The organism is Sorangium sp. So ce119, from assembly GCF_051524405.1.
In the GTDB taxonomy this organism is placed as follows: Bacteria; Myxococcota_A; Polyangia; order Polyangiales; family Polyangiaceae; genus Sorangium; species Sorangium cellulosum_G.
Genome location: NZ_CP150310.1, coordinates 5,989,519 through 6,047,189, shown reverse-complemented (window position 1 = coordinate 6,047,189; position 57,671 = coordinate 5,989,519). Strand labels below are relative to the sequence as shown.

Below are 57,671 nucleotides of genomic sequence, written 5' to 3'. Positions count from 1 at the left end.
TCGCGGCGAGCGGCGCCGCCGCGCTGGAGACGACCGGCGCGGGCATGGGCGCAGGCGTGACCGCGGCTGGCTCGCTCGAGCCACAGGCGGCGAGGAGAGACGCGGCGAAGAGGCTGGTGAGAGCTCGCATGGCGAGCACCGTACCATCGCCATTTCACGGCGAGGTGCGGGTTGCGTGGACCCTGGCCTCGAGCCGCGCGGACATCCGTCCTGGATGAGCTCGAATCCTGCGATCGCCATGACGGTGCGCGGCCCCTCCTGGGAGCGTCCGACATCCATGCCGTGTCGCCGCTCCCCGCGAGCATCAGCGGGAGCCGCGACGCCCCACACGTGGTCCTCGTCGGCGTCGCGTTCGTCTAGACTCGGAGCATGCTGGAGCCGCTGTCGGAGGTCCGTCGACTCGGAAGCCTGAGCTTCGCGAAGCGGGGGCGGGCGCTTGCCCTGCTCGCCCGCGGCTGGGATCAGGCTACGGCCGATCGGGTCATGGCTGCGCTGGATGGGGGCGACGGCGACGAGCGGCGGCTGGCGCTGGACCTGGCGACCTATCGTCGGGACGTGGCGCGCATCGAGGAGGCGCTACGCGACCCCATGATGCGTCGGGCTGCGCTTTCCTCGGCCCGCCGAGTGCCGGTGTCGGACGAAGCGTTGCTCCAGGTGCTGCGCGAGGGGAATCGCCGCGAGGCCCGCGGGGTGGTCCTGATCATGCACAGGCGCCGCCTCGTCGCCCAGGCGACGGCGGTCATTCCCCTGGTCATCGCCAGGCATGGTGTGGGGCTCGCGACACGCCTCTTCGCGACATGCGATCTCGACACGCTGGAGCATCACGCGGCCGAGCACGAGGCCGCGTGGCGCGAGCTGGTGACGCGCGCGCCGGACCGGGGCCTTCGCGTGGCACTGGCGACGAGGCGCACGATCACGACGGACGAGGCCACGCTGTTCTGCACCCGATATCCAAGGGAGGCCCTGGCGCTGCTCGTGCGGCAGGACGCCTTGCATGGGAGGGCGATCCACGCCCTGGCAATGGCTTGCCCGGCCGAGCTGCTCGAGGTCTTGCGTCGGAACGACTGGACTGTCTCTCTCGCCAACGGTCCGCTTCCATCCGGATTGCTGCCGATCTCGACGCTGCCGGCCGAGGATGTGATGGAGCTCCGGAACCGGTGCAAGCCCCTCGACGCCTCCGCCGATCCGCTCTTCCGCTTCCTGCCCCTGACCGAGCGCGAACGTCTTCTTGGCGCCGAGCTGGAACAGGCCGCGACGGCGGCATGGTCGCCCCGTCCTGGCATGGAGGCGCGGCTGGCCACGATGCCACAGGCGAGCGTCACGCGGCTCACGGCGGCGGCCCTGACTCCTCCCGTCGATCCGGACACTCGGCGCAAGCGGCTCCAGGCCATCGAGAAGCACCTCGACCTTGCCCAGCTGCGATCCGAGCACGAGGCGCTGGGCGCGGCCAGGGACCGGGGCGAGCGCGCGGCGCGGATGGTCGCGCTGGTGCGTTCGCTCCGCCGCGGCGCCGACCCGGCGACCTGCGCGTCCGTTCTCGTCGAGGTGGAGCCGGCATGGCATGGCCCCAGCCGCCATCTGGTCATGGTCGAGCTGGCCCAGCTGTCCGATCGTCAGGTCTCGGAGATCCCCGTGCAGACCTACAGGGACGCCCTGCTCACCACGGTGCAGTCGCGCGAGTCGAACGCAACCACCCTGGCCCAGGCCGAGCGGGCCGTGCGCAAGGCCATCGGCGCAGCGATCCTCCGGGACAGCATCACGCGCGCGGCGCAGCTGCTCGGGCTCCTCATTCAGGTTCGCCTGGATCCCCGGGTGCGCTGGCGCGCCGACAAGGTGCCGGCCCCCGGCCAGAAGCCGCCCATGGAGTATCTGCCGAGCCCGCTGCGCACCGCCGAAGGTCTCGCCGCCCAGCTCCATGCGGCTTACGAGGGCGTGCGCCTCGATGGCACCACACCCATGCTGGGACCGGTGGCGGTCGGTCGCTTCGAGCCCGAGGCGGAGCGGCTCATCCTGGACCTGCTCCTCGGAAGAACACCGAAGACGCCGCGGCCTCCGCGCAAGCCCGTCACGTGCGGCGCGCCGCTGGACGAGGTGATGGGGTACGTCCCGGAGATCAGCTTGAAGGAGACTGCCCTGGTCGACGAGCTGCTGGATCGGGACGACACCACCGATCCCCACAAGACCGATCTGGTGGCGGCGATCTCACCATCGGCCCCCGGGCGGTGGACGCCCTCCCAGCGGAGGCGCTTCACGCAGCATCTCCTGCGGGTGGCACGGGACGCCAGTCTCGATCTCTCGAGACGCGTCAAGGCCATCGGCCGCGTCGAGGACGCGCCGCTGCTGCTCGAGCTGCTGCCGGGAGCGGCCGGGCCGGTCGCCGCCGCGATCCTGGCGCGGTGCGCCCGGATCGCTCCGCCGACCGCCGAGCTCCGACGGCTGTTCCTGGAGCGCGCGCGAAAATCCGGCGTGGTGGGTCGCGCGGGGATGAGCGCCCTCGACGTGCTGTCCGAGCGCATGCCCGGCCCGTTCGATCTGGCGCCGTATCGTGAGCTGCTGCTGTCGAAGGACTGCGCGGTGGTCAACCGCAAGAACGCCGCCCGCAGGGTTTCAGCCGCTGCGACCGTGGAGGCTCGCAACCTCCTGATGGAGGCGTGGCGGTCCGAGGACCTGCACCCCAGCATCCGGCCGGACATCCTGGCGGGGTTGCTGCGCTTCGTTGACCAGGCCGACGTCCGACAGGTGCTCATCGACGGCATCACGACGGTGCCGGATACGTGGCGGCTGCTCAACCCCGGGTCGAGGCTCCTGTTCCCGAACGAGTCGCAGACGCGACCCGCGGTGGCTCGCGGCTTCGTGGCCTTGGCCGAGGTGCTGGTCGAGCGCGGCGACGAGCGTATCGCTTCCACGGCAGCGCGCGTCTGCATTGCCCAGCATGACTTGTGCTCGGAAGGGCTTGGTCTGGCTACCAGGCTCCTCGCCGAGGCGCGCACCTCCGGCGGCGTCCTGGTCCAGACCGTCGACTCACTGAGCCGCCTTCCTGACGACGCCGGATTACCACACTGGCAGGCGGCGCTGGCCCGGCTCGTCGCAGCGGCGAGCGGCGGTCGGACCTGGGCCGCGGCCCGACTGGCGCGGCTCGCGCCCAGGCCACGGGCGTTCCGGGTTGCGCTCGGGCTGGCTCAGAAGGCTGCTGGCCTGCGCCTCATGGCCGCCGCCTCACTGAAGGAGATCCTCGACGTCGATCTTGTCGAGGTCAGGTTCGCCACGGAGCTATGGTCGGAGTATCTGGCCCTGGTAGATGAACAGCCTGCGCGCCGGATCCCCTCCACCGGCAAGCTGAAGGATTCCGGGCTCGCCGCCTCCCTGATCGATTGGCTCATCCAGCATGGCGGACTGGCGGCCGCGCTGTCGGCTGCCGAGCTGTCGCTGCAGGTCGAGAAGCAACTCCGAGACAGCCCCGCATGGCGCGCTCGGCTGGACGCCATCCGCGCGATGCACGCCGACGCCGCCGAGCGCTTGCTGCTGGCGGACACCTAGCTTCGTCGGTGTCGCGCGCTGCTCCTGGGCAGACGCACCGACGCCGGGATGATCTGACCTCGGTCCCTGGGCGGATCGGGTGAAGCGGGTCGACGCGCGGTACGCCGGGGTGCGGGCGCTCCCGGGAAGTTCTGCGTGAGCCGGAGCGCGTCCGGCAGGCCTTGTTGTCACAACGTGGGCGTGGCCCCGCCATCGATGCGAAAGGTCGTGCCCGTCATTGATATAGCGTCGCTTTTTTCAGGAGGGCCGGATCGCATGGAACCGATCACGCCGACTCGAAGGGGACGGGTCACAAAAGACTTGACGTCTGCGAAGCCGTTTTGATGTCATATCCCCCTGCAGCCATGCCAATTCAGAGAGCCTGAGCTGCCAGTGCAATCAAAGGAACGCGCCCCATGACCACTTTGCCCAGAGGCCCCACAAGCAACATCCTGGTGAACCTGCAGGGGATGATGGACCCGTTCGGCTTCACGCTTCGCATGCGGAAGCGCTACGGCGATCCGATGTCGCTCCCGAAGATGAACGGCAAACCGGGGCTGGCCACCGGCAGCGTGGAGGGCCTGCGGTCCGTCTTCGCGGTGCCGCCGGAGACCCTCGACCAGATGCTGGCCGAGAACTTCAACGCGTTGTTCGGAGAGTCGTCGCTGTTCGTGCTCTCGGGCGCGCGGCACACGGCGATGCGCAAGCTGCTCATGCCGCCGTTTCACGGGCAACGCATGCGCCTGTACGGGAAGCAGATGTGCGACCTGGCCCTGCAGCAGTCCCGGGACCTCAAGCCGGGCCAGCAGCTCGTGGCGCAGGACCTCATGCACAAGCTCTCGCTGCAGACGATCATCCACATCGTGTTCGGAGTCACTGCACCGACGGAAGCGGCGCGCCTCGAGGAGCTGCTCGAGGAGCTGCGCAAGAGCTTCACCCTGAGCCTGACCATCACCCTCCTGATTCCCGGGCTGCGCCGGGAGTTCGGGGGCGTCGGCCCGTGGGCGCGCAGGCAGCGCGCGACCCGGGACCTGCGCAGCTTCCTCGATCCGGAGCTCGCCCGTCGCCGCGCCGAGCCCGCCGAGCGCACCGATGTCCTGAGCCTCCTCCTGGAAGCCCGCCAGGAAGACGGGACGGCGCTCGACGACCAGCAGATCTTCGAGCAGCTTCACACGCTGCTCTTCGCGGGGTACAGCACGACCGCGGGCGCGCTCACCTGGGCGCTCTATTTTCTCGGACACGCGCCCGACGCGTTGCGCCGGCTGCAGGACGAGCTGACGGCGCTGGGCGCGGATCCGGAGCCCGAGGCGCTGGCCAAGGCGCCGTACCTGGAAGCGGTGTGCAACGAGACGCTGCGCCTGCGCCCGCCCAGCCCGGGGGTGGGGCGCAAGCTGAATGCGCCGATGCGGATCGCGGGCTACGATCTGCCGGCCGGATCAGGCGTGTTCGCGCAGATCATCTGGGCTCACCACGATCCCGCGGTATTTCCGGAGCCGGAGGTGTTTCGTCCGGAGCGATTCCTGGAGCGAACCTATTCCCCCTTCGAATTCCTGCCGTTTGGCGGCGGGAATCGGCGCTGCATCGGGGCCGCCTTTGCGCTGTACGAGATGAAGCTGATCCTGGGCACGCTGCTGCGGCGCTACAGCTTCGAGCTCGTGTCCAGGAAGCCGGTGCGGGTGGGGATGCAGGGTCTGCCCGGCTCTCCGGTGCGCGTGATCGTCCGTTGAACCACGCGCCAGCCGAAGCTCGCGAGGCCGACGACGAGCGACGCCCGGGCATCACGCCGGATGGGGGGCAAGGCCATGATGGCTTGCATGCCCCCCGGGGGCATCGCTACCGCAGCACTGTCTCCATGTCCCAGTCGACCCACATGTCTTTCCACTCGCTGACCGGCTGCTGAACGCCATTGTCCAGGATGTTCAGCACGTCCGTGTTCGCGCTGGTGTTGCCTTCGAACGCTCGCTTGAACATCTCGCCTGCAAGGGCGGTTTGGGAGCCCGATGCGCCGCAGTGGTTCGCGCTGTACATCTGAAAACCCATGCGCTCTGGAACGCCGAGCGCTTTCCACACCGGTTTTGCCGCCCATGCGGAGAGCGCTTCGCAGGTCCCGCCCAGGTGACACCATGCATTCGGGCCATTGGCATTGGTGAAGTGCACCAGGTGCCGTGGAGCGATGGTCGCCAGGATCAGATGCGTATCAAAGGGGAGGTTGTATACCTTCGAGGGGTCGTTCCGGAGCCAGCGCGCCGCGCTGGTCACCCAGGGTCCGCAGATGCCGCTGTCTTCGAGGTTGTCGATGCTCTGAGGTTTGGCATCTGAACACTGCCAGGTAGAACTACCTTCGCCGTGCCTGAACCACTCTGCCTGACGCAGGTTGGCCACGCCGCCGCCGCCCGACTCCACGATGACAACCACCGGTGCACGGCTGAAGACGCCCGCCAGGTAAGCACCTTTTCCGCATCCGGAGCATCCCGATACCATCACCTTCGTGGGATCGTGTCCGCTGCCCGGGTTCTGCTCCAGCACGTCCATCACCCGGTCGATCATCCATCCGTTGGCGATGTTGGTGTTGACCTCGGACAGGCCGAAGAGATTTCTGATCTTGCCTTCGAACCCGCTTCCAAACGAGAGCGTCTTGCTGCCCGACGGAAAGATCCCGCCCGACAGCTTGAGGGCGATCACATCGCCGGATCCGCTGATGCTCGCCGAGAAGTTCTCGGTCTTTTCACCTACCTTGGCAGTGATTGAAACGGTGCCCCCGGATACGGTCCCGGTCACTTCGTCCGGCTCGGAGGGGACGGGGCCGTAAAGGTACTTGGCCGCCATCGCCAGGATCTCCTTGCGGCGGCACTCCCACTGCTCTTTGGTAGTGACCTTCGTTCCGTCAAAGAACGTGAACGGATCCGGGAGTTTCTCGTTCACCTCGGTCAGACCGCTCGGCTCAGGCAAGGTGGGCAGGGTACACGTGAAGTCGCCGCCGCCATCAGTCCCGCCAGTCCCGCTAGCCCCGCCCGTCGGGGAGCCGCCCGTGCCGGTTCCACCCGTCGGAGCACCGGCGCCCGTTCCGGCGACTCCGCTGGTCCCGGAAGCACCGCTGGTCGCGGAGCCTCCACCCGTGGTGACGCCACCGCTCCCGCTCGGTGTTCCGCCGCCTGTGCCCGTAGCATCTCCCCCGGTCCCGCCGGATCCTATTTCCGAAGAGCAGCCAGGGAAGCTCAAGAAGGCGAGGACGGGAATCGCGAGAGCGGTTAACTTGCGCGAGGCACGAGAACGGACAGACATGAAGGCCTCCATGTTTCGAGTGCAGTGGCGTAATGCGACACGCGGTGCACGACACGTGGTTCGTGACACGCGGAAGAGCCGCCGTGTTTATAGCAGGCGATAGGGGAGTTTATGCGTTTTTCGCGTTGATGACGCTGTTTTTGTCGCGCGTGCGAATCTGTGATGTGACCATGCCAGTGGCACGTGAACGAGAAGTCTGAGGGCGCAATGTGACTCGTTCGCCGTCAAGCCGAGGACCCGTGAACTGATCCCAGCTCGCTGAAGGCCGGTATGTTGGGCACGGCACAGTCCGCGCCGGGGGTCTCGACCCCGACCAGCGTCGTGTCCCCGCCGCCCGTCGGGGGGAGGGCGGTCAGGGGGAGAGGTTTGGAGAAGGTTGGCCGGAACGAGACCATCAGATGCCCATTCCCAGCGGAGGGCGGTTCGATCACGCTCATCGCTGTGAATCGTACGACCGGAGCGGGCAGCTTTTGGTCAGAATGTAAATGTTCAGCAGGTTTGTCGCCGAGGTGATCCATCAGCGTCTCCCGCATGCTCGGCGAGGGCTGGAGCGAAGACCGCCGCCGAACGCGTGCGCGCCGCCGCGCGGCACGACCGCGGGCGGCGCGCATCCGTTCCCTTACCTCGTCAGCCCGGCATCACGGCCAGGGCTGCGACGTGAAGGTCCCGCGCTGCCCGCGTCGTCGGTCGCCGTGAAGACCACCTGCGTGCCGGAGGGGACGGCGCTGGACGGGCACCCGTGAGCAGGTGGTTGATAACCGCTGCTACCGCCGCCGAACCAGGGGCCACCAGCTTCGCTTGGGCTTTGCGGCGGCGCGTGGAGCGCCGCCATCACCACCGCTCCCGGCGCCCTCCCCGTGGAGCGAAGAGCCCCGCTCCACGATGGCGCCGCTCACCATCGCCGTGAAGAGCATCCGCAGGGACTCTTCCTGTTCGAGCGGCGCGACGAAGCCGAAACCGAACAGAAGCAGGTCGCCGTGGGCCTCGCAGAGGAACAGCTCGTACACCGCCCCGGGGGCGAGCTTCGTGCACTCCTCCAATCGGTGCTGCTCGAAGGCCATGCCGTGCCAGCTCGTGCTCTCGCGGAGGTGACGCAGCGGTGCCTTGCCCTTCACGAATCCGTCGACGTGCCGCCGTCGTTCCTCCTCGTCCCGCCCCCGCCCGACGATGACGTAGAAGTCGAAGCTCACCCCCACGATGGCGACGGCGTTGTACCCGAAGAAGCCGGGCCTCTCGCGGACGTCACCCTCCTCGTACCAGAGCTCGGGCAGCCGAAGGGGGTAGGGGCCAACGTGAACGATCTCCGGCTCGATCATGGTCATGCGTTCCAAGCGGAGCTCGACCGATCCCACGACGGCCGAGCCTGTCACGCGAAGCGTACTGAATAGATGGGCGGCAGGTTGTTGGCGACCGTCGTCCAACCCTCACCGCCGTCATCGCTCACGTAGAGGTTGCCCGTGGTGGTGCCGAAAGCCACCGCGCCGTCCTTGTTGGCGAGCGCGTGGCGGTAGATGACGTCGTAGGCTTGCTCCTGGGGCAAACCGCGGCGGAGTTGCGCCCAGGTCTCACCGCCGTCCGTCGTGCGAGCCACGAAGAGCGCGCCGTCGACGGTGATTCGCTGCATGTCCGACTTACCGGGCACGACCCACGCCGTGCGCCCGTCCTTCGCGTCCGCGGTGATGGGGAAGCCGAAATGCACGCCCTGTTCTGGGCGGCTCACCTTGCGCCAGCTCTTCGCGCCGTCGCTGCTGTAGTAGATGCCAACGTGATTCTGCTGCCAGATATGGTCGGGATCGCCCTCGCATTGCTCGATGTAATGCGTATCGTGGCCCCACTCGGCGTCTGGCTCGGGCGTGTGATCGAGCCGCATGCCCTTGTTGCGCGGTTGCCAGGTCTCTCCACCGTCCTCCGTTTCGATGACGCCGGCCGTGGACACGGCCACGAGCATTCGCTTCGGGTCGCGTGGGTCCACCACGATGGAGTGGATGCCCGGGGCGAACTCGCCGCCCTCGGAGGCCGGCGTGCCGAACCATTTCGTCTCGCCTTTGCCCTCGCCGGTGAAGAGGTCGCCGCCGCGTGATTCGTGGTTCCAGAGCGGCCGGTTGAGCTCGAAGGAGCCGCCGCCGTCGCGGCTGACGAACAAGCCACCAGGGATGGTGCCCACGTAGACCGCGCCGCCGGGGCCGAAGCCGATGATCCAGAGCTTCTGTACCGTGGCCGGGCGCGTGACGATCTTGATGCCGACACCGAAGTCGCTGCCTGCGTCTTCGTACATGTCCTGGCCGATGTAGCGGGCGCCCTCGGGATACTTGATCTGGGTGGGGTTGTCAGTCCAGGTCTCGCCTTCGTCCGCGGAGACGGACAGCTTGGCTCCCCAGTGGCCGAAGCCGAGCAGCGCCCAGAGTTTGCCCGTGTAGGGATCGCGCGCGACATAGTTGACGCCGCCGCCGGCGTGGCCCGCGAGGCGCGGCTTCCACGCGCCGTTCTGTTTCTCGACGATAAACGTGCCTTTGCGCGTGCCTAGCAGGATACGGCTTGCCATTTCAACCTCCGCTCAACGCTTGCAGAATGTGGACCTCGTCGTCGGCAGCGACTGCGTCTGTGAGTCCCTTACGGTCGCGGATCATCTGCTTGCCGACGAAGATGTTGACGTGCGTCCGCAAGCGGCCGCGCTCGTCGCAGATGTAGAAGCCGATGCCGGGCGCGAGCCTCTCCAGGGCCGCTACGATCTCACCTGCTGTCGACGCCTCGACGACGATGGTTTGACCTTCGAGGTGCGGAAAGAAGGTGTAGAGGTGGCGCGTCAGATGGACAGACGGCATGGTGAGCTCGCCGTACTCCCGACGTCGCCGTGCGTCAATTGGTTTTACAGGGCGGAGGTGGCGTCTGGTTCGAGCGAGACAACCCGCCTGTTTACCTCGAGGGGGTGCTGGCTCGCCCGCGTGGCGGGCGGCGGAGGCTGATGGCCGCGCTCCGCGGGGCCGAAGAAGGCCAGAGAGGCGCCCCCGCCGTGAGCGCTCGCGGCGCGCGCGCTCGGGGCGGGGGCGCCGGGGGCGGCCCGCGCGGCGCCCCCCTTACTTGCCGCCCTCGACCGGGAGCCCCTCGGCCCGCATCGCCCCCTGCACCGCGGGGCGCGCGGCCACCCGCCGCTGGTAAGCGAGCACGTTGGGGAAGGCCGAGAGGTCGAGCTTGACGAAATTCGACCAGTTGGTGACCGTGAACAGGTAGGCGTCGGCCACGGTGAACTGCTCGCCGAACAGGTAGGGCCCCTGCGCGAGCGCCGCCTCGATCACGCCGTAGCGCTTGCGCAGGTACTCTTCGCGCTCTTGCCGCTGCTCGGGCGAGGTCTTCGGGTTGAAGAGCGGGCTGTAGCTCTTGTGCAGCTCAGAGTTGATGTACCCGAGCGTCTCTTGCACGCGGTAGCGAGCCATCGTGCCCGACGGCGGCACGAGCTTCGCTTCGGGCTTCTGGTCGGCCAGGTACTGAACGATGGCCGGCCCTTCGGTCAAGACCTCGCCGCCGTCGAGCTCGAGCGCGGGGATGTACCCCTTCGGGTTGATGGCCAAAAAGTCGCGGCCCGACGACGTCTTCTTGGACGCGAGGTCGACCTTGTCGAGCGTCAGCTCGATGCCGACCTCGCGGGCGACGACGTGCGGAGACAGAGAGCAGGCACCGGGAAAGAAATACAATTTCATGGAAGCATCCCTCGAATCATGTGGTGTTGGTGAGATACGAACGACCCCGCCCCGGCGACGCGCCACCGAGCGTTCGGGGCGGCGAGGGGCGGGCGGGCGCGGGGGTCGGCGAAGGCCCCCCGCGCCCCGGCGAAGCCCGTCGCTTCGGCGAGGGCCGCGGCGCGCCGGCCTCGATCGCTCGGGGCCGGCGCCATCGAGACCCGCAAGCTAGCGCGCGAAGTTACTCCTGGATACTGGCCAGGTGCTGGATACCTGAAAAAGGGGTATCTTCGGGGTTACCCATGTCACTGCCGGTGCGAAAAAATCACGTCCCCCCGCCGCCCCTCTGCCCGCTGACGCTGTGCATGGCGCTCTTGCGCGGTGCCTGGGCGCCGAACGTCATCTGGTCGCTCAGCGGGCAGCCGCGCCGGTTCGGCGAGCTGCGCGTCGACATCCCGCCGATCTCGGCGCGGGTGCTGAGCGCGCGCCTGCGCGAGCTCGAGGCCAAGGGCCTGGTCAGCCGCCGCGTCATGCCCACCTCGCCGCCCTCGGTCGAGTACGAGCTCACCCCGCTCGGCCAGGAGCTGGTGCCCGCGCTCCGTGCCATCGTCGAGGTCGGCAGGAAGCTCAACGTCCGAGAGCCCCACACCTTGCCGGGGCCCGGGGCGCGCTCGCGCAGGCGCGCGGCCGCCCCGGCGCGAAGCCACGCCGACTGAGAGCGGGGCGGCCGTGCACCGGGACGCGGGCGGCCATCCGCGCGCGTCCGTTGCTGTCCGTGGTCGACGCGTCGACGCGACGTCGGCCGCGACGAGGCGCTCGACGACTCTACGTGGTCTCCATCCGGAAGGTCCGATCCGGCAGCAGCTCCGTCGAGTCGGACCGATCATCTCCCACTCTGACCAGGTCTGACCGGACTCCGCTCGCGGAGCTTCCCTTTCTTGGTCCGTGTATTTTGCACAAATTTTCTTGACGGTCCGGAAGGGGCAACTATATGCATGATACACATATTCGAAACGCAGTCGCACAAAACGTGGCTCCTTGCCAAGCGCCCGGCCCCTCCGCTCGTGAAGGATCCGGCTGCCCGGAGGTCTCATGCCTGCCTCACTACGTTCGCGTCCCGTCGCCCGAGTCTCGCTGTCCGCCCTCACCCTCGCCCTCGCCCTGCCAGCCGCCGCCTCGTTCACCGGCTGCTCCGGGGGCGACGAGCCCACGGAGCCCGAGGCTGCCGGGAGTAGCCCCACGTTCCACAAAGACGTCGAGCCCATCCTGCAGAGGAGCTGCATGGGCTGCCACTCCGCGGGCAATATCGCGCCCTTCAGCCTCACCGCGTACGACGACGCCAGGGCCGTCGCGGCGCTCATGGTCCAGACGACCAAGGCGGGCACGATGCCGCCCTTCGCCGTGCGTGACACGGACGAGTGCTCTACCCGTCACGCGTGGAAAGGCGACATCCGCCTCTCCGACGAGGAGATCAGCACGCTGGAGGCCTGGAGCGAGGCCGGCACCCCCAGGGGTGATCCGAAGGACGCGCCCGCCACGTTCGTGCCGAAGAGCCCCGACCTGCCGGGCATGACCCTCGAGGTTCATCCGAACGAGCCCTACGTCACCTCCGGTGAGCAGGACGAGTTCCGCTGCTTCATCATCGATCCCGGGCTCACCGAGGACCAGTACCTGAGCGGTCTACAGATGGTGCCCGGCAACCACAAGGTCGTTCACCATGGGATAGTCTCCATCGATCCGGAGGGGAAGTCCGCGAGCCTGGCCGGCCCCGACGGGAGCTTTCCGTGTGGCGCCGGCGACGTCCCGAATGGCGTGGAGATTGGAGCGCTCCAGATGGTCACAGCCTGGGCTCCCGGCGCCGACCCTGTCGATCTGCCCGAGGGGGTGGGTCAGCTGATCCCGAAGGGGTCGCTCATCATGATGCAGATCCACTACCACCCCGCCGGCACGACGGCCGACCCGGACCTGACGCGCATCCAGCTCAGGCTCACCAGAGAGAAGCCGAAGTACGGCTTCCTGTACCACCTGATCGGCAACTTCGATGATCCGGTCAACGACCTCGGCTTCGGGCTGCTACCGGGTCCGGGCGACAAGGACGGCGTCGAGTTCCTGATCCCCGCGGACAGCAAGAACCACGTGGAGACGGAGCAGCTCACGGTCCCGGCCCCGGACTCGCCCGGATCGCAAGAGATGCCGTTCCCGCCGGGCACGCGCATCCATGGCGAATTTCTGCACATGCACTACCTGGGCGTCGACCAGAAGGTGACGGTCACGCGGGCGAACGGCTCGCCCGATCAACCCGAGGAGGAGTGCCTGGCGCACGCGCCGAAGTGGGAGTTCGGGTGGCAGCGCTCGTACTCGTACGACGCGCCCATCGAGACGCTCCCGACGCTCGATCCGGGCGATGTGCTCCAGATCCGGTGCACGTACGACAACTCGACGGAGAACCCGTACGTGGTCAAGGCGCTCAAGGAGGCGAACATGATCTCGACGATCGACGTGGCCTACGGCGAGGGGAATACGTTCGACGAGATGTGCGTCGCCGGGCTCTCGCTCGTGTACCCGATGCCCTGACGGGAGCGGAGGCGGGAGGGCTAGCGGAGCGCGCTGCGCACCGCCGCGTCGAGCGCATCGAGCACCAGCCGCACGCGCGGCACGTTCCGCAGCTCCCGGTGGTACGCGAGGAAGACGGGCACCGACGGCAGCTCCGCGTCGACCTCGAGCCGCACGAGCCCCGCCGCCGAGCGCGCCGAGGGGTCGGACATGAGCACGATACCCTGCCCCTGCAGCGCCGCCTCGAGGAGCGCGAAGTGCGAGTTCGACCGCAGGACGAAGCGCTTTGCCCCGTGGGCGGTCAGCCACGTCATCTTCGGGCCTTGCCCGGGCATGCCTTCGTAGCCGATGAAGTCGTGGCGGTCGAAATCGGCCGTCTTCAGCCGCCCGCCCCGGAGCCTCCGCTCGATGTAGCTCGGCGCGGCGTAGAGCCCGAACGAAGACCGCCCGAGGGCGCGATGGACGACCGCGGGCGACGACGACTTGCTCGCGCGCATCGCGACGTCCGCCTCGCGCCGCGCGAGATCGACGAGCCGCGTCTCCGAGAGGATCTCCAGCAAGAGCCCCGGATGCAGCCGGCGGAGCTCGCAGAGGAGCTGCGTGACGGGCTGTACGATCGTGTCGGCCAGCGACACGCGCACCGTCCCGGAGAGCGCCTCGTCCCCCTCGTCACGGCGGATCGCGTGCAGCCCGCTCTCGATCTGCTCGGCGAGCGCCACGAGATCGAGCGCGTCGGGCTCCACGGACGTCCCCCCGTTGCTCCGGTGCACGAGCGGGCGCCCGAGCGCCGCCTCCAGCGCCTCGATGCGCCGCGCCGCGGTGGAGGTCGAGACCCCGAGCGCCTTGCCCGCGGCGAGGAAGCTGCGATGGCGATGCAGCGCGAGGAGCACGCGGAGGTCGTCCCAGAGCGGAGTGACTGCGCTTTGCATTCGTGGAAAGCGGGTTACCACCGATGCCCATTGTCGACAAGCGCGCCCGAAACCATCCTTCAGCCATGACTCCTTTCGATTTCAAGGGAAAGACGGCGCTCGTCACGGGCGCCTCGATGGGCATCGGCGAGGCGTTCGCCCGCGAGCTGTCGCGGCGCGGGGCGACGCTGATCCTTGTCGCGCGCAGCGAGGCGAGGCTCGCCGCGCTCGCCTCCGAGCTCGGCGAGGCGCACGTCATCGCCGCAGATCTCGCCGCCCCGGGCGCCGCGCAGCGCCTCCTCGACGCGGTCGCCGCGAGGGGGCTCGAGGTCGACGTCCTCGTCAACAACGCTGGCTTCGGCGTGTACGGCGCCTTCGACGAGCTCTCCCTGGCGACGCAGCGCGAGCAGATCGATCTCAACGTCGGCGCGCTCGTCGAGCTCACGCACGTGTTCATGCCCATGATCGAGCGGCGAAAGGGGGGCGTCATCCAGGTGGCGTCGATGGCGGCCTTCCAGCCGATCCCGTACTTCGCCGTCTACGCGGCGACGAAGGCGTTCGTCGTCTCCTTCAGCGCGGCGCTCTGGGGGGAGTACCGCCCGCGCGGCGTGCGCGTCCTCGCCCTGTGCCCCGGCGCGACCGAGACGCCGTTCTTCCAGCGCTCGGGCGACGTCCCGGGGGCCAGCAGGAGGGCGCGGCCGGAGGACGTGGTGAGCGCCGGGCTCGCGGCCTTCGTGGCCGGCCGCGCGACGGTCGCCCACGGCGCCGCGAACAAGGCCGCCGCGTTCCTCTCCCGCTTCCTCGGCCGGGAGTTCGCCGCGAAGGCGATGGCGCACTTCGGGAAGCCGAAGGCGCCCGCGCTCCCCGGCGCCGCTGGCCGCGCGGCGTGACCTCGACGCGCCCCGCGGAGCAGGGGTGCTTGTCGGCTTGAGCGCTGTCGCCGGCCGCGAGAGGTGGTATAGGTGAATCTCTCGCAGCGCCCGGCGTGACGTGTGCACGCGGGCGCGGCGTCGCTCAGGGGCTGTCGCCCTCGCGTCGACAGTGTCCGCACACCCTTTTTCTACACGCGTCGCGAGGAGCCTCGATCTTGCGCGCCGTGAGGCGCTCGGAGACATCCGAGCGCCCAGCGGCGCGCCCGGAGCGGGCTGCTCGCGTCCACCGGAGTGAGAATGATGAAATATCGAGTACTTTCGTCACTGGCCTGCATCGGCTGCGCGCTGTCGCTCGCCGCTTGCGGGAGCGATGACGCCGGCAACGGCGCCGCCTCCACCGGTCAGGGCGGCGGCGGAGCCAGCACGGCGAGCGCCGATCCTGGCGCCTCGTCCACCGGAGGCGCCTCGACCAGCGCGGGAGGTCAAGGCGGCGCCGCCACGGGCAGTGGGGGTGGGACGCCCAGCGGCGGAACGACGGCGACCGGCGGCGAGGCCGGCGGCGGGGCCGGCGCTGGAGGCTCGACGGGGACTGGCGGCCAGGACGAATTCGAGCCGGTGGCCATCTCGTTCGGGACCGAGCTCGAGCCGCGCGCCGTGGTGCTCGAGGCGCGAGAGCTCGCCACGTCCGTCGCCGATCCCAGCTCGCCGGCGTGGCGCGCCAGAGGTGACCAGCGAAGGACCTATCGCTTTCCAGACGCCGGCGCCGACGTTCCTTACCGCGTCTGCGTCCCGGAGCGCTGGGACGGCACGTCGGAGCTACCCCTCGTGATGTTCTTGCACGGCGCGGGGAACGACGAGAGCTCGTACCTGGATCAGAACAACAAGCAGATGGTGACGCTGGCCGACCAGCATGGCGTGCTGCTGGTCTCGCCGCTCGGCTACAACGGCGCGTACGGCACCTACCTGCGGCTGCCGGCCGTGTTCGGGCAACCGGAGGAGGCCGAGAAGCTCCTGGCCATGCGCACGCCCGAGCGCGAACGCGATCAGGAGCTCAGCGAGAAGGACGTCATCAACGTCCTGGAGCTGGTGCTGAACGAGTACCCCGTCGATCGCAGCGCGATGTTCCTCACCGGACACTCGATGGGGAGCGCCGGCACCTGGTACATCGGCGCCAAGTACGCCGACTACTGGGAGGCTCTGGCCCCCATGTCCGGCCCCTTCGTCCAGGAGTCGGTCTATCCCTGGGACCGGCTGCGCGACATGCCCATCTTCGTGACGGAAGGGACCCGCGGCACGCCCTCCCTGACGGGCAGCCGGGCGCTGCGCGACTGGATGATGGCCGGCGGCTACGCGATCACCTACAAGGAAGTCGACGCGGACCACGCAGGGATGGTTCCGCTCGTGCTGCCCGACGTCTTCGACTTCTTCGACCGCCCGTAGCCTCCGCGCCGGTCGCCCCGCCATGCGCCCCCGGCTGGCCGACGCAGGCATGCGTCGGCCGCCGCCGGGCCCGTCACGATCCTCAGTAGGTCGAGAACAGGCTCCAGAGGAACTTGGGCGCGAACGCGGGCCAGCCGTGGTTCGTGTTCTGGTAGTTCGGGTCTCCGTGCTCGCACCAGTAGACCGGATAGCCCTCGTCACAACCCTGGTACATGACGCAGTTCGAGAGGTTGTCCGTGTAGCCTTCGACCGGCGTCGTGCTCGTCCCGCAGTGGTTCAGCGCGGTATAGAAGTCGCGCGTCTTCGGGCCGTTCTCCGTCCCGACCACCGAGTCGCGCTCTCCGTGAATGACGACCGACGTGACCTGTCCGGTACAGTCCCGGGTGCCGGCGTTGAGCTGATACTGGGGCACGTTCTTGGTGGCGCACGGGCCCACCGCGCGCAGCTTGTCCGCGTGCTCGCAGCCGAGGATGCTGGAGAAGTCGCCGCCCGAGCTCTCGCCCGCCGCGAACACGCGCGCCTTGTCGATGCAGAAGTTGCCCGTGATCTCTTCGTAGAGCGGCTCAAAGAAAGAGACGTCGTTCGCCCCCCAGCCAGAGTTGGAGTTGGCCGGGTGAGGGTAGACGCGGATCCAGGCCTCCTTGGGCCCGGTCACCTCGAAGCCCGCGTTCTGCTCTGCCCAGCTGATCGGGTTCCCCGTCGGGTTGAACATGATCATCACCGGGTACGGCTTGCTGGCGTCGTAGCCGGTCGGCAGCTTCACGTAGTACTGGTGATTCGATACGTTGAGCGGGCTCTGCGCGCTGCCCGTCTGCGGATTGGCCTTGTTGCACCCCGCGCTCGGCTCCGGGGGGACCTTGCCGTCCATCGAGCCGCCCTCGCCGCCGGTCCCCGGCGAACCACCGCCGCCGCTCATTCCCCCCTCACCGCCCACGCCACTCGTGGACGCGCTGCCTTCGCCTGTCGTGGTGCTGCCGCCGGTCGTGGTGCCACCGCCGCTGCCCGAGACGGACGCCCCGCTCGTCGCGGCCTGAGGGTCGCCCGACGCGCCCGTGCCGTTACCATCGTCACCACTGCACCCCGAGAGGGCGTGAGAGGCGACCAGCGCCGCGAAAAATGTGATTCGAGCGGAAGCAGGTTTGTTGATCATGTGAATTTCCAGGCGCGTTCTCGCGCTCGCCGAGGTCTCAGGAGGGCATGTATTGTGAGCGCTCACATTTTTGATGTCAACTCTTGTCGGCGGGACCCCGGGTATCCTCGGGCCTGAGGGAAGACAGGCCTGGGGGTGGCTCCTCCGGAGCGCCGCGTCAGGCGACGGCGCTCCGCGCGCTCGGCGGCGGAGAGGTGGATTGGAGTTGACAGCGGGATGTGTGCGCTCACATCCGCTTCGAACGACCTCGTGCAGACGGAGAGCAGGTCGTCAGCACGGCGATCGTGCGCTCGCTGGAGCGCCGATCGGCTTGAAACACCAAGGAATGAAGAGATTGGAACCACAGAGGCACAGAGGGCACAGAGGAACAACAAAAAACTCTGTGCCCTCTGTGCCTCTGTGGTTCGTCTTCTCGGGCTTCCAACTGTCTGGTGTCATGGCCTAGGGCCTCGCGGCTGCCGCGCGCGCCGCCTCGACGTGGCGCAGGCAGGCCTCCCGGCTGGCCCTGGCGGCGGCCTCGGGCACGCGCAGGAGCTCCATCCGCCGCTCGACCGGCATGCAGTAGGTGGTCGCCGCCCACAGCTTCGGGTCGTCGACGCCGCGGAGCTCCTCGAGATCGGTCCACACCCGCACGGCCTTGTCGTCCGCCGCGGTGACGATGCGGTGGCCATCGGGGCTGAACGCCACCGCGTTGATCGGCGAATCCGAGGCGCGGAGGACGAGCGGCTCGCCCGTGCCGTCGGCGTTCCACACCCGCACCGTCTTGTCCTGCGACCCGGTGGCGATGCGCTTGCCGTCGGGGCTGAACGCCACGCCCAGCACCCAGTGCTCGTGACCGCGAAAGACGAACGGCTCGCCCGTGCCGTCGGCGTTCCACACCCGCGCGGTCCGGTCCCAGGACGCGGTGACGATGCGGCGGCCATCGGGGCTGAACGCCACCGCGTTGATCGCGCCGTCGTGACCACGAAAGACGGTCGGCTTGCCCGCGCCGTCGGCGCTCCACATGCGGGCTGTGCTGTCGGATGACCCGGAGAGGATGCGCTTGCCGTCGGGGCTGAACGCCACGGAGTAGACCCGATCCTCGTGGCCGCGGAGGACCAGGGGCTCGCCGGTGCCGTCGGCGTTCCACACCCGGACGGTCCTGTCCCACGACGCGACGGCGATGCGCTGGCCATCGGGGCTGAACACCGCCGAGTAGACCTGATCCTCGCTGCCGCGGAGGACCAGGGGCTCGCCGGTGCCGTCGGCGTTCCACACCCGCACGGTCTTGTCGGCCGACCCGCTGGCGATGCGCTTGCCATCGGGGCTGAAGGCCACCGAGTTGACCTCATCCTCGTGACCGCGAAGGACGATGGGCTCGCCGGTGCCGTCGGCGTTCCACACCCGCACGGTCCGGTCCAGCGACGCGGAGGCGGCGTGTCGGCCGTCGGGGCTGAACGCCACCCCGTAGATGCGATCGCTGTGACCGCGAAGGACGATGGGCTCGCCCGCGTCGTCGGCGTTCCACACCCGCGCGGCCCTGTCGTGCGACGCGGTGACGACGTGGTGGCCGTCAGGGCTGAACGCCACGGAATAGACCTGATCGTCGTGACCGCGGAGGACGACGGGCTCACCCGAGCCGTCGGCGTTCCACAGCCGCACCGTCTCGTCCTGCGACCCGGTGGCGATGCGCTCGTTGTCGGGGCTGAACGCGGCGGAAAAGACCCGATCATCGTGGCCGCGGAGGACCAGGGGCTCGCCGGTGCCGTCGGCGTTCCACACCCGGACGGTCCTGTCCCAGGACGCGGTGACGATGCGCTGGCCATCGGGGCTGAAGGCGGCCGAATAGACGCGATCGTCGTGGCCGTGGAGGACCAGGGGCTCGCCGGTGCCGTCGGCGTTCCACACGCGCGCCGTCCTGTCCCAGGACGCGGTGACGATGCGCTGGCCGTCGGGGCTGAACGCCGCATCGTAGATCTGATCCGTGTGACCCCGGAGGACGACGGGCGCGCCGGCGCCGTGGGCGCTCCACACGCGCGCGGTCCTGTCGGCCGACGCGGTGACGATGCGCTGGCCATCGGGGCTGAACGCCGCCGCGTAGACCCAGTCCTCGTGACCGCGGAGGACGGTGGGCTCGCCGGCGCCGTCGGCGCTCCACACGCGCGCGGTCCTGTCCCAGGACGCGGTGACGACGCGCTGGCCGTCGGGGCTGAACGCCGCCGACTGGACCCGATCGTCGTGACCGCGGAGGACGAGCGGCTCACCGATGCCGTCGGCGCTCCACACGCGCGCGGTCTTGTCCCACGACGCGGTGACGATGCGCCTGCCGTCAGGGCTGTAGTCCGCGTCCATCACGCCGTCCGGGTGGACGAGCACCGCGCGCGAGATCCTGCTGTACAGCGCCCACCGCGCGAGGACGGCCCAGCCGCGCGGCACGTCGCTCGGCTCGACCTCGCGCAGGATCGCGAGCACGCTCGTGGGGTCGGCCTGCAGCTCGCGCGCCGCCGCCACGCGGGTGGCGTTGCGCGCGCGCAGGGCCTCGGCCTGCGCCCGCCCCGCCTCCCGGTCGGCGCGCGTGGCCTGCTGGTCGGCGCGGACCGCCAGGTACGAGACCGTGACCGCGATCGCGGCGAGCGCGGCGATCACCCCCGTGGTGAGCCGGCGGCGCAGGCGGCGCGCCCGCTCGCAGTGGTCCACGACGGCCAGGAGGTAGTCCTCCTCGCGGCTGCCGAGCCCGGCGCGCCACTCGGCGCCCTGCTCCTCGCGGCGGCGCCTGTACCAGGTGCGGGCGTCCTCCGCGGCGCGGTCGCGCCAGAGCAGCCCCTCGGCGCGGCCGCTCGCCTCCCACTGCTGGGCCGCGGCGCGCAGCCGGGCCAGGAGCTCCGCGTCCTGCTCGCTCTCGGCGAGCCACTGGCCGAGCTTCGTCCACCGGCTGATCAGCGACTCGTGGACGAGCTCCACGGTCGCGCCCTCGCGCTCGTCGCCGGTCTCGATGAGCAGCAGCCGCGCGCCGGCGAGGTGCTGGACCACCTGCGCGATCGCCTGCGAGGCCTCGCCCTGGCCGTCCCGCGCGAGGTCGCGGAGCTCCTCCATGCGCACGACCGCGCGCGTGCGCTCGGGCGTCACCAGGCGCAGGAGCACGGCCCTGGCCAGCCGCTGCTCGCCGAGCGGCAGCGCGGAGAGCACCGCGTCCGCGTGGGCGGACAGGGCGCCGGCCACGCCGCCGAGCTGCTCGTAGCTGTCCCGCGTCAGCACCCGGCGCTCGCGATCCCGCGCCTCCCACAGCTTCGCGGCCGTGAACTGCAGGAGGGGCAGGGGGCTCCGCGTGCCCTCGAGCGTGTCGAGCATGTGATCGATCATCGCCGCGGTCTCGAACCTGTGGCCGGCCGCCTCGATCGGCCGCGTCAGCGCCTCGCGCAGGCCCTCGCGCCCCATCGGCGGCAGGAACGTGAGCCCGCGGGTCACCTCCGTCACGAAGTGGTGGTCGTCGGCGATGCGATCGAGGAAGTCCGAGCGGATGGCGAGCACGGCGCGCAGGGTCGACGAGGCGTCGTCGGCGGCGCCTTGCAGGCAGGCCACGAACGCCGCCCGGTCCTCCGGGGCGGCGCCGAGCGTGTAGAGCTCCTCGAACTGGTCGACGAAGAGCAGGATGCGGTGCCGCTTCCCCTCGCGGCGGCAGCGCGCCCGCAGCCGGGCGCCCAGGTAGCCCGGCTGGGCGCGCAGCGTGGCGACGAGCTCGTCGTGCGTGCGGATCTCGGGCGAGCCCGTCGTGCCGGCGGGCTCCGCCTCGGCGACCTGCACCAGCACGTCGACGATCGCGGAGAGCGGGCGGGGCCCGGGGCGCAGGATGAACGCCTCCCAGCGGTTGCCCGAGCGCTTGAGCGCCGGGATCACGCCCGCGCGCACGAACGACGATTTGCCCGCCCCGGAGGGCCCGGCGACGGCCACGAGCTGCTGGTTGCGCAGCCGCGTCACCAGGGCGGCGGCCTCGCGATCGCGGCCGAAGAAGCGCGGGGCGTCCGCCTCCTGGAACGCGGAGAGCCCGGCGAAGGGGCTCTCGTCCTCGCCCAGATCGAGCGCCTTCCGGCCGGGCAGGAGCGCCTCGAGCGCGGCGAGCAGCTCCCGGGCCGAGCCGATGCGCTCGGCCTTGCGCTTCTTCAGGCAGCGGTCGATGAGGGCGTCGAGCGCGCCCACGTCCGCGCGCCGCTCGCTGGCGGAGGGCATGGGGACGTCGAGGTTCATGATCTCCACGAGCCGGCCGGCCGAGAACGGGTCCAGCGGGTGCGCCCCCGTGACGAGCTCGTGGAGCACGATGCCCACGGCCCAGAGATCGGTGCGCGCGTCGATGTCCCAGCCCCGGAGCTGCTCGGGCGACATGTACCGGGGCGTGCCGAGGATCGCGCTCTGCCCGCTCTGGTAGGCGCCCCCGGCGAGCGCCATCCGCACGCCCGTGAACATCGAGACCACGTCGGCCTCGACCTGCTTGGCGATGCCGAAGTCGAGCACCTTGATGCACCCGGCGTCGTCGAGGAGGATGTTCTCCGGCTTGAGATCGCGGTGCACGATCCCGAGATCGTGCGCGCAGATCAGCGCGCGGACGACGGGGATCATGAGCTCGACGGCGAGGCTGGGCGCGACGGGGCCGGGCGGCGTGTGCGCGGGCGGCAGGCCGGGCGCGCTGGGGTGCTCGCGCTGGGCCATCCATTCGCGCAGCGTGCGGCCCTTGACGTACTCGAGCACGAGGTAGGGGTGCCCGTGGATCTGGTCCACCTCGTGGATGACCACGATGTTCTCGTGCCTGCAGCGCGCCGTGGCCTGCGCCTCGGCCAGGAAGCGCCCGATCCCTTGCCCGCTGTGCTCGCGCAGGAGCTTGATGGCCACCAGGCGGCCGAGCCTCGTGTCGCGGGCCAGGAACACGATGCCCATGCCCCCCTGGCCCAGCTTGCGGATGATCTCGTACTGCTTGATGGTGTCGCCGACGTCCGGGGGCGTGTAGACCGCGACGGGCTCCGCCGGCGTCGTCGGCGCCTCCTCCGGGGCAGGCGGGGGCGCTCGCATCTCCGGCGCCCCTCGTATCTGCGGCGTCTCCACGTCCTCGGGGAGCGCGCCCTCCAGGGACGGCTCCGGCTGCGGCCGCGCCGGAGCCCCGGCGCTCCGGATCTCCCCCCGCTGGGCGCCGAGCCCCGCGCTCACCTCGGCGTCGAGTCCGGCGTTGATTCCCGCGCTCCTCTCGGCGCCCCGTTCCAGGGCGCTCGGCGCGCCGAGATCCACGAGGTCTGCCCGGCGGATCCCGCCCGGCTCGCTGGCGTCGAGCTCGCGCAGCAGGTCGTCGGCCGTCGCGAGCCGCGCGTCGACGTCCTCGATGGTCGCCTGCCGCAAGATCGCGCCGAGCGGGTGGCCGAGGAGCGCGCGGGGGATCCGGACCACCAGCCCGCGGCTCTCCCGCGGGAGAGGCGCGCCGTCGAGCGGGCTCTCGCGGCCCGCGCGCCTGCCCGTGAGGCACTCGAGGTACACGAGCCCCCAGGCGTACAGGTCCGCGCGCGTCGTCGGCGGGAGCCCCCGGAGCTGCTCTGGCGCCGCGTAGAGCAGGCCCAGGGGCCCGGCGCCCGAGTCGGCCACGCCGGCGCCGCCGCCGCGCGCGCCCGAGGCGAGGCCGAGGTCGAGCACCCGCGCGTCGCGCCGCGCCTCGGAGGGCACGACCATCACGTGGCTCGGCCGGAGCGCCCCGTGGACGAGGCCCTGCCGGTGCGCGCAGGCCAGCGCGTCGAGGACCTGCCGCATGAGGTGCCGCGCCTCCTGCGGGGCGAGCGCGCCTTGCTGCGAGAGCACCTCGGCCAGGCTCTGCCCTGGCACGAGCTCGGAGACGGCATAGAGCGCTCCGTCGTCCGTCTGCCCCCAGTCGACGAGCCGCGCGATGTTGGGATGATGGAGCCGCGCGCAACAGCGCATCTCCTCCTGGAAGCGGAGAAAGCGGGCGCGGTCGGCCCCGGCCGGGCCCGCGGGATCTCCGTCCCGAGCGAGGCGGAAGATCTTGAGGACGATCGGCCGCCCGGTGGCGATGTGCCGCCCCGCGTAGACGACGCCGAGGCTGCTCTCCCGGACCAGAGAGAGGAGCTCGTAGCGGCTCTGGAATACCATCCCTGGAGCGAGAGTCTCCCGGTTCATCGCAGCCCCTCCGGTCGCGGCCGCCTCGCCGCGGGCGCTCCGGGCGAAAGGCCCAATCGAGAGCATCGCGACGACGGCGGCTGTCGAGCTCGTCCAGCGCCCGTGCCTGGACAGCTCGACCCCATGGCCGGTCGGATGCTCCGGCCGCCGATCTCGCTGCCCCTCACTTCATAAAGTGGCCCCCGCTCCTCGTCCCGCGGAGGCGCGCCGCCAGCGCACGTCGGCGGCCGCCCGGATCCTCGCGGCGGGGCGGCCCCGCATCGGCGTGCGCCCGGGCGAGGCTGTGTCGCGCACGGACGCCGGATCGCGATCCTTGCGTACCTGAGCAAACGATCGTCGCGCGCGGGGGCACACCCGCCCTCGTCAGCCCGGATCCGGCGCGAGATCCAGCGTGAAGGGCGCTGCGGCGCGAGCGCGGGAGCGTGGCACCGCCGATGCTTGGGGCGAACGCGAACACAAACCCGAACGACCATCCATTCTCCAGGGGATTCCGGACATGCCCGCCTTGAACGCTCAGCTCGCTGGAACGCTCGACGAACGACGGCCTTCTCGCGCCCCCGAGCACGACGGAGCGGACGGTCTCCGGGACGAATTCCTCACGCTCGCGTCGCACGAGCTCTTGACGCCGCTGACCTCGCTCCGGCTGCAGGTGCAGAGGATGCAAAGAATGCAGAAGGCGCAGAAGGCGCAGACGACGCAGACGACGCAGACGACGCAGACGACGCAGACGACGCAGACGATGCAAAGGACGCAGACGACGCAGCCAATGCAGGAGATGGAGAGGACGAGCGAGCCGCACGGGGAGGAGTCGCCGGCGTGGGGCGCCTCGCTGGATATCGTCGGCCGGCAGGTCAACCGGCTCACCCGGCTCTGCGATGACATGCTCCAGGCGATCAGGCTCCGGTCGGGCCAGCTCGCGCCCGAGCGCCGGAGCGTCGATCTCGGGACGCTCGTCTGGGAGGTGGTCGCCGGGCTCGCGGTGGAGATCTGCGCCCCGTCCTCCGCCATCCTGGTCGACGCGCCGGAGGGCGTGGTCGGCCGCTGGGATCGCGAGCAGATCGGCCGCCTCGTGTTCCACCTGGTCAAGAACGCCGTCGTCTTCGGCGAGGGCCGGCAGATCGTCCTCCAGGTGAAGGCCTGTCCCGGCGGAGCGCGGCTCGTCGTCCGCGATCACGGCAAGGGCATCGCGGAGGAGGATCAGGAGCGCATCTTCGCGTGCTTCGAGCGCATCGGCGACGTGGAGCACTACGGCGGCCTCGGGCTCGGCCTCTACCTCGCGCGCGAGATCGCGCGCGCGCACGGCGGCTCCCTCGGCGTGGAGAGCTCGCTGGGCTGCGGCGCGACGTTCACCGTCGAGCTCCCCCTCGATCCGGAGCATGCCAGTCAGGCGAGCCCGGCGCGCGCCGCGTGACCTGATGCGAGACGCGAGCTGACGCGAGCGAGCCGGCCAGCCCGTCCTTCATGGCTTCTGCGGCGCCCTCCCGGACGTGCCTTGGAGCGTGGCCTCCTGTGTGGCACGATCCACCCGGGGGAGGGAACATGGATTTGCCTCGTGACGGCAACACCGACACGACCATCGCGCTCCAGGGCGACAGTTGCATCGACGCGATCTGGCGGCCTCAGCCGGCAGGGGGCCAGGTCACACTCCTGATCTACCACCGCGAGGGCGTGGAGCGCGTGCTGCTGAGCCCCGGAGTCCCCGTCGTGGTCGGCCGCGCGCCCCCCTCGCTGGTGCGCATCCAGGACAGCAGCCTGTCGCGCGAGCACGCCCGCTTCACGCTGTCGAGCGGGCTGCTCACGGTCGAAGACCTGCAGTCCACCAACGGCACCTGGGTGAGCGGGTCGCGGGTCGCCCGCGCGGAGGTGAGGCCGGGAGACGACGTCATGCTGGGCAACCTGCTCGTCTCCGTCCGCGCGTGCTCGTCGGAGGAGGGCGTTCAGACCGTCCTCCTGAGCCACGAGCGGTTCCGCGTCGTCCTCGAGGACGAGGTGGTGCGCGCCCGGCATTTCGGCCGCACCTTCGCCGTCGTGATGGTCCGCGCCGAGCGGACCGCCGGGGCGCACGTGAGCCGGTTCTATCCCCGCGTCAGGGCGCTGCTCCGGCCGGTGGACCGGATCGGGCTCTACAGCCCGGACACGCTCGCGATCTTGCTGCCCGAGGCGCGCCCCGAGGCCGCGCTGGCGCTCGCCCGCGCGCTCACGGCGCCCTCCGCGACGGGAGAGCCGGCCTTGCTCGCCGGCATCGCCTCCTTCCCCGACGCGGCGACGTCGGCGGAGAAGCTGCTCGAGCTCTGCTTCCGGGCGACGCGCGGCCTGACGTGCGATCAGCCGGTGCAAGTGGCGCAGGCCGGGGCCTGCCAGTGCAGCGGCGCTGCCGGCAGCGGCGAGCCGGGGGACGAGTACGTCGCCGAGAGCCCCGCGATGCGCCGCATCTTCGAAATCGTCGCGCGGATCTCGCGATCGCCTGTCCCCGTCCTCCTGCTGGGCGAGACGGGGACGGGGAAGGAGGTCGTCGCGCGGGCGATCCACAAGCAGGGGCCGCGCAGCGCGCGAAAGATGGTGACCGTCAACTGCGGGGCCATCCCCGAGCAGCTCGTCGAGAGCACGCTCTTCGGCCATGAGCGCGGCGCGTTCACCGGCGCGAGCCAGCAGCAGCGGGGCGTGTTCGAGGAGGCCGACGGAGGGACGGTGTTCCTCGACGAGGTCGGCGAGCTGCCGCCCGCGGCGCAGGCGGCGCTCCTGCGCGCGCTGGAGACGCGGCGGGTGACGCGGGTGGGGTCGGTCCGGGAGATCGAGGTCGACGTGCGCGTGATCGCGGCGACCCACCGCGATCTCGAGGGGATGTGCGCGAGCGGCGGCTTTCGCCTCGATCTGCTCTACCGGCTGAACACGATCACGCTGACGCTCCCGCCGCTCCGGGCGCGCCCCGAGGAGATCGAGGCGTTCGCGATCCGGTTCCTGCGTCAGGCGAACGACGCGAACGCCACGGCGATCCGCGGCATCGCGCCCGGGGCGCTCGCGCTGCTCAGGAGCTACACGTGGCCCGGGAACGCGCGGGAGCTGCGCAACGCGATCGAGCGCGCCGTCGTCATCGCCGAGGGCGAGTGGATCTCCGAGCATGACCTGCCCGAGCGCGTGCGCGCGGCGCAGATCCCCCCGGCGCCGCCCGGAGACGAGCCCGCGCGCGAGGGCGAGGAGGTGGGCGCCGAGATGTCCGAGGGCGCGGACGGCCTCAAGGCGCGCCTCCTGCGCCACGAGGCCGAGGTCATCGTCGCGGCGCTGCGCAAGGCGGGCTGGAACCAGACGGAGGCGGCGCGGGCGCTCGGGATCCCGCTGCGGACGCTGGTGCACAAGCTGAAGGCGCTCGGGATCAAGAAGCTCGGGTATGCGCCCGCGGGGGAGAGCCCGCATTGATTCACGAGCCCGAGCTCGTCATCGCTCTCGTGCCCGGTGAACCCCTGCGTCGTCTTGCTGGCGAACGACGCCGGCGCGGGCTCTCCCCACACGGGGTTCCTGCGCTGCCCGAACGGATCGTAGCTCCGCCGTTCGATCACGCCGCCGTCCTCGTTGGTGAGCGCATCGACCGAGCCGAGGTGGTCGACGTGCACGTACAGTGCGCCGTCATCCGCCCCTCCCCGGGTGACGATCGCCACGACCCGCTCCGGCGAGTGCACGTGATACCGATGCTCCACGGTGCCCGACGCCGCCTCGGTGACCCGCTCGTACAGATCGCCGAGGTAGAGCGTCTCCTTCTCGGGTGTCGTCTTGCGGATCCGCTGCTGGTCGCCGTCGTAAGCGAAGGTGACCGTGCTCGCGCCCTGCGTGATGCGCTCCGGCAGGTCGAACGGCATATAGCGTACGGTCGTGCCGCCGGTCGTCGTGACCGCGTTCCACGGCGTCGTGGTGCGCACTTCGCGGCCCAGGGCGTCGTGCTCGTAGCTCTCGTACAGCCTCTCGCGCTCGGGTGTACGATCGCTGACGGGCACCGAGCGCCGCGCGATGTGCTCGCCCAGCGCATCGTCCCGATCTCTTTCATGATGCGCTTCGCATCACCCGAGCCCTGCGCCGGTTCCGGCTGGGGCCCGTACCACCACCACCACCGGATCTGGCGGCCGAGGCTGTCGAATTCGATCGTGTCGTTGGTCGGCCGACTGCAGTGCTTCGCGTGCATTACACGCCACGCATCCTCGTTCGTTGATGGTGACAAGGTGCACGCAGGTGCATCTAGAATATTGCTTCACGAACGCGCTTGTCGATCACGGCGGCGTCCAGTCGCCCATTGCGCTTAGCATCGCGGAGCCCTGTGCGTGTGCTGCACTGGAGCAGAAACGGAATCGCAATACCCGAGACAAGCCCCCTGATCCTCTTCTGTCGCTCAGCGGATCCAATGGATTGATTGTCTAGATCAAGAAGCGTTCGCACGGACTCCTCATCTGCTTCGGGCATTAGAGACTCAAGCCGCAATCTAATGTGGCACTCGCTTTCTTTGGGCGGAAATCTTGCGAGCGTTTGAGAGCAGGCCTTCACGAAGATGCCGAGGTTGATGTAGTGCTGCTGCCCAAAGTTCGAGCGCTGCACGTCCACTACCAGTACAGTCTCTTCAGTGTCATGATACCAGCTGCCATGTTTTCGCAGAAAATGCGCGTCCTTTAGGGTGGCATCCGTGGCAAGCTTGACTGAGTTTTCGGTCTTCATCAATAAGTCTCCACGCGTCCGGTCCATGTCTGTCCGGTGGTATCTTGGAGCTCCTTCACGTAGCTTTCCACTTGCTTTTGTCCTTTGCGAATCGCGCGCGGATTGTTTGGCTTAAGTTCGATCACTTCACGGGTTTTCGGATTAACCGCATCTGGGCGACGACCACTCGGCAATCGGAATTCCTTCTGAAATCCTGGAGGGGGTCGCCATGCCTTGTGTGCTGCTCGTCCTGCCGCTGTTGCCGCGGTTTCGCCAGTGTTCGATGCTCTCTGTGAACTGAGCGCCGTGCCCTGCGGGCTAGTGCTGGCGGATCCGCTTGACGTCAGCGCCTGCGACAGCCCCTGGATCCCCGCCGCGATGTTGCCGACCCCGCCGACGACGAGCCCGGTCGAGACCGCGATCGCAGGCACACCGATCGCCGCGCCGACTCCGGTGGCGCTCGTGATGCCCCCGAATATCTCTCCCGTCAAGCCCCCGATCGTGACGGCGAGCCCACCCACGATCTGCCCGATGGCCAGCCCCATCCTGGCTTCCTGGGTCCCATGGGCCAGCACGCCCGCGGCATCGAGCAGCCCATGCCCGACGCCCGCGAAAGGAACCGCCCCGAGCAAGAGCCCGGCGACGAACCCTGCCTCGAGCTGGACATAGGGGTTCTGCGACCAGTCGATCGGCGCCGCGGTCACCGGCTGCGGCACATGCCCGGACGAGCTTCCGGTCGTGCCGACGTCGACCGGCGGCGCCGCCGCACCGACCTCGGCAGCCTCACGCGAGCCTTCCACCGGGCTGGGCACCGTCTTGAGGCACTCGAGCCCGCTGCAAGTCAGGATACGCTGCACCTCGGGATCATCGCGGTAGCCTTCGTAATTGGGATCGACCGGAAGCGGGTACTCCGGCTGGAACCCGCTCGGATCCACGTGGTTGAGCGGGCTGTTGAGCACGTAGCTGTAGGGATTCCAGCTTTGCCCGAAGAACAGGAAGGAGACGATCGGGTCGGTGGTCAAGAACCGCCCGATTCTCGGATCGTACATCCTGCCCTTCATGTTCACGAGCCCGAGCTCGTCGTCGCTCTCGTGCCCGGTGAACCCCTGCGTCGTCTTGCTGGCGAACGACGCCGGCGCGGGCTCTCCCCACACGGGGTTCCTGCGCTGCCCGAACGGATCGTAGCTCCGCCGTTCGATCACGTCGCCGTCCTCGTTGGTGAGCGCATCGACCGAGCCGAGGTGGTCGACGTGCACGTACAGTGCGCCGTCATCCGCCCCTCCCCGGGTGACGATCGCCACGACCCGCTCCGGCGAGTGCACGTAGTACCGATGCTCCACGGTGCCCGACGCCGCCTCGGTGACCCGCTCGTAGAGATCGCCGAGGTAGAGCGTCTCCTTCTCGGATGTCGTCTTGCGGATCCGCTGCTGATCGCCGTCGTAGCCGAACGTGACCGTGCTCGCGCCCTGCGTGATGCGCTCCGGCAGGTCGAACGGCGTGTAGCGCACGGTCGTGCCGCCGGGGCGCGCGATCTGATTTCCTACAGCGTCGTAGCCGAAGCTGCCCGTGACGAGCGCTGCGCCGGTGGCGGCGTGCGGGTGCAACGGATCGTCGTAGGCGAGCGTGCCGGCGTCCGATTTGAAGGTGAGATTGCCGTTCGACGCGTAATCGTAGCGGATCGCGCAGGGCGCCGACGCGCTCTCCCCCTCGCTGAAGTACGCGCAGGTCAGCCGCTGGAGCGCGTCGTGCCGGAAGCGCTCCGTCGTGTTCCGGCGCTGAAGCGCATCGGTGCGGTGCGTGAGGTTCAGGAGATCGTCATACCCGTAGTCCAGGTCTTGCACGTCGGCCGCGCCGCTCCGCGTCACCACGTGCCCGAGGCGCTGCTTGTCGGCGTGGTAGCTCCGCGTCGTGATCGCGCCGTTGCCGAACACCTCCTCTCGAAAGCGCCCCGCGTCGTCCACGTCTGTCAAGCGCCAGTACGCGTCCTTCGTCCGGTTGTCGCGCACCGCGAGCACATGGCCGTGCGCGTCGTGATCGTGGGCCACGACGAACGACGCCGCGCCGGAAGGCGCAGGGTACGTGACCGTATCGACACGACCGAGACCGTCATAGCCCAGCTTGGCCTCCAGGGGAGCGCTCTCTCCGTCGATGCGGAGCGTGATCGTCTCGAACTGGCCGAAGCGGGTGTACCCGTACGTCTTGTCGCCATCCGGGCTCGCGAGCGTGTGGAGCTTGCCGATCCCGTGCGCCGCCGTGTCCCAGGTCCACTTCGTCGTCAGAAGCTCGGCGCCGTGCCGGTCCACGCGCGAGTCGGGTCGGCCGAGCGCGTCATAGCCCCAGGTGGTCTCGCGCCCGAGCGCATCGGTCGACGACATCAGCTCGCCGAAGCCGTCGTGGATCGAGCGCGTCGTGCCCCGATCGGGGTCGTCGAGCTGCCGGACGCGGCCAAACGCATCGCGCGTCATGCGCGTCACCGCGCCGCCTGGATCGGTGACCGTGTGCAGCAAGCCGAACGGGCCATAACCGTAGCGGGTGATCCCGTCGGCTGCATCGGTGATGGACTCGGCTCGCCCCAGCGGATCCTGCGCGGTCACGGTCACGTGGTCGAGCGGGTCGGTGACGCGCACGAGCAAGCCATCGTACTCCGTCGTCGTGACCGCGTTCCATGACGTCGTGGTGCGCACTTCGCGGCCCACGGCGTCGTACTCGTAGCGCTCGTACAGCCTCTCGCGCTCGGGCGTATCTTCGCTGACCGCCACCGAGCGCCGCGCGATGTGCTCGCCCAGCGCATCGTACCCGATCTCTTGCATGATGCGCTTCGCATCACCCGAGCCCTGCGCCGGTTCCGGCTCTGGCCCGTGCCACCACCACCGGATCGGGCGACCGAGGCTGTCGAATTCGATCGTGTCGTCGGCGCCGCCGGTCGTGGTGCTTCGCTCCGTCACACGCCAGGCGTCCTGGTTCGGGCCGCCGTCCTTGGTCCGCGAGAGCGCGATCGTCGTCGTGGTGCCGTCCGGGCGCTTCTCGACGCCGAGGCGCCCGAAGCCGTCGACCTGCCACGCCGTGACGAGCTGATTCGGATCGACCCGCCTGAGCAGCACGCCGAGCGCGTCGTCGTACTCAACGATCGTCGTGTGCCCGGCCGCATTCACGTAGCTCTCGGGGAACATGCCCTCGTCATCGAGCTCCGCGCTGGATGTCCGCCGGTGGCCGAAGGCGTCCTCCGCCGTGACGCCGGTGATGTTGTCGAAGTCATCGTGCGTGTAGATGACCTTTAGCTTCGTGTCGGGCAGACCGTCGTCGCTCTCGGTAGACTCGGTGTCGACCTCGCCGTAGATCGTCGTGGTCCGCGTGAGGGTCCGGCACTGGGAACTGCCCGCCGCCGCGCTGCACTCCTCCTGCGTCTCGAGCTGCCCGAGGACCCAGCGCTCGGTGTCGTTCTTGAACGTCCGCGTGACGTTGAACGTGAGATCGATGCCGCTCGTCGAGACCTCCTCGGCGCGCACGTTGCCAAAGTCATCGAACTCCGTCACCTTCGACACCGAGTCGCGCAGCAGCGTCGCGCCGCCGCCTCCGCCCTCGACCTGCCGTACGTACGTCTCGATCGCGGGCGGCTCGCCGCGCGGGGGCGGATGGATCCCTTGCGCCCACCTCACCCGGCGCTCGGTCGGCAGCGTGAAGTACGTCGCGCCGTCGTTCGTCGGGACGAGCGTCCGCTTGACGTCGCCGAACGAGAGCTCGATCTGCTCCGGCCTGGGCTGGGTGGGCAACCCCGGCGCCCAGTGCCACGTCCGCTGGACGCGCCCTGCGAAGGGGAAGACCTGGAGCTCGTCGTCGTACGTGACGTGGTCGTAGACATCGAGCGTCGCGGCGCCCGTGTCCAGATCGGTGACGATCCGCTCTCCGAATCCGAGAAATCCCCTGCCCAGCCGGTGATAGCGCCCGTCGCGGTAGCTGACCTCGAAGCGCCGCGGTCGATCCGCGCCGTTGTTGAGCGCGTACGCGCTGACCACCCGACGCGGTCCCACGACGCAGCGGCGCGGATGGCCGCAGTCGTCCGCCGCGCCGGAACGCGCGAGGTAGAGCGGGCTTCCCCGCGCCGGATCCTCCGCGCTGTCGCCCGCCGCCACCGACGCGTCGGTCAGGTGCCCGTACGAGATGCTCACATTGGGCACGAAAGCCGGCTCGGTCGGCTCGCGGGCGTTCATTCCGTCGGAGATCGCGACCAGCAGATCCTGATCCGCCGAGAGGCTCTGGAAGATGTTGAACACGCCGCCGAGCGTCAGGATGACGTCCTGGGCCCCGTCTCCATCGACGTCGCCGGTGCGCGGCCCGCGTGGATCGGCGAGGGTGATTGCATCGCCGAGGCTGGCCTCGAACGGCACCTGCGGGTTGACGAGCGTGAACGTCGGCCCGTTGCGTTCGCCCGTCGCCAGCAGGACGGCCCACGACGGCAGCGCATCGGAGCCGCCCAGCAGCATGCCCGGAGGGACGGGCATCAGGAGATCCTGCCGCCCATCGCTATTGAAGTCGAGCGGCACGGCGAACCGGAAGAACGCGTCCTGATCCGGGAAACCCAGCAGATCGCCGAAGCTGAACGCGTCGACGGTACGGAACGGCGAGGGCACGAAGGTCGGCCCCGTGTTGACGTAGGTGGTGAGCTGGTGGTGGTTGAAGCCGGATTCGACGGCATCGGGCAGGCCGTCGCCGTTCACGTCGAGGAAGACCACGCGGCCCCCGGGGCCCACGACAGGCAGCGCGGTGTCGAACACCTCCCAGCGCTCATCGCCCCGGCGCATGATCGCGTCGTAGCTCGAGCCGGTGAGCACCGTCCCGTCACCGAACCGCTTCAAGGACGGCACGATGAGATCGATCTTGCTGTCGGCGTCAACGTCGAGCGTGTGGAATTCCGTGTCGCAGGGATAGCCGGTGAGCAGTTCGATCGACTCGCCCCTGGGGTCGAATCCCGCGGGCGTCACGTCGCGTGCAGGCCGCCAGATGTGGACGGCCCACACGGCAGCGAGCGGGAGCGGTGCCTGTCCCTCGCGGGCGTGATCCTCGCACTGGATCAGATCCGGCGCGCCATCGCCGTCCAGATCGGCGAGGTGCATCGCCGCGCCGGGGCTGCTCAAGCTGGGCGGCGCAGGCGTGCTCTTGAGCGGAAAGGGCCTGCGGATGCCCGTGTCATGGAGCGCGAAGGTCCAGTCCGGCCGGGATAGGAGCACATGCCACGTGACCTCGGCACCATAGACGTCGTGGAGCAGGACGTCCATCCGCCCGTCGTCGTCGTAGTCCAGGACGGTCCCGAGCTCGGGCTGAAGCGCCGCCGGGTCGGACGACCCGATCGGATCGGCGACCGTGGGCCACTCTTCGAGGAAGGCGAGCTCCGCAGGCGCGAGAAACGACGGCGAGGCGCGGGGCCCGAGGTTTCGCGCCGCCAACCACGCGGTGATCGGGTTGCTCGGTGTGCTGAGCGCCGCGACCATGTCCGGAATCACGAGGTCGTCGCGCCCATCGCCGTCGAGGTCGAACACCATCGGACTCGCTCTCTCCGAGACCGGCTCGTCGATGTCCGTCGTGAGCCGCTTGAACCCGGGCGTGGCACGGCTGTACTGGAACCGCGTGGCTGGCTTGCAAACCCCGGCGCTCGCACACTCCTCGACCTGCGTGAGGAGCGTGTGGCTCGTCGCCGGGTTGAGCTCGTAGCGGAACCCGTAGCGCCGGACCAGGGTGTCGCTCGGGCCGAGCATCTGGATCTCCTCCAGACGAAGCGAGCGCTGGAGCGCCATGCCGCCCGAGTAGCCGGTGCGAATGGCGGCCGGGTCCTTCGTCCCATACACGAAGCGCACCGCTCGGGAAGGCTCGAGCGACGGCGTGCCCTCGAAGCTCGTGTAGCGGATCTCGTCCACCGCGTACTCGGCGGCATGGCCGTCCTCCGCCTCGGCGACGCAATACGCGTACGTCATGCCGTTGCCGCGGCCGTCGCGGGCCTTGTTCGCGAGCCACGCGCGCGGGACGCCGCCACGCGCGAGGGGTTTGCTGCCCTCGGTGCTCCCGTACTCGACGACACGGCCGGACGGCAGGTGCGCCGCGAAGAAGAGCGCCTCGGCGGGCGCAGCCCCTTCCGGAGGGTAGTGCCCGACCACCTTGACGAAGGTATCCGGGAACGTCCGGAACTCGATGATCCCAGGCGCCTGTCCCACGGGGACGAGGCGCTGGCCATCGAGGCAGAGCTCGTCCTCGCCGTCGTACCTCACGCCGCGGATCTCCCCGTCCTGCGCGAGGGTGCTCGGACATCGCGTGATCGCGGAGAGCCCTGCGATGGAGAAGCCGGCGCCGAGCACGCCGTCGCCGCCATCGCTGCGATAGACGAGCTGGAGCCGAGGTCTCATGCCCGCGCGGGAGGGCACGGTGGTCAATTCCATCGTAACCACGGCCTCCCCGGTGCTCGATACGGAGAACGTCCCGGGAATGGTGCCGGCGGCGACGGTCTCGACTTCCGGCGCGGGGCGGGGCGTGGCAGGGCCGTGTGTGCCCTGGGTCCGGCAGGCGACGAGGCCGGGGGGCGGCTCCAGGGGCGGGCCGCCGAAGATGCACTGGCATCCTCCCTGCGCGAGCACGCAAGCGAGAAACATCAAGAGCGGGATGATCGTCCGGAGAACGCGTCGAAGAACGAGCGCCATCGCAGCCTCCCTCGCACCGAGGAGGCCATGGCGCTGCGGCCCGAGTCAACCGTTGATCTGGAGTCGATACCCCCTTGCCTATGATGAGCTCGAGGCATTCCTCAGGGCATCTGTGGCCGGCCCGCAGTTACGCGCAGCAGGGATTGCGCTGTGTCGAAACGGCGTTCGGCCGTCCGCGCTGGAGCGCAGCAAGGCGAGATCGATCGGACGGTGCAGCACCATCATCGCCCGCCCATCACCTTGGGATGGGCCTTGCGGTGCTCACCGGGTCCAGCAGTCCTCGGCGGCGTGGGCGCGCGCCTCTCAGGTCAGGCGCGCAGGTCCACCAGCACGCCGCACTGTGAACGACCGGGCACACGTCCTCCTGCGCAGCCTCGCGGCCGCACCGCTCTGGGCCACGGGCGCCGCGGTGATGATCGACCGGGGCCGCGCCGCGTCCCGCCTCCGCGCGCTCGACAGGCCGCGCGCCGCGTCCCGGGCCCGCGTTGACGGCGCCGCGGCGGCTCGCTAGACCGCCTGCCGATGGCCGACATGCCCGAGACCCCGTTCGCCCTGCTGGGCGGCGAGCCCGCCGTCCGCCGGCTGGTGGAGCGCTTCTACGACCTCATGGCCCGCGACGAGCCCGCGCTCGCGCGGCTCCACGTCTGCGACGAGGGGGGCCAGGTGTGCCGGGAGAGCCGCGACCGCTTCGCGCTCTTCCTGATCGGCTGGCTCGGCGGCCCGCAGGACTACATCGCCGCGCACGGCCACCCGCGGCTGCGGATGCGCCACATGCGCGTCCCGGTCGACGTGGCCATGCGCGACGCCTGGATGCGCTCCATGCGCGCGGCGATGACCGAGCTCGGCGTGCCGGAGCCGCTCTTCGGCTTCCTCGACCAGCGCTTCGCCGAGGTCGCGGACTTCATGCGCAATCGGCCGGGCTGAGCCGCCGTCGGGCAACGCATACCCCGCCGCCGACGCGCCTGCGCGCCCGCGGCTCATCGGCGAGGCGTCAGAGGGAAGCGCCGCACCTCGTGCACGCGCTCCGACGTCACGCTTCCTGACCGAGGACCCTCGTTCAGCGGAAGGCGAAGCGGTCGACCGTGATCTTGTAGCCGAGTTGTTCGCCGCGCTCGATGCGGCCACCGAGCGATATGTTGTGCTCCTCGCCGCTCGTCGCCACGTACTTCGCGTCGGCCGCCACGAACGTGCACGCACCCTCGATCGGCTGCGGGCGCTCGAAGAGGCAGCCGTAGCCGTCCTCGGCGACGGGGCGACAGATGCGGGTGTCGATCTTCAGCGCCTCGACATCCTCGCGCGAAAACAGGCGCTCCTCGTAGGTGATCTTCATGGGCTTCTCGCAGCGAAGGTAGATGGGCAGGTACTGGTGCTGCGCGTCCCGGTACACGACGCCGTCTTCGATCTCCTCGCGCGTGCCCTCGGCCACGTCCAGATAGCCCTTCAGGCGGACCGGCGCCTCGACCGCGGCGGGGAGACCCTCGGCGGGCATCGCCTCGGCGTGCGGGTGATCGCCGGCGTAGAGGAGGACGTTGAGGAAGCGGTGCAGCGCGCCGTCCCCGGTGGGGTCGAAGATCTCGCTGACCGCGTCGCAGCGTGCGGCCTGCTCGGCGGAGTGGCTCTCCATGTTGTCCCCGCTCGACTCGAACCCGAGCTCGTAGACGCCCACGCTCGCTGCCCAGCCATTGTCGTTCTTGGACGCGGCCAGGCCGGCGGCGTCGTTGTCTGGGGCGATCCAGAGGTTGTTGGTGGTGAGCGCGGGGACGTGCGCCAGCGAGCGAACGAGGGAGCCGTTGTCGCCGCAGCCGCGCCCGATCTGTTCATAGGTGGTGTCAACCTCCGCCGGAGTCGACGGGGTTGCCGGCGCCGCGGTGGGCTCGGCGCTCGTGTCGCCGTCCGATCCGCCGCAGCCTGCGACGAAGATGAAAGGAGCCCCCACGAGAACCAGCGAACGAAAGTAGTTACTCATGACGGCGGTGGGGAGCAAAGCTCGTACCTCCCCGATCCATGCGGATTTTCTGCCCAAATCGCGGCGCGAGACGCGACGCGTGAACGGGGCGCCACACCTCGGCCGCTGGCAGCTCGCGCTCGAGCGGGTCCTCGGGCGCGTCCACCTCGACATTCACCTCTACGAGGTCGAGGTGCTCGCCGGCGCCACCTGGAAGAATCTCTGTGAGGACGAGGGCCACGGAGGGCGGCCGATCTTCACCACGGGCCCGCGGAGCTCCATCGAGCCGTCGGGATCGTGCGCGAACCCGATCCAGCAACCACAACATCTTGCTCGGGCCGGGTAAGGCTCGTGAGGCCTGCTGCTGGAGCCACGCACAGGGGTGCTTCATCCAGGCGTTCAAAGCCGGGCGGGCCAGGAGGCGGCCTTCGCGCTCCAGGCCATCCAGGCCCTCTCCCGCGTCGAGGAGCCATCACAAGGGCGCCCCGATACGCCGTTGGCGGAGCCCCTGCCTCACCATAAATTCCCAGATACGCTTGACAGAGAGCACACCGGCGACATAATCGACGCGCCGTCAACACGGGCGAACATGCTCGCCTGTTGATGTCTGTTTTTGTGAATTTATTCCAATAGTTCGACGCGCTCGAACAGGAATTCATGATCAGGGCGATGTGACGTTGCTGGCGACGTCGTGCTCGCGCACCTCATTCTTGTTTGCCCAGAAGGATCTTTGTGCATGAGATTGAAGCATCTTCCATACGCCTCGACGGCGATCGCGTCGCTTGTCTTGATCGGTGCGGCGGGTTCGGCTCACGCGGCCGTTTATCCTGCGAGTTCGTCCAGCGGTGGGCCCGGCGTGAGCGGGTGCACGGGCAGCGCAAACTGCACGAATGAGAGCTGGGGTGTCGACCTCAATGACAATACCGGCTTTGCCTGGAGCGTGGCCGGCGGCGCCGGCGGCGGCGCGGACCTCTATGTGAAGGTCGCCGTGCTGTCGCAGACCAGAGCGATGAGCCTGTGGTTGAACGGCAGCCAGATCTCCGTCATCACCGCCACCTCCGTGGACAGCCCGCGTCCGACAGGGAAAGAGTTCGGCCCGTTCCCGGTGACGCTGCTGGCCGGTACCAACACGGTGGAGCTGCGGGACACGCAGGGCACTGCGGAGTTCGATGTGCATAGCCTGCGCGTCGAACCGACGAGCGCCGGCGACGATGAGTTCGAGATCGGACTCTGGCGACTGATGTCCCGCGCCGACCGTGGCACGTTGACCCGCGATGCCTTCACCGGGCAGCTGGTCGGCGCCAATTACACGGGCGATGACCATCAACACTGGCGCCTTGTCGGCGTCGGTACGAACAAGTATCGGTTCGTGCACGAGGACACCGGCCAGTGCCTGGTCGCGTCGAGCGGCGCGGCGGTGCTCGGCGGCTGCAGCGGCACCGCGGCGGAGTGGACCGTGGATACCTTGCGCGCCCGCACGGTGGACCGCCCCGCCGTGTATCGCTTGCGCTCGAACGTGAACAGCTGCGCTGTCCCGAGCGGCAGCGCGCAGCCCACCCTGGGGACCTGCAACGACAGCGCACGCTGGTATCTGGAGCCTGTCGGCTTCGGTGAGCGCATCGCGAGCGTGGAGTTCGATTTCCATGGGCTTCTCCTCGTCAAGCCCAACACCAACGTCCCTGGTGTCACCCAGGGCTCGCTGCCGACCAGCGTCGTCGACGCGGTGCAGATCGCCTTCGAAGAGCGGGTGGCCTACTGGATGGATCTGATCACGGACGGCCGGGTCGCATGGCATGGCTCCAGCGTCGTATCCAGCGATCCCATCACGTCGCTGTCGACCTCGGTTGATGATCCGAATCACTTGCCGGCGGCCATCCACCTTCAGCCAGACGTGCAGAGCTTCGTGCCCCGCGGCGAGTACGACACCGTGCAAGTGTTCTTCACGCCCGGCGACAGCAAGCCGGGGGGCTGGGGGTGGGGCCCGGGGAGCAGCTACTACTCGAACTACACGATGTGGACGACGGTGAACGGGAAAGACACGGTCGCCTCGGACTGGCTGTCCACGGTCAACAGCGAGCCTGCGGAGGTGTTCATCCATGAACCCATGCACGGCCTCGATGGGCTCTACGGGGAGCTGGGGATCCCGCTTCCGGAGGGGCTACTGGATGGAGGAAGTGGACCGAATCGCTACGCCGGCTCCCTCATTCCCGGTCGCTCGTGGCTGCACTGGTACCGCGACTACTGGCTCGGGACCGTCATCGCCTCCGATGACACCTACCGCGGCTTCGGTCCTCGCGCGTTCGCCGAGATCACGCCGAGAGATTACGCGTTGAGCCCCGCGGTGGACGAGTACAAGATCGTGCAGCACACCAGCGGCAAATGCTTCGCCCCGCAAGGCGGTGCCACGAAGCCGGCCGACGACACGCCGCTGGTGCTGTCGAGCAGCTGCAGCACGCTCGCCTCTTCTTTCAGGGTTCTGGACAGCGGCTTGCTCAAGCATGTTCCGAGCGGAATGTGTGTTCACCCGAATCAAGGGACCGCCTACAACAACGTTGGTCTGATCCTCAACGGATATTGTGGTCCCGAAGTACGCCTCTCTTTCGACGTGACGTCCGGTGGGAGCCTGCAAAACAGCGAGACCGGCCGTTGCGTTCACCCGCAAGGCGGATCGGCGACCCCCGCCGAAGGAACCAGCCTGATCTTTCACGACGGTTGTGATGAAGCGCGCCTGCGCTTCGACCTCGTGTTGCAGTGAAATGGTCGCGAGCTGCTAGCCAGGGCCTGAGGGGTGGGCATCATCGGCACACGACATCCCGTTGCAAAGGCGTTCCACCTGGCCGAGCAGCCCTCGACCAACCTCGCTTCGACGGCCGCCAACTCCACCGCACGTCCGACCTCGGAGAACACGAATCGCGAGTGGACGGCGCGTGAAAACAAGCGACTTCATCGCCCGCTGAAGGATGCGCGGGTGCCGGGGGGCGCGTGGGTGGATGACGTCTCGTGCGAGGCAGCGCGCGTGTAGACAGGCCCTTCGCACGGTCGCTGGGCTCCTGCCAGTGGGTCCGCGTGAAGCAGAACGTGATCGCGCCGGGGGCGACCGGAGCCGGGAAGCGCTTTCTCGGCGGCGCGCTCGCGCCGGTGGCTCGCGGGCAGGGCTTTCGCGCCCTCGTCGTCCGCACCCCGCGCCTGCTCCAACAGCTCGCGGTCGCGCGCGCCGACGGGACCAATGCGAGCGCCATCGCACGCCTCGCGAAGGTCGTGCTGGACCGAGCACGGGGTCGGCCACCGGGAGAAGGCTGGGGCGCAATGTCCCGAAACCTGGAACGTTCTGCGGAATACTCTGGCCTTGACACCAGCTCGGCTTCTGGGGAACCATTGCGGGCCGTGCCAATGCGCAGCGATGGAGGGGGCGGGTCGGCGGGTCGTTCGCCGAGAGGCGAACCATCGAATTCCGCGGCGCCCGAAACCTCCAGCGACGCCAGCGTCGCGCTCGACCATTCCCCCATTTCGGCGATCTCTCTCCCCACCGGCGGCGGCGCGCTCCGCGGGATAGGCGAGACGTTCACGAGTCACCCGGCGACGGGGACGTGCTCGCTGACAGTACCGATCGAGACGCCGCGCGGTCGCTCCGGCTTCTCGCTCGCGCTCTCGCTCACGTACGACTCGGGCGCCGGGAATGGACCGTTCGGCCTCGGCTTCCGCCTCTCTGCTCCCGCGATCTCGCGCAAGACCGACAAGGGGCTGCCGCGGTACCTCGACGGCGACGGATCCGATACGTACCTCCTCGCCGGCGCCGAGGATCTCGTGCCCGTGCGCGTCGCGAGCGGCGACGGAACGGCGCCCGATATCGTCGACCGGGGCGCGTATCTCGCCGAGCGCTACCGCCCGCGCGTCGAAGGGCTCTTCTCGCGCATCGAACGCTGGGTTCACCGCGCCACCGGCGATGTCCACTGGCGTGCGTTCACGCGCGACAACGTGCTCAACGTCTACGGGCGCTCACCGTCCGCGCGCGTATCCGATCCCGACCGCCCGGGCCACGTCTTCACCTGGCTCCTCGAAGAGACGCACGACGACCACGGCAACGTCGTGCGCTACACCTACAAGCGCGAGGACGGGGAGGGCGTCGATCCGGCGCGGCGGAGCGAAGCGAGCCGGTTCCGCGAGAGCGCGAGCGGAACGCGGAGCTTCGTCGCCACTGCGCAAACCTACCTGAAACGCGTCCAGTACGGCAATCGAACGCCAGTCGTCGATCGGAACGCGCCCGCGCCGGAGGGCGACGACTACCTCTTCGAGCTCGTCTTCGACTACGGCGAGCACGATCTGATGACTCCGCTCGTCGGCGAGAGCGCGCCGTGGACGATTCGCCCCGATCCCTTCTCGAACCACCGCGCCGGGTTCGAGATCCGCACCTACCGGCTGTGCCGGCGCGTTCTTGTCTTCCACCGCTTCGCGGAGCTCGGTGCGCAACCTTGCCTGGTGCGCTCGCTCGACCTCCGTTACGACGAGGCACGCGTCACCGTTCCCGATGGCGGGCCTCCGATAGGCCCGCTCGCCTCGTACCTCGTTGCGATCACGCGCGTCTCGTACGATCGGCCGCCAGGCGGCGGCGCGTACCTGCGAGTCGAGGATGCGCCGCTCGAGCTCGACTACACCCGGCCGGTCCTGCACGACCGGCTCGAGGCCCTCGATCGCGAGAGCCGTTCGGGTCTCGCGGGAGGCATGCGGGCGTCGGACGCTCGCTGGGTCGACCTCGACGGCGAGGGCCTGCCCGGCGTGCTCTTCGCCACCGAGCAGGCTTGGTTCTACAAACGGAACCTCGGCGAGGGCGCGTTCGAGCCGCCGGCTCTTCAGCACGGCCTCCCGCGACCCGCGAGGCTTTCGGCCGGTCCGGACCTGCTGCTCGATCTCGGCGGCGACGGCAAACTCGACCTCGTCTCGTTCACGCCGCCGCTCACCGGTTACTTCGAGCGCACCGACGCACGGGAGTGGGCTCCCTTCGTGGCGCTGCGGGTCATGCCGAACATCGACTTCCGCGGCGCGAACGTGCGCTTCGTCGACGTCGACGGCGACGGTCTGCCCGACCTGCTCGTCGGCGAGCACGAGGTCTTCGTCTGGTACCGCTCGCGTGGCAAGGAGGGCTTCGACCCGGCGTCGTGGCTGCGCAAGCCGCGCGACGAAGAGCGCGGCGCGGCGGTCGTCTTCGCGGACGGAGCCGAGACGATCCACCTCGCCGACATCAGCGGCGACGGTCTGCTCGACGTCGTCCGCGTCCGGAACGGTGAGGTCTGCTACTGGCCGAACCAGGGCTACGGCTGCTTCGGCCCGAAGATCACCCTCGACGGCGATGTGCAGTTCGACACGCCGGAGCAGTTCGATGCGCGGCGCATGCGGTTCGCGGATCTCGATGGCTCGGGGACGAGCGATCTCGTCTACCTCGGCCGGGACGGCGTGCGCGTGTACTTCAATCTGGGCGGCAACGCGCTCGCGCCGGCATGGCGGCTCGAGTCCCTGCCGGCGATCGATTCCCTCTCCGACGTCAACGTCGTCGATCTGCTCGGGACCGGCACCCAGTGTCTCGTCTGGTCATCCCAGCTCGCGCGCGGCGGGGCCGCGCCGGTCGCGTACGTCGATCTACTCGGCGGCGAGAAGCCGCACTTGCTCCGCTCGATGGTCAACAACCTCGGCGCGGAGACGTACGTCGCCTATCGCCCGTCGACGCGCGATTACCTCGACGACCGGGCCGCCGGGCGCCCGTGGATCACGCGCCTGCCGATGCCGGTCCAGGTGATCGCCGAGGTCCGGCGCAAGGACACGGTCGCCGACACGAGCCTGGTCACGCGCTTCGCCTACCATCACGGCTTCTTCGACGGCGTCGAGCGCGAGTTTCGCGGCTTCGCCTGCGTCGAACAGTGGGACGCGGAGTCGTTCGGCGACGCTGGCGGCGCGCCGCTCGATCAGCCGCCGGTCCGCACCGTCACCTGGTTCCACACGGGCGTCTGGCTCCAGCGCGAGCGCATCGACAGCGCGCTCGCACGCGAGCACTACCAGGGCGATCCGCTCGCGCCGGTGCTGCCGCGCTCGATGTTTCCCGGCTCGCTCACCACGCGCGAGGAGCGCGAAGCCGCCCGCGCATTGCGCGGCCGCATGCTGCGCCAGGAGATCTACGCCGAGGACGGTACCCCCGAGGCCCCGCACCCATACGTGGTCTCCGAGGCCAACTACGAGGTGCGGCTGCTGCAACACCGCGAGGGCGACGTGCCGGCCGTCGTCTTCGCCCACGAGCGCCAGCGCCTGAACGTCCTCTACGAGCGAGCTCCGACCGACCCGCGCCTCGAGGTCGAGACGGTCATCGCGGTCGACGCGTTCGGCAACCCGATACGCACGGCCACCGTCGCCTATCCGCGCCGCGCCGTGATGGAGCCGGAGCAGGGGGCCGTGCTCGCGACGGTGCGGGAAATGGTCGTCGCCAACGCTCCGGACGAGACCGATTTCCATCGCATCGGCGTTCCGGTCGAGTCGACGACGTGCGAGCTCGTCGGGCTTGGGCCCTTGGCGGGCCGGGTGCACGACCACGCCGAGCTCGACGCGGCGTTCACGGGCGCAACGGTCGTGGCGTTCGAGATCTCGCTCGATCCGACGGATCCGGCTGGCCAGCGCCGGCCGGTCGCCCGCGAGCGGCGGCTTTACTATCGCGACGAGCTCGACGGACCCCTTCCACTCGGCGAGATCGGACGCCGCGCGCTCGTCTACGAGCAGCAGCGCGCCGCGTTCACGACCGGCCTCGTCGCGAGCGCGTTCGGTGGCCTGGTGACCGATCCCATGCTCGCGGCGGGCGGATACGTGCTCGCCGACGGGATCCGGTGGGCGCGCGGCGGCCGTGCTGTCTTCGATCGGGCCCGGTTCTACCAGGCGGTCGAGTCGATCGACCCATTGGGTGGGCATCATCGCGTCACCTACGACGGCTACTCGCTGCTCGTCCTCGACACCGAGGACGCCGTGGGAAACCACGTCACCGCCGGCCGGCGCGACGCCGGCGACGCCGTCATCGAGAACGGCAACGACTACCGCGTGCTCGCGCCGGCCCTCGTCATGGACGCGAATCGCAACCTCACGGCGATCGCGTTCGACACGCGCGGCATGGTCGTCGCGACGGCGATGATGGGAAAAGAGGGCACCGCAGAGGGCGACACGCTCGCTGATCCGACCACGCGGTTCGAGTACGACATGCTGCGTTTCCGCGCCAGCGGCGGCCGCGAGCCCGTCTTCTCGCACGAGCTGCGGCGCGAACGGCACGGCGCCGCGAACACCCGTTTCCGCGAGACGTACGTCTACTCGGACGGAAGCGGCCGCGAAGCGATGAAGAAGGAGTCGGCCGAGCCCGGCCCCGCGCCCGTCCTGGACGCGGACGGACATCTGGTGCGCGAGGCCGACGGCTCGGCGCGCGTCGCACCCGCCCATCCACGTTGGGTCGGCACCGGGCGAACGGTCTACGACAACAAAGGGAACGTGGTGAAGAAGTACGAGCCGTACTTCTCGAGCACGTTCGCGTACGAGGACGAAGACGAGATCGTCGAATGGGGGGTGACCCCGATCCTCCGCTACGACCCGCTCGGCCGCCTCGTCCGTACCGATCATCCGAACGGTACGCATACGCGGCTCGTGGTCACCGCGTGGCGCCGCGAGCGCTGGGACGAGAACGACTGCATCGCGGGGACGCCGTGGTTCGCTCGCAAGCAGGCGGGCACCGCCGCTGAGCAGCGGTGCGCGGCGCTCGCCTTCGCCCACCGCGACACGCCGACCGTCGAGCACCTCGATCCGCTCGGGCGGGCCTTCCTCGTCGTCGCCGACAACGCGGCGGCCGGCCTGCTCCCCACGCGAGTCACGTTCGACATCAAGGGCAACCGCGTTTCGCTTCGCGACCCGCGTGGCAACGTCATCGTCCACCAGGTGCTCGACATGATTGATCGGCCGGCGCGCGTCGTCCGCGCTGACGCGGGCGCGTGGGACGTCGCGGGCGAGCATCGCGTCGTCGCCGTCCTCGCCGATCCGGGCGGGTTGTGCGCGCTGCGCGATGTAGCGAACAAGCCGATGCGCACATGGGACGAGACCGGCGTCGCCGTCGAGCACCGCTACGATGCGCTCGAGCGCGAGACGCACTTGTTCGTCACCGACGCCGGCGGCACGCGGCTCGTCGAGCGGACGATCCACGGGGAGCTACATCCCGACGCGACCGCGCGCAACCTGCGCACGCGCGTGTTCCGCAGCTACGACGGCGCTGGCATGCTCAGCAACGATCGCTTCGACCTCGATGGCAATCTCGTCGAGAGCACGCGGCGCCTCGCGCGCGCGATCGACCGGCCGGATTGGAGCGCGCTCGCGGCTCTCCCGGCGCCCGACGCGATCGCGCTCGCCGCCGAAGCGAGCCTCGAGGCCGAGGAGCTCAAGGCGAAGGTGCTCTACGACGCCTGCGCGCGGGCGCTGCTTCGCGCTTTACCCGACGGCACGGTCATCCGGACCTCCTACAACCAGGCTGGCCTGGTCGAATCCATCGAGCTGTGGTCGCGTGGCCTCGACGTGCTAGCGGAAGACCTGCGGCCTGTGTTGCTCCCCGGCGGCTCCGAGGACGACGGCCGCTGGACGCCGGTGATCACGAACATCGACTACGATGCGCGCGGCCGCCGCGTGCTCGTCGAGCATGGCAATGGCACGCGGTCGCGCGCCACCTACGATCAGGAGACGTTCCGGCTGATCCGGCAGGTGGTCGAGCGCCCCTCGAGCGGAGCGACGCTACAGGACCTATCGTACGAGCGCGATCCGGTCGGGAACGTCGTCGCCGTGACCGACGCGGTCTCGTGGGGGAACCCGGCGGTCTCCGCCGATGGCCTCTACAGATACGACGCGATCTACCAGCTCGTCGCCGCCGAAGGGCGCGAGCATCCCGGCCAGCAGCCAGGGCCGGCCGAGCCTTCGGCGCTCCGGCTCGATCACCCGAACGATCTGTCCGCGCTCCGCCGCTACCGCGAGACGTATCAGTACGACGACGCGGGCAACCTTACCCGTGTGGCCCACGCGCCGCTCGGCGGCGGAGGATCGGGGTGGACACGGCGGCAGGAGTACGCCCCCGACAGCAACCGGCTCGTCCGCAGCAATCCTGGTGATCCTCTCGCGTTCACCTACGCGCACGACGACGTGGGGCGGCTCTCGGGCATGGCTCATCTGCACGCCCTGCGCTGGGACCACGCGAGCCGCCTCGTCGCCGCGCACAAGAAGGCGGGTGGTGGGGATGACGTGTTCTTTGCCTACGACGCGCGCGGAGTTCGCGTCCGCAAGGTCTACGTCCACGGGATGATCCGCGAGGAACGAATCTATCTCGGTCCGTACGAGGTCTATCGCCGGTGGGGCGCCGCGGATACGACGCCCAACTTCGAACGTCAGACGGTGCGTGTGATCGAGGCCGACCGGACGGAAGCGATCGTCGAGACGAAGACGATCGACACGTCCTCGCCCCCGTTCACGTCCGTGAGCCGCTGGCGCTACCAGGTGGACGATCACCTCGGGTCCTCGACGATGGAGCTCGATCACGGCGGGCGCGTGATCGGGTACGAGCAGTACCATCCATACGGCACGTGCGCGTTCCGAGCCACCGATTCGACCGTCGAGGTGAGCGCGCGGCGCTACCGCTACACCGGTCACGAGCGCGACGAAGAGACCGGCCTCGATCACCGTGGCGCGCGGTACTACGCGGCATGGCTCGGACGATGGACGAGCTGCGATCCGAAGGGGACGATCGACGGAGCGAACCTCTATCGCTACGCCCGCAACAACCCGCTTCGTTACACGGATCCCGACGGCACCGACGCCGTCGACGGCAGCCGGGCGCTCGACACGCTGCGCGGCGGTGGTGGACCCCAGGCCTCGGCGGGCTCGGGCGGCGGCGGTAGCGGCGGGCGTGGAGGCGGCGGGGGGGGCGGCGGTAGTTCGAGCTCCGGTGGTGCCACGAGCAGGGCGCCGACCACAGGGCCGTCGGGCACCGGGCTCGGGGGCGTCTCGAACAGCTCCTCGGCCACGCGATCGACGCCTCATCACACGGGCGCCCTCGGGGTCTTCGAGAGCATTTCGGACGCGCTTCACGACGCCGCCAGTTGGGCCGGCGAGTGGCTGCCGGGGATCATCGCGGGGCCCATCGCGGGGCTGCTCGACATCCTGGGCGGGTTCGTCCGTCTCCTCGGTGGGCTGTTCTCGTGGAACGGCACGGCCGCGCTGCGCGGCCTCGAGGACATGGGCCGCGGGGCCCTCCGCATGCTCGGTCTCGGGATGCTCGCCGAACGGTGGCACACGGTCGATTGGTCCGCCCGCGCCGACGGGGATCCCACGTCGACGCTGCCGCTTCCGGACTCGCTGCGGCGGGACACACGCGATGCGGCGGGTCGCCTTCCCTCGGCTGCGCCGAACGCGCGCGAGAACGGCATGCACGCGTGGCACGCGGGCACGAATGCCGCGGTCGCCCACCGCGTCGGCCTGCTCGGAGCGCTGCTTCTCGTCATCGGCGGCCTCATTCACGAGAGCCCCATCGACTGGGAGTCGTTCGATGCGGAGCAGCGCAACCAGGGGACCGTGAATCACATCCTCGACTCGCTGACGGACATCATCGCCAACGTCTTCGGCATCTTCCTCGGGCTCTTGTTGCCGCGGAGCTGGGCGATCGAAGTCGGCGTGCGCGCCGGCAACTACATCCCCGGACCCGGCGATCCCGATCCCGCCGTGGGGGGCGACGGCGGCACCTACACGGGAAAGCCGTGGAGGGCATGGGGCACTGGAAACGGGTACCCGTGAGAGGCAAAGGTAAAATGAAACGCTGGTTGAAAGTGCTCGTTGCCTCGCTCGGCCTCGCCGGATGTCACTCCCTGCCGCGGCCGGCGGTGCCGCTTCGCTACTTCGACTACATCGAGCCGCCCCACATCGTGCGGCGCGGCGCCGAATACTTCCTTCGCTACCAGATCGATGCGCGCGGGCGGATGGTGAACTTCCACCCCCCGCATGTCCGGACGACGCCCGCGAAGGCGCACTACTACTTCGGCGTTCCCGTCAGCGCGAACGATCCTGGCGATGTGCACGAGCGCTCGCTCGCGCGCGACGGCATCACCGACTACGCGCGCCGCGACGCCGTGTACTGGCTCGATCCGAATGGCACCGAGACCCATCTCGAGATCGTCGACGAGACGCGACCGGCAAACCGCTGATCGTGCGTGCCCACGCGCGCACGAGGAGAACGACATGAGCGAGGTCAAGGAGCAGCCTGCAGCAGGCCGGCGGCGGATCACTGGTCGCGTACGAGAGGCGGACGGAACGATCCCGGAGGGCGTCACCGTCGCGGCGTTCGCAAAGCGCCTCCGCCGTGCGGACGAGCCGCTCGGAGAGCCAGTCCACCTGGACGCCGAGGGCCGCTACACCGTCGCCTACACGACGGAACGGCCGCGGCTCGACGTCTACGTCGCCGTTTCGCTCGGCAAGAAGACGGTCGCCTCCTCGGCCGTCGTGCTGAACGCGGGCGACGACGAGACGATCGACGTCGCCATCGGCGGCGCGGTTCGCCCGCGCTCCGATTTCGAACGTACGCGCGACGCGCTCGGCGCCGTGCTCACCGAGGAGGGCCTCGAGCTGCACGCGATAGGCGAGCTCGACTTCTCCGAGGTCGCGCTCCTGTCCGCGCGGAGCGGCGTCGTCCCGCGCGAGCTGGTGCTCGTCCGGCAGAGCTTCGCGCTCGCCCGCGAGACCGGCGTACCGGCCGAGGTCCTCTACGCGCTCGGCCGGCAGAAGATCCCGCTCAGCGCCGCCGGCCTCCTCGCGAGCGATCCCGCCGCGCGCCGCGACGCCGTCGCGCGCGCGGTCGCGGAGAATCAGGTCGAACCAGCCGTCGCCAAGACCGCCGTCAAGGCGCTCGCGGAGCTGGACGAGCTCGGGATCACACAGGCGCTGCGCACGCCGCGGCCCGGCGAGAGCACGCTCGGCGGCTATTTCGACGCGGCGGGCGTCGCGGCGCGCGCCCGCCGGGAGCTGGTCGACGTCTACCGCGAGGCCGGCGGCGCGACCGAGAGCTTCTGGCGAGACGTCCGCCGGAAGGAGGTGCTCGACGAGGCGACCGTCGATCGCCTCCAGCTGACGCTCCAGCTCGCCGCGTTCACGCACAACCACCTGCCGCTGGTGACGGCGCTCCTGGAGCACAAGATCCGGCGCCTCGCGGACCTCGCGGCGTACGAGGCGAAGGACTGGCTGCAGCTCATCGTGGAGCACAAGATCGGTGTGCCGCCGGACCTCGCCGCGGCGGGGATGAGCCCACAGGCTTACGCGTCGATGCTCGAGGACATCGTCGAGGAGGCGCTCCCGACGGCGTTCGTCGCGCACCGCGCGCAGCGGCTCGTGCCCGAGGTCCCGCTCGCCGCCTTCTACGCGGCCAACCCTGCGTTCGACATGCGCTCGACGCCGATCGCCGCGTACGTCAGCGCTCACCCGCAAGCGCTCGCGGCGCTCGGCGGCGCCGAGGCGCAGGCGCGTGGCCTCCGCGCGCTCAAGGCGATCGAGCGAACCTACCGCGTCGCGCCGTCGGGCGCGCGCTCGGATGTCATGGCGGCGTTGCTGCGCGAGGGCGTCGACTCCGCGTTCAAGATCCGCTCGATGGGCCGCGCCACCTTCCTCCAGCGCTTCTCGAAGTCCCTCGGCTCCGGCACCGCGGTTCGCGTCTACGCGAAGGCGAGCAACGCCGCCGCGACGGCGACGATGCTGCTCGCGCGATACGGCCAGGCGTTCGAGGGCGCGCGGATGGCCGTGATGCCCGCGCGCCCCGAGTCCATCGATGCCTTCCCCGAGTACCGCGCGCTGTTCGGCTCGCTCGACAGCTGCTCGTGCGAGCACTGTCAATCCGTGTACAGCCCGGCGGCATACCTCGTCGACGTCCTCCGCTGGCTCGACCTCCGGCCGTCCACCACCGCGGGCAAGACGGCGCTCGACGTGCTCTTCGACGGCCGCCGCGCCGACCTCGGCGCGATCGAGCTCTCCTGCGACAACACCCTCACTTCGCTGCCCTACATCGACCTCGTCAACGAGATCCTCGAGCTCACCGTCGCGCCGGTCAACCCCGCGCCCGCCTACCAGACGACGGGCAAGACGGCCGATCTGCTCGTCCACCCCGAGCACCTCCACGTCGAGGCGTACGAGGTGCTGGCCGGTACGCGCGCGGCGATCGGCAAGGACGCGATCTTTCCGTTCCAGCTTCCGTTCAACCTCTGGCTCGAGGAGGCGCGGGTCTACCTCGGGCAGCTCGGCCTGCCGCGCCACCGCCTCATGGCCGATCTGCACGCCGCGGGCCCGACCGGGGCGCTCGTCGACGCCGTCGTCGCCACGGAGGTGCTCGGGATGTCGCCGCTCGAGTGGGACATCGTCGCCGGCAAGGCGCTCGTCCCGGCGCGCACGCCCGCTGCCTTCTGGGGTATGGCCGGCGACGCCGCGTGGGTGACCAAGCTCGCCAGCGTCGCGCTCATCCTCGACAAGGCGACGCCGGCGCTCGCGGAGGCGCCGCTCGAGTTCGAGGCGCTCGTCGACCTCCTCCGCGGCAGCTTCGTGCAGGGCGGCGTGGCCGTGGGCGTGTGGTTCGACGGAACGAGCTGCGACGTGGCCGAGGCGAAGCTGGTCGGGCTCACCGTGGGGCACCTCGATCGCCTCCATCGCTTCATCCGCCTCGCGCGGCAGCTGTCGATCGGCGCGGCCGATCTCGATCTCGCCATCGACGTGCTCGGCTCGGGCGTGCTCGACGAGGCGTTCCTCGTCAAGCTGGCGGCGGTCCGGCGGCTCCACGCCGAGCACGGCACCCCGCTCCGGGAGCTGCTCGCGTGGTGGGGCCCGCTCGACACGCGCCGCTGGAAGCCGCGGATGCGCGCGGGGCGCCCGACGGGCATCCCCGCCGCCGCGACCGGCCTCGGCCTCGTCTTCGACGACACGCTCGCGCCGGTCGCCGGGAGCGCGGAGAGGGAGTCGCTCTACGACTCGCTCTTCCAGAGCCGCGCCACCGCCAAGGATCCGGACCCCGCGTTCCGCATCGCCGCCGACGGCGACGCGCTCCTCGACGAGACGCAGGGGCTCGTCGACCACGCCGCCGCGGTGAGCGGCGCGCTCGGCATCACCGGTCAGGAGCTCGCGCGCCTCGTGCCGCTGCTCTCCGACGACCGGCTCACGCTCGCGAACCTGAGCGCCCTCTACCGCCATGCGTCGTTGGCGCGTGCGATCGGCGCGTCGATCGACGAGCTCGTCTCGTACCTGGCGCTGACCGGGATCGATCCCTTCGATCCTGCGCGCCCGGCCGAGGCGCTGCGGTTCATCGACGAGGCGAAGTCCGTCCGTGGCTCCGGATTCAGCCCCGCTGAGCTCGACTACGTGCTGCGCCACGTCGACACACACCAGTCCTCGCTCGCGCCGGACGTCCAGACGGTCGGCGCGCTGCTCATCGACATGCGCGACGGCCTTCGCAAGATCGACGCCGATCTCTCGGACGCGCCGGCGGCGGCCACGCGGTCGGAGCTGCGCGAGCGGCTGTCGAAGCAGATCGCGTCCGTCGTGACGCCCGAGGCGGCGGAGACGCTCTTCCCGGGGTCGGCCGCCGCGGTCGCGACGACGATCGCGGCGGTCGTCGCCGCGGTCGACGTCGACGCCGGAGCGCCGCCCGCGGGCACGGCGGCGATCATCGACGCGGTCTTTCCCCCGTTCCTCGATCCCGTCGCGGCCAAGGCAAGCCTCGCGGACCCGCTGGACCCGACCTGGTTGTCCAGCCCCGTGGCGCGCCTTCGCTACGTGCTCGACGCGCTCACACGTTTCCTCCGCGAGTCCGCGAAGGACTCGGTGGTCGTCGAGAAGGTCGGCTCGGCGCTGGGGCTTGCCCCGGCGATCGCGGCGCCGGTCCTCAAGACCTACGTGCTCGATCCGGGGCCCGGCGGGACACCCGCGCGCCAGATCTTCCGCGCCGCGGCGGTGACCGACTACGCCGCCACGGAGCCCGACGGCGAGACGCCTCGGCTGCCCAGCGCCACCGACCTTCCGGCTCAGTTCCGTCTCTACGAGCGCCTGCACAAGGTGGCGCTGGTGCTGGCGCGGTTCGGCATCGGCGCGGCGGAGCTGGCCTGGCTGTTCGAGCGCGCGCCGGCGCGCGGCATCCTCGACCTGGCGGCGCTGCCCACGTCGCCGCCGGCTCCCGGATCGGTCGCGTACGCCCCGCTGGCGCGCCTGCGTGACGTCGTGGCGCTCCGCAACCGCGCCGCCGGCGGCAAGCTCGTCGATCTCTTCGTCGCCGCCGAGGCGGTCGGCGGCGGCACGGCGTCCGCCGTCGCCGCCGCGCACGAAGCGCTGCTCGCCGAGCTGCCGAAGCGGACGCACTGGGATCCCGCGGACATCGAATACCTCGTCGGGGTGCCGGCGCGTGGGGCGACGCCGGCGGTGCCGAGCGCGCTCGGCCTCGTCTATCCCGATGACTGGCGCGACGAGCAGGGCTTGCTCCGCGTCGCCCGCGCGGTCGCGGCCGCCCGCCGCATCGGGCTCGCGGTCTCGACGTGGTTCGGCTGGCGGCTCGTTCCGGCGACGATCGCCGAACAGCGCGCCCAGGCCGACGCGATCAAGAACGCGGTCCGCGGCCGCTACGAGGAGTCGCTGTGGCGCGAGGTCGCCCGGCCGCTGCGCGATGGTCTGCGCGATCTGCAGCGCCAGGCGTTGGCGAGCTGGCTGATCGCATTCGACGCGCGCTTCCCCGACGCCTACCGCCTCTACGCGCACACGCTGCTCGACGTGGCGATGAGCCCGTGCCAGCTCACCTCGCGCCTGCGCCAGGCGATGAGCAGCGCGCAGCTCTTCGTGCAGCGCGCGCTGATGAACCTCGAGCCGAGGGTCGTTCTCTCGCAGGACGACTCCGACGAATGGAAGTGGATGAAGAACTACCGGGTATGGGAGGCGAACCGGAAGGTGTTCCTCTATCCCGAGAACTGGATCGAGCCCGAGCTCCGTGACGACAAATCGCCGTTCTACTCGCAGCTCGAGCAGGACCTGCTGCAGGCGGACATCACCGCCGATACCAGCGAAGCAGCCGCGATCGGCTATCTCGAGCGACTCGACGAGGTCGCGCGCCTCCACGTCGTCGGATCGCATCACCAGGTCGACGGCGACACCGACCTCCTGCACGTCTTCGCGCGCACGCCGAGCACGCCGCCGCTCTACTTCTACCGGCAGCGCGTCGACGGAGCGCGCTGGACGCCGTGGGAGCGCGTCGACGTGGAGATCGAGGGCGAGCACCTCTTGCCCTTCATCTACAACCGGCGGCTCTACATCTTCTGGGCGCAGATTACCGAGGCAGCAGTCGAGACCGTGCCGGCGACGCCCCAGGGCGGAGGGGACCAGGTCGAGGGGCGCCCGATCCGCTACTACCAGATCCGCCTCGCCTGGAGCGAGCGCAAGAACGGCCGCTTCCAGAAGCGGAAGCTCTCTACACAGCAGATCGGCGCGACCGACGCCGACTACCAGCGCCTCTCGTGCGCGCTCCGCAAGTCGGACCACTCGACGCGCGGCGACTTCTTCTTCCGCGCCTACGACGACGCCGCGCAGGGGGATCTGCTCATCGAGCCGATCCGCTTCGTGCGCAGCAGCGGCAAGAAGAGCGCGTCCCACTACGAGCGGCTCGATCGGTTCCGGATGAGCGGCTCGAACGGAGCCGTGACGCTCGAGCGGCAGTCGTCCCAGCCTGCCATCGTGATGCGCCTGCCGGCGGCCACGGAGGTGTACATGCAGAGCTACGCGCGCGCCGACGGCGGCGGCACGCTCATGCTTCCTGGACGCAACCCGCTCGACGGGGCGATCGAGAACCAGCCGACGCTCGATCGTACACCGCTGCCATTCCAGGTGGTGCCGGCGGCCATGGTCGACTTCGCCAGCGACGACGCGTTCTTCTTCCAGGACCGCAAGCGCACGTTCTTCGTCGAGCCGAGGGACGCAATCACGTGGTACCGCGACCCGCCAGAGTGGACGATCCCCGACCGGACTCCGCTCGACCCGGGCTTCCTGATCCCGGAGCTCTGGCCGTTGCCGTTTCCAACCGTGGGGCCCGATCCATGGATCTACGACCCCGCCGCCGTGGTCACCGATCCGACGCCGATCGATTTCGTGAACACGGCGCCGGTGGTCAGCACCGGCGGCACCCGCGTCGGCGGCTTGCTCGCGGTGGGCGCGGCCGGGGTGCTCGAGGCGCTCGGCGGCAACGTCGCGTCAATCGGCAGCGAGACCGTCGCGACACGGTCGAGCAAGGTGATGATTCGCTCGAGCGCGCGGCTCGTCGACGGCACGGGCACGAGCATGCTCTCCCTTCGCTCGGGCGCGCCGCCGAGCGCGCTGGAGACGACGGCCCTCCGCTCGCTCACGTCCGAGGCGACCTACGAAGTGCCCGCGCTCGAGGCGCTCGCGCCGTCGTACGAGACCTTCGTCCGACGCTGGGACGGGAAACGCTACCGCTTCGATCCGTTCTTCCACCCCTACGTCGACGTGGCGATGCGCCAGCTCAACCGATTTGGCATCGACGGCCTCTGGAATCCGTCGCCGACCGGCCCGGAGCCGCTGCTGCGGCGGCAGGTGCTCGCGCACGAGTACTTCGAGGCGGCGTACGAGCCGCGCCCGATCGTCACCGCGCCTTATCCGCGCGACAAGTTCGACTTCTCGTACGGGGGTGCCTACGCGTCCTACAACTGGGAGCTCTTCTTCCACGTGCCGTTCGCCGTCGCCGTTGGGCTCTCGAAGAACCGGCAGTTCGAGGATGCGCAGGCGTGGTTCCACTATCTCTTCGACCCCACGGTCTCGACCAACGAGCCGGCGCCGCAGCGCTTCTGGAAGATTCGTCCGTTCTACGAGCTCTACCATGGCGAGGACGTCGCAGCGGGGCCGATTCACGACTTGCTGCTGCTGCTCCATTATTCGGGCAGCGATCCGGAGAAGCTCGCGGCGCGCGACTCGCTCCTCGCGCAGATCGCCGAGTGGCGGCGCGATCCGTTCAACCCGCACGCGATCGCGCGCCTGCGCCCGTCCGCCTACCAGAAGGCGGTCGTCATGCGCTATCTCGACAACCTGATCGAATGGGGAGACGACCTCTTCCGCCGGGACACGCTCGAATCGCTCAATGAGGCCACGCAGCTCTACGCGATGGCAGCGCAGATCCTCGGCCCGCGCCCGCGCGAGGTGAGCGTCGAGCCTCCGAGCCCCCGCACGTTCAACCAGCTCCGCGCGCTCGGCCTCGACGCCTTCAGCAACGCGCTCGTCGAAGAGATCGAGGGCCACCTCCCCGAGGTCACCGATGCCGATGGCGACGCGCCGAACGACGACATCCCGGTGCTCGGACCGACGACGTTCTTCTGCATACCGCCGAACGACAGGCTGCTCACCGACTACTGGGATCGCGTCGGCGATCGGCTCTTCAAGCTGCGCCACTGCATGAACATCGAGGGCGTGGTGCGCCAGCTCCCGCTCTTCGAGCCGCCCATCGACCCTGCGATGCTCGTCCGCGCCGCCGCGGCCGGCATCGACCTGGCGAGCGCGCTCTCCGACCTCGGCGCGCCGCTGCCCTATCAGCGTTACGAGGCGCTGGTGCAGAAGGCGACCGAGCTCTGCGCGGACGTGCGCGCGCACGGGCAAGCGCTGCTCGCCGCGCTCGAAAAGCGCGACGCGGAGGCGCTCGGCCTTCTGCGCGCCGGCCACGAGACGAAGCTCCAGGACGCGATGGTGCGCGTGCGCGAGCGACAGGTGCAGGAGGCGAAGGAGTCGCTCGAGTCGATCGTCCGCAGCAAGGAGAACGCCGAGCTGCGCGCGACGTATTTCCGGACGCGCGCCTTCATGAGCCCCACGGAGATCCTCAACCAGACCAAGCTCGCGCTCGCGCGCGGCAAGGAAGCAGAGGCGAACGATCTCGAGCACACCGCCGCGATCGTCGGCGCCCTCCCGGACATCAGCATCGGCGTCGCCGGCTTCGGCGGCTCGCCGACGTTCAACGTCACCTACGGCAGCCAGCAGATCATGCAGATCTTCCGGGCGCTGGCGGTCGGCAAGCGCGGAGACGCAGCCGGCTTCACGTTCGAGGCGCAGAGCGCGCAGGCGCTCGCGCACTACCAGCGGCGCGCCGACGATTGGGCGAACCAGGCGCAGGCGGCGTCGAAGGAAGCAGAGTCCCTCGAGAAGCAGCGCCTCGCGGCGGAGATCCGGGTCGGCGTCGCCGAGCACGAGCTCGAGAACCTGAAGCTCCAGATCGAGCACGCGAAAGAGGCCGAGGACTTCCTCCGGTCGAAATACACGAGCGATCAGCTCTACAAGTGGATGGTCGGCCAGCTGTCGACGCTCTACTTCCAGAGCTACAAGCTCGCCTACGATCTCGCCAAGCGGGCGGAGCGTGCTTGGCAGTTCGAGCTCGGTGTCACAGACCGCAGCTTCATCCAGTTCGGATATTGGGACGGCTTGAAGAAGGGGCTGCTCTCGGGCGAGCGCCTCCACTACGATCTCAAGCGCATGGAGGTCGCTTACCTCGATGCGCAACGGCGTGAGTACGAGCTGACCCGGCACGTCTCGATCCGGGAGCTCGACCCGCTCGCGCTCGTCGACTTGCGCCGCGACGGCGAATGCATCGTGGACCTGCCCGAGGTGTTGTTCGACATGGACAGCCCCGGCCATTACATGCGGCGAATCAAGACGGTCGCCGTGAGTATCCCCTCGGTGACTGGTCCGTACGTGCCGGTGCGATGCACGTTGACGCTGCTGGCGAGCAGCGTGCGCGCGACGGCCGAATCGGGAGGCGGCTACGCGCGCAGCGGTCCTTCGGACCCGCGCTTCCGCGACGATCTCGTCGGCGTTCAATCGATCGTGACCTCGAAGGCGCAGGAGGACAGCGGCCTGTTCGAGGCGAACCTGCAGGATCCGTGCTACCTGCCGTTCGAGGGCGCTGGCGCGATCAGCACCTGGCGGCTCGAGCTGCCGCGGACGTTCCGCCAGTTCGACTACGACACGATATCTGACGTCGTTCTCCACGTGCGCTACACCGCGCGCGAGGGCGGATCGGCGCTCGGTGAGGCGGCCACCGGGCAGCTCGCGGCGGCCACGCACCACGTCGTGCTCCGGTCGCAGGCGGGGAAGGTCTCTGGCGAGCGCGAAGGGCTCATGCACCTGCTCAGCGCGCGTCAGGACTTTGGCGATGAATGGCATCGCTTCCTGCACCCCCCGGTCGCGCAGGCGGATCAGACTCTGTCGCTCGCGCTCACGCCGGGTGTGTTTCCGTTCTACACGCGCGGCCGCACCATCCAGATCGCCGGCGTCGAGCTGTTCCTGGTCGTGCACGACCCGGCGCTCTACCGGAGCGGCAACGCCGTGCGCCTCCGCCTACAGGGGCCCGGCGGAGGTGCGCCGCGCGACATCACGCTTCCGAGCATCGCGGACGCGTTCGACGGCTTGCCGCACGGCGTGAGCAACTACGGGCCCGCCGGCGCCGGCGTCGGGACCTGGACGCTCCGCTTCAGCGAAGCTGACAACGGCGCCGTCGCCGACGGCATCATCGCTTCCGTCAACGGTCACACCCGCCTGCTCCCTGCGTCCGTTTCGGACCTGATTGTCCTGGTTCGTTACAACACCGGAGCGTGACGATGCAGCGAGCAGAAGTCGGCGTTGCTCAACGATTCGACGCGACGCACGCTCTGGTACGAGGCTTGCTTCGAAGCGCATCATGAAGAAGCACCAGAAGAGCCAGCCGACACCAGCGACGAGGCAGCAGGAGCAGGCGGAC

28 protein-coding genes and 1 pseudogene (2 of these 29 only partly in view) are annotated in these 57,671 nt (G+C 69.6%); 17 read left to right on the top strand and 12 right to left on the bottom strand.

The genetic code is table 11. The features are described 5' to 3' along the window. On the bottom strand, positions 1-130 hold the beginning of the coding sequence (locus WME76_RS22715; RefSeq protein WP_437954384.1) for a serine hydrolase domain-containing protein. It extends 1,922 nt beyond the left edge of the window; only the first 130 of its 2,052 coding nucleotides appear in the window; the start codon lies at positions 128-130; its stop codon lies off the left edge, out of view. Between the two features lie 239 nt (positions 131-369). Between WME76_RS22715 and WME76_RS22710 the strand changes: the two genes are divergently transcribed. Then, the gene (locus tag WME76_RS22710) at positions 370-3,537 is read left to right on the top strand and encodes a hypothetical protein (RefSeq protein WP_437954383.1); all 3,168 of its coding nucleotides are present in this window, start codon (positions 370-372) and stop codon (positions 3,535-3,537) included. Between the two features lie 395 nt (positions 3,538-3,932). Beyond that, positions 3,933-5,243: a cytochrome P450 gene (locus WME76_RS22705; RefSeq protein ID WP_437954382.1), complete on the top strand. Its 1,311-nt coding sequence runs from the start codon at positions 3,933-3,935 to the stop codon at positions 5,241-5,243. 106 nt (positions 5,244-5,349) lie between these two features. On the opposite strand, the gene WME76_RS22700 is transcribed toward WME76_RS22705, so the two are convergent. The 5 genes from WME76_RS22700 to gstA form a co-directional block, all read right to left on the bottom strand. After that, positions 5,350-6,438, bottom strand: coding sequence for a glucuronyl esterase domain-containing protein (locus WME76_RS22700; protein WP_437954381.1), 1,089 nt, complete (start codon positions 6,436-6,438; stop codon positions 5,350-5,352). A 1,124-nt stretch (positions 6,439-7,562) separates the two neighbouring features. After that, a complete protein-coding gene (locus WME76_RS22695) occupies positions 7,563-8,120 on the bottom strand; it encodes a hypothetical protein (RefSeq protein ID WP_437954380.1) in 558 nt (185 codons plus the stop codon). Between the two features lie 44 nt (positions 8,121-8,164). Then, positions 8,165-9,340, bottom strand: coding sequence for a WD40/YVTN/BNR-like repeat-containing protein (locus tag WME76_RS22690; protein ID WP_437954379.1), 1,176 nt, complete (start codon positions 9,338-9,340; stop codon positions 8,165-8,167). A gap of 1 nt (position 9,341) precedes the next feature. Then, entirely contained in the window at positions 9,342-9,620 is a 279-nt protein-coding gene (locus WME76_RS22685; protein ID WP_437954378.1) for a MoaD/ThiS family protein, read from the bottom strand. Between the two features lie 252 nt (positions 9,621-9,872). After that, positions 9,873-10,493 carry a glutathione transferase GstA gene (gstA, locus tag WME76_RS22680; RefSeq protein WP_437954377.1) on the bottom strand — a complete coding sequence of 207 codons (621 nt, stop codon included), beginning with the start codon at positions 10,491-10,493 and terminating at the stop codon, positions 9,873-9,875. 281 nt (positions 10,494-10,774) lie between these two features. Between gstA and WME76_RS22675 the strand changes: the two genes are divergently transcribed. Next, the gene (locus WME76_RS22675) at positions 10,775-11,188 is read left to right on the top strand and encodes a winged helix-turn-helix transcriptional regulator (protein WP_437954376.1); all 414 of its coding nucleotides are present in this window, start codon (positions 10,775-10,777) and stop codon (positions 11,186-11,188) included. 565 nt (positions 11,189-11,753) lie between these two features. Then, positions 11,754-13,046 (top strand): hypothetical protein, encoded by a 1,293-nt coding sequence (locus WME76_RS22670; protein WP_437954375.1) that lies wholly within the window; start codon positions 11,754-11,756, stop codon positions 13,044-13,046. A 20-nt stretch (positions 13,047-13,066) separates the two neighbouring features. Here WME76_RS22670 and WME76_RS22665 read toward each other — a convergent pair whose 3' ends face one another. Continuing rightward, positions 13,067-13,954, bottom strand: a complete 888-nt coding sequence (locus WME76_RS22665; protein WP_437954374.1) for a LysR family transcriptional regulator — start codon at positions 13,952-13,954, stop codon at positions 13,067-13,069. Between the two features lie 65 nt (positions 13,955-14,019). On the opposite strand from WME76_RS22665, the gene WME76_RS22660 reads away from it, so the two are divergent. Next, complete coding sequence (locus WME76_RS22660; protein ID WP_437954373.1) at positions 14,020-14,823, top strand: SDR family NAD(P)-dependent oxidoreductase; 804 nt, start codon at positions 14,020-14,022, stop codon at positions 14,821-14,823. Between the two features lie 279 nt (positions 14,824-15,102). Then, a complete protein-coding gene (locus WME76_RS22655) occupies positions 15,103-16,245 on the top strand; it encodes a hypothetical protein (RefSeq protein WP_437954372.1) in 1,143 nt (380 codons plus the stop codon). Between the two features lie 82 nt (positions 16,246-16,327). Here WME76_RS22655 and WME76_RS22650 read toward each other — a convergent pair whose 3' ends face one another. Together WME76_RS22650 and WME76_RS22645 are read right to left on the bottom strand one after the other, a co-directional pair. After that, positions 16,328-17,395 carry an alpha/beta hydrolase family esterase gene (locus WME76_RS22650; protein WP_437954371.1) on the bottom strand — a complete coding sequence of 356 codons (1,068 nt, stop codon included), beginning with the start codon at positions 17,393-17,395 and terminating at the stop codon, positions 16,328-16,330. Between the two features lie 441 nt (positions 17,396-17,836). After that, on the bottom strand, positions 17,837-23,539 hold the full coding sequence (locus WME76_RS22645) for an nSTAND1 domain-containing NTPase (protein ID WP_437954370.1): 5,703 nt from the start codon (positions 23,537-23,539) through the stop codon (positions 17,837-17,839). Between the two features lie 667 nt (positions 23,540-24,206). Here WME76_RS22645 and WME76_RS22640 point away from each other — a divergent pair. Next, positions 24,207-24,950 (top strand): sensor histidine kinase, encoded by a 744-nt coding sequence (locus tag WME76_RS22640; RefSeq protein WP_437954369.1) that lies wholly within the window; start codon positions 24,207-24,209, stop codon positions 24,948-24,950. Positions 24,951-25,078: 128 nt separating this feature from the next. Next, positions 25,079-26,953 (top strand): sigma 54-interacting transcriptional regulator, encoded by a 1,875-nt coding sequence (locus WME76_RS22635; RefSeq protein ID WP_437954368.1) that lies wholly within the window; start codon positions 25,079-25,081, stop codon positions 26,951-26,953. An 810-nt stretch (positions 26,954-27,763) separates the two neighbouring features. Here WME76_RS22635 and WME76_RS22630 read toward each other — a convergent pair. Both WME76_RS22630 and WME76_RS22625 read right to left on the bottom strand, forming a co-directional pair. After that, positions 27,764-28,234 (bottom strand): DUF4304 domain-containing protein, encoded by a 471-nt coding sequence (locus WME76_RS22630; RefSeq protein ID WP_437954367.1) that lies wholly within the window; start codon positions 28,232-28,234, stop codon positions 27,764-27,766. After that, entirely contained in the window at positions 28,234-34,896 is a 6,663-nt protein-coding gene (locus WME76_RS22625) for an RHS repeat-associated core domain-containing protein (protein WP_437954366.1), read from the bottom strand. Before WME76_RS22625 ends, WME76_RS22630 begins: the two co-directional genes overlap by 1 nt. Positions 34,897-35,418: 522 nt before the next feature. Between WME76_RS22625 and WME76_RS22620 the strand changes: the two genes are divergently transcribed. Next, entirely contained in the window at positions 35,419-35,820 is a 402-nt protein-coding gene (locus WME76_RS22620; protein WP_437954365.1) for a group II truncated hemoglobin, read from the top strand. A gap of 133 nt (positions 35,821-35,953) precedes the next feature. Here WME76_RS22620 and WME76_RS22615 read toward each other — a convergent pair whose 3' ends face one another. Then, complete coding sequence (locus tag WME76_RS22615) at positions 35,954-36,832, bottom strand: hypothetical protein (RefSeq protein WP_437954364.1); 879 nt, start codon at positions 36,830-36,832, stop codon at positions 35,954-35,956. A gap of 109 nt (positions 36,833-36,941) precedes the next feature. Here WME76_RS22615 and WME76_RS22610 point away from each other — a divergent pair, with 109 nt between their 5' ends. From WME76_RS22610 to WME76_RS22575, 8 genes and pseudogenes are all read left to right on the top strand, one after another. Continuing rightward, a complete protein-coding gene (locus WME76_RS22610; RefSeq protein ID WP_437954363.1) occupies positions 36,942-37,187 on the top strand; it encodes a hypothetical protein in 246 nt (81 codons plus the stop codon). 390 nt (positions 37,188-37,577) lie between these two features. Beyond that, positions 37,578-39,596 (top strand): hypothetical protein, encoded by a 2,019-nt coding sequence (locus WME76_RS22605; RefSeq protein ID WP_437954362.1) that lies wholly within the window; start codon positions 37,578-37,580, stop codon positions 39,594-39,596. Between the two features lie 33 nt (positions 39,597-39,629). Beyond that, entirely contained in the window at positions 39,630-39,863 is a 234-nt protein-coding gene (locus WME76_RS22600) for a hypothetical protein (RefSeq protein WP_437962237.1), read from the top strand. Then, positions 39,842-40,039: pseudogene (locus WME76_RS22595) on the top strand (ATP-binding protein); the annotation flags it as partial. The gene WME76_RS22600 and the pseudogene WME76_RS22595, both read left to right, overlap by 22 nt. A 192-nt stretch (positions 40,040-40,231) precedes the next feature. Continuing rightward, positions 40,232-47,674, top strand: a complete 7,443-nt coding sequence (locus WME76_RS22590; protein ID WP_437962143.1) for a SpvB/TcaC N-terminal domain-containing protein — start codon at positions 40,232-40,234, stop codon at positions 47,672-47,674. 14 nt (positions 47,675-47,688) lie between these two features. After that, entirely contained in the window at positions 47,689-48,081 is a 393-nt protein-coding gene (locus WME76_RS22585) for a hypothetical protein (RefSeq protein ID WP_437954361.1), read from the top strand. Further along, positions 48,026-57,529, top strand: a complete 9,504-nt coding sequence (locus tag WME76_RS22580) for a neuraminidase-like domain-containing protein (RefSeq protein ID WP_437962142.1) — start codon at positions 48,026-48,028, stop codon at positions 57,527-57,529. The genes WME76_RS22585 and WME76_RS22580 overlap by 56 nt, the downstream gene beginning before the upstream one ends. Positions 57,530-57,611: 82 nt before the next feature. After that, positions 57,612-57,671 carry the beginning of a hypothetical protein gene (locus WME76_RS22575; protein ID WP_437954360.1) on the top strand. Its footprint extends 174 nt past the window's final position, so the window shows 60 of its 234 coding nt (coding positions 1-60); it begins with the start codon at positions 57,612-57,614; its stop codon lies beyond the right edge, outside the window.

What these genes read in the sequence shown, in the direction of transcription:
- WME76_RS22585 (WP_437954361.1), top strand. Translation starts at nt 47,689, where the DNA reads ATGAAACGCTGGTTGAAAGTGCTCGTTGCCTCGCTCGGCCTCGCCGGA.
- WME76_RS22710 (WP_437954383.1), top strand. Translation starts at nt 370, where the DNA reads ATGCTGGAGCCGCTGTCGGAGGTCCGTCGACTCGGAAGCCTGAGCTTC.
- WME76_RS22645 (WP_437954370.1), bottom strand. Translation starts at nt 23,539, where the DNA reads ATGAACCGGGAGACTCTCGCTCCAGGGATGGTATTCCAGAGCCGCTAC.
- WME76_RS22675 (WP_437954376.1), top strand. Translation starts at nt 10,775, where the DNA reads ATGTCACTGCCGGTGCGAAAAAATCACGTCCCCCCGCCGCCCCTCTGC.
- WME76_RS22580 (WP_437962142.1), top strand. Translation starts at nt 48,026, where the DNA reads ATGGCACCGAGACCCATCTCGAGATCGTCGACGAGACGCGACCGGCAA.
- WME76_RS22635 (WP_437954368.1), top strand. Translation starts at nt 25,079, where the DNA reads ATGGATTTGCCTCGTGACGGCAACACCGACACGACCATCGCGCTCCAG.
- WME76_RS22655 (WP_437954372.1), top strand. Translation starts at nt 15,103, where the DNA reads ATGATGAAATATCGAGTACTTTCGTCACTGGCCTGCATCGGCTGCGCG.
- WME76_RS22620 (WP_437954365.1), top strand. Translation starts at nt 35,419, where the DNA reads ATGGCCGACATGCCCGAGACCCCGTTCGCCCTGCTGGGCGGCGAGCCC.
- WME76_RS22640 (WP_437954369.1), top strand. Translation starts at nt 24,207, where the DNA reads ATGCAGAAGGCGCAGAAGGCGCAGACGACGCAGACGACGCAGACGACG.
- gstA (WP_437954377.1), bottom strand. Translation starts at nt 10,493, where the DNA reads ATGAAATTGTATTTCTTTCCCGGTGCCTGCTCTCTGTCTCCGCACGTC.
- WME76_RS22670 (WP_437954375.1), top strand. Translation starts at nt 11,754, where the DNA reads ATGGGCTGCCACTCCGCGGGCAATATCGCGCCCTTCAGCCTCACCGCG.
- WME76_RS22590 (WP_437962143.1), top strand. Translation starts at nt 40,232, where the DNA reads ATGCGCAGCGATGGAGGGGGCGGGTCGGCGGGTCGTTCGCCGAGAGGC.
- WME76_RS22690 (WP_437954379.1), bottom strand. Translation starts at nt 9,340, where the DNA reads ATGGCAAGCCGTATCCTGCTAGGCACGCGCAAAGGCACGTTTATCGTC.
- WME76_RS22630 (WP_437954367.1), bottom strand. Translation starts at nt 28,234, where the DNA reads ATGAAGACCGAAAACTCAGTCAAGCTTGCCACGGATGCCACCCTAAAG.
- WME76_RS22605 (WP_437954362.1), top strand. Translation starts at nt 37,578, where the DNA reads ATGAGATTGAAGCATCTTCCATACGCCTCGACGGCGATCGCGTCGCTT.
- WME76_RS22650 (WP_437954371.1), bottom strand. Translation starts at nt 17,395, where the DNA reads ATGATCAACAAACCTGCTTCCGCTCGAATCACATTTTTCGCGGCGCTG.
- WME76_RS22685 (WP_437954378.1), bottom strand. Translation starts at nt 9,620, where the DNA reads ATGCCGTCTGTCCATCTGACGCGCCACCTCTACACCTTCTTTCCGCAC.
- WME76_RS22665 (WP_437954374.1), bottom strand. Translation starts at nt 13,954, where the DNA reads ATGCAAAGCGCAGTCACTCCGCTCTGGGACGACCTCCGCGTGCTCCTC.
- WME76_RS22705 (WP_437954382.1), top strand. Translation starts at nt 3,933, where the DNA reads ATGACCACTTTGCCCAGAGGCCCCACAAGCAACATCCTGGTGAACCTG.
- WME76_RS22625 (WP_437954366.1), bottom strand. Translation starts at nt 34,896, where the DNA reads ATGGCGCTCGTTCTTCGACGCGTTCTCCGGACGATCATCCCGCTCTTG.
- WME76_RS22695 (WP_437954380.1), bottom strand. Translation starts at nt 8,120, where the DNA reads ATGACCATGATCGAGCCGGAGATCGTTCACGTTGGCCCCTACCCCCTT.
- WME76_RS22660 (WP_437954373.1), top strand. Translation starts at nt 14,020, where the DNA reads ATGACTCCTTTCGATTTCAAGGGAAAGACGGCGCTCGTCACGGGCGCC.